Below are 56361 nucleotides of genomic sequence, written 5' to 3'. Positions count from 1 at the left end.
TCTGCCAAACGGCCCAGGTCGGCGAGATCTCCAGCGCCTACACCGATCTCGACTGGAAGAAGGACTGCGTGACCTATGCCCAGGCCGCGGAAGGCGACGGCGACTGGGCGAGCCTGGTCTGCTCGGGCTATCGCGGCTACCCGGTGCTGGTCGGCTACGACGACGCGCGAGAGTCTCTCTATTACGGCTTTCCATCCGACGACATGACCGCGGTCTGGGAGAGCTTCACCGCCTTCAACGGCTCGGGCCCGAAGGTCGAGTGGCGCATCGAAACCAATGGCGATGTCGCCATTCCCTTCGCCGCCATCCACCGCCGCTCGATCAGCGACCCGCAGGACGAGAAGAAATCGACCGATGTGCTGGTCGTCGCCAAGGTGGCGCAACCGGAAGAGCATCAGGGCTGCACCGTCGGCCTGGTTCTAGCCACCGGCAACCCGCAGGCCAACGACCAGGCGCGCAAGCTCGCCGACGACAAGGCGAAGACCTTCGCCTGCCGCAAGGACAAGCGCGAAGTGATCGGCGACGTGCCCGCGTTCGGCCGGGTGGACAACTAACCGCGACCGGGCTTGGTCAGCCTTCCCCGGCCTCCAGATGCCGGCTCAGCATCAGCCGCAATTCCTCCAGCACGCCGTCGCGCAGCCGCTTCTCGCCGATCAGCGTCAGCGGAATGCGCATCAGCTGCGGCACGATCACCGCCAGCCTTTCGGCCTGTCCTGTCGGCAGCGGCGGATCGGCCGCGGCGAACAGCGTCGCGATCTGGCTGCGACGGTGCCCTCGCATGGCGCGCCGCCAGCCGTCGTCGCCCGGCAGGTCGAGCAGCGCCGAATAGGCCGGATGTCCGGCCATGAAGGTACCGAGCCGCGCGAACAGCCGGTCGGCGATCGCCGCCGCGCTCATCCCCTGCGTCCGGTCGCGCAGGTCATCGAGCTCGGCCGAAAGCGCCTCGGCGTTCTGGGCCAGGATCGCCTGCGCCACCGCCTGCTTGGTCGGGAAGAACAGATAGAGCGTGCCGATGGCGGCGCCCGCCTTGGCGGCGATCTCGGTCATGGTCGTTGCGTCGAAACCCTTCTCGACGAACAGCTCCGAGGCCGCCGCCATCAGCGCGGCGACACGGTCACGGCCTCTTTTTTGCTGCGGCGCGCGCGGCTGCGGCACAGTTACGCTTGATTTTTCCGAGGCCATCCTCATATTCCAAACCTGAGACTATCCTCATATATAGCCTGCCGGCCCTCGACGCGCCAGCAGCGCCGGATCTGAACGCCATGACCATCGCAAGACAGGACCGCCCACAGAGCCACAAATGGATGGTTCTGAGCAACACCACGCTCGGCATGCTGGCCGCAGCCATCAACGGTTCGATCCTTTTGATAAGCCTGCCGGCGGTGTTTCGCGGCATCGGCCTCAAGGCGCTCGACCCCGGCAACATCAATTACCTGCTCTGGGCGATCATCGGCTACATGATCGCCACCGCCGTGCTGGTCGTCGCCTTCGGCCGGCTGGGCGATCAGTTCGGCCGGGCGAAGATGTACAATCTCGGTTTCGCCATCTTCACCGCCGCCTCCATCGCGCTCAGCCTTCTGCCGGGACAAGGCGATTTCGCCGCCATGTATCTGATCGGCGTCCGCATCGTCCAGGGCATCGGCGGCGCGCTGATCATGGCCAATTCCACGGCGCTGCTCACCGACGCCTTCCCCGAGAACGAACGCGGCTTCGCGCTCGGCATCAATGTCGTGGCGGCGATCGGCGGCCAGTTCATCGGCCTTTTGATCGGCGGACTGCTCGCCGACACCGACTGGCGGCTGGTGTTCTGGATCAACGTGCCGTTCGGGCTTGTCGGCACCATCTGGGCCTATCTCAAGCTGCACGACGCGCCGAACCGCTCCAGCCACACAATCGATTGGCTCGGCAATATCAGCTTCGGCCTCGGCCTGGTCATGATCCTCACCGCCATCACCTATGGCCTGCAGCCCTATGGCGACCAGGTGATGGCCTGGACCAACCCGAAAGTGCTGACGCTCTTTGCCGTCGGCATCGCTTCGCTGATCGCTTTCGTCGTCATCGAGAGCCGTGTCGCCAAGCCGATGCTCGACCTGTCGCTGTTCCGCATTCCGGGCTTCGCCTATGGCAACGTCGCCAATCTTGCGTCGGGCATCGCGCGCGGCGGCCTGCAATTCATGCTGATCGTCTGGCTGCAGGGCATCTGGCTGCCGCTGCACGGCTATTCCTTCGAGCAGACCCCGCTTTGGTCGGCGATTTTCATGCTGCCGCTCACAATCGGCTTCCTGATCGCCGGGCCGATCTCGGGCTATTTCTCCGACCGCATCGGCGGCGTGCCTTTCGCCGTTGGCGGCATGGTCGCGGGCGCGGCCAGCTTCGTCGCACTGATGCTGCTGCCCGCCGACTTCTCCTACACCGCCTTTGCCGGCCTGCTCTTCCTCAATGGCCTCGGCTCCGGCCTTTTCGTGGCGCCGAACTCGACGCAGATCATGAATTCGGTGCCGGCGCGCGAGCGCGGCCAGGCATCGGGCATGCGCGCCACCACGACCAATGCCGGGCAGGTGCTGTCGATCGGCCTGTTCTTCAGTCTGATGCTGGCCGGCCTCGCTGCCAGCCTGCCGGCGACGATGGAAGCCGGCCTTTTGGCGCAACATGTGCCGGAGGCGATCGCGCACCAGGTCGCCAACATGCCGCCGGTCGCCAGCCTGTTCGCCGCCTTCCTCGGCTACAACCCGATGGGCGAACTGATCCCGGCCGACGTGCTCCACGCTTTGCCGCCGGCCAACGCCGCGACACTGACCGGCAATCAGTTCTTCCCCGAGCTGATGTCGGGGCCGTTCAAGCACGGGCTGGTCTTCGCCTTCACCTTCTCGGCGGTCCTCTATCTGGTCGCCGCCATCGCCTCCTGGCGCGGCGGCCGCGGCGCCGAGGCGGAATTTTCAGAGAATCTGGCCGCCGAGGCAGCAAGTCGACGTTAAACGGTCAAGCGTTAGGCCAGCGCTGCATCGGGTTTCCATTCGGGTCGCTGCCTAGTAAACCCTTGCGCGATTGCAGCCGGCCTCGGGAGGTTCCGCTTGTCCAGTTTTGTCAGCGTCGCGAACGAAAACGGCGTGGCGGTGGTCACCATCGACAACCCGCCGGTCAATGCGCTGAGCTTTCACGTCCGCAAGCCGCTCCACGAGGCACTCGCCGCTTTGCGCGACGATCCCGCCGCAAGCGCGATCGTCATCGCCTGCGCCGGGCGCACCTTTGTCGCCGGCGCCGACATCACCGAATTCGGCAAGCCGGTCCAGCAGCCGGAACTACGCGCCATCATCGCCTTGCTTGAAACCATCCCCAAGCCGACGGTCGCTGCGATCCACGGCACCGCGCTCGGCGGCGGGCTGGAACTGGCATTGGGCTGCCATTTCCGCGTCGCCGACAAGGGCGCCAAGCTCGGCCTGCCCGAAGTGAAGCTCGGCCTTTTGCCGGGCGGCGGCGGCACCGTACGACTCCCACGACTTGTGGGTGCTGTGAAAGCGCTTGGCATGATCGTTTCCGGAACGCCGGTTTCGGCCGACGAAGCCAAGGCCACCGGATTGGTGGATGCGGCTTTCGATGGCGATCTGATTGTTCAGGCCATTCGTTTCGCCGGCGAAATGGTCGAGTGGGGCGGCCCGTTCACACCGGTGCGCGACCGCAACGACCGCCTTGCCGGGACCGATCTCGCCGCCTTCGACGCCCAGAGGGCGGAACTGGCCAGGAAGGCCCGCGGGCTTGAAGCGCCGCTTGCCTGCGCCGAAGCCGTGCGCAACGCGATCACCTTGCCGTTCGACGAGGCGCTTGCGGCCGAGCGGCAACTATTCCTGAAACTCGTTTCCGGCGACCAGTCGCGGGCGCAGCGGCATCTGTTCTTCGCCGAGCGCGAGGCGGCCAAGATTCCCGGCAAGGATCTGCGGAAGCGCCGGATCGAACGCGTCGGCATTATCGGCGCCGGCACCATGGGCGGCGGAATTGCCATGGCTTTCGCCAATGGCGGTCTTCCGGTGACTTTGGTCGAGACCAGCGAGGAAGCGCTGCGGCGCGGGCTGGCGACGATCGACAAGAACTATGCCGTTTCGGTCAGCCGCGGCTCGTTGACGGACGAGGCCAAGCAGAAGCGACTCGGACTGTTCAAGGGCAGCACCGACTATGCCGACCTTGCCCATTGCGATCTGATCATCGAGGCCGTGTTCGAGGATATGGCGGTGAAGAAGGAGGTGTTCGGCAGGCTTGACGCCATCGCCAGGCCCGGCGCCATCCTCGCCACCAACACCTCCTATCTCGACGTGAACGAAATCGCCGCCTCGACCTCGCGTCCAGGGGACATGCTCGGCATGCATTTCTTTTCGCCGGCAAACGTCATGAAGCTCCTGGAGATCGTGCGGGCCGAAAAGACCGCGCCCGACGTGCTGGCGACGGTCACCGATCTCGCCCGGCGCATCGGCAAGGTGGCGGTGGTCGTCGGCGTCTGCCATGGTTTTGTCGGCAACCGCATGCTGGCCGCGCGCGGCGCGGAGAACGAAGCGCTGTTGCTCGAAGGTGCAACGCCCGCTCAGGTCGACAAGGCGTTCACCGATTTCGGCTGGCCGATGGGGCCGTTCCAGATGGGCGACATCGCCGGCCTCGACATCGGCTGGCGCAACCGCAAGGCGCGCGGCCAGACGGCGGTGATCGCCGATACGCTGTGCGAGCAGAGCCATTTCGGCCAGAAGACCGGGCGTGGCTGGTACCGCTATGAGAGCGGCGCGCGGGAGCCGGTTGCCGATCCGGAGGTCGAGGCGTTGATCCGCGCCAAGGCGGAAGAACTGAGCATAGCGCGGCGCCAGATCGGCGCCGACGAGATCATCGAGCGCACGCTTTACCCGCTGGTCAACGAAGGCGCGAAGATCCTCGAGGAAGGCATCGCCGCGCGGGCGTCCGATATCGATGTCGTCTGGGTCAACGGCTACGGCTTCCCGATCGGCAAGGGCGGACCGATGTTCTGGGCCGGACTTGAAGGCGCGGCGAAGATCGTCGAGCGGTTGGAGCATTGGCATGGGCGGACCGGCAGGGCGATCTTCGAGCCGGCGCCGGTGCTGAGAAAGTTTGCCGAGACGGGGGCTTGGGAAGGTGCGGGCGACGCCCCATAACTTCGTCATTCCAGGGCGAAGCGAAGCGTAGACCCGAGGATGACGAACGCGAGGCGGCACAACAAATTTGACCATGTGGACAAATCTCAACCACCGTTCCATAGTCTCTCGTCTGACATTTTTTTGAACGGCCGGCTCGACACGGCTGTCGAACAGAGGGGCACTTCAATGGAAAACGAACGTAGCAAGACGCAACGCGCCGGCTTGTCGCGGCGCAACGTGCTGGAACTCGGCGCGCTCGGCCTCGCGGCGACCATGCTGCCCGGCGCGGCCTTCGCCAAGGACAAGAAGCTGAAGGTGGCGGCGATCTTCGCCACGCCGATCGAGGAGCCGTGGGATAATCAGATCCATGTCGCCCTGCAGAAGGCCGAGAAGGAACTGGGCATCGAATACAAATGGTCGGAAAAGGTGCAGACCGCCGACTTCAGCCGCGTGATGCGCGAATATGCGCAGGGCGGCTACCAGCTGGTGCTGGGCGACGCTTTCGCCGCCGAGCGTGAATCGCGCCGCACGGCAAAACAATTCCCGAAGACGGCGTGGCTGTTCGGCTCGGGCGCTGGGCCCGCCGAGCCGAATTTCGGCGTCTTCGACAACTGGATCCACGAACCGGCCTATCTCTCCGGCATGATCGCGGGAAAGATGTCGAAGTCGGGCACGGTTGGCGCGGTCGCAGCGATGGGCATTCCGGAAGTCAACCGGCTGGTCAACGCCTTCTTCGCCGGCGCCAAGGAGGTCAATCCGAACGTCAAGAAGAAGGTCGCTTTCATCGGTTCGTTCTTCGATCCGCCCAAGGCCAAGGAAGCGGCCGTGGCGCAGATCGATGCCGGCGTCGACGTCATCTATGCCGAGCGCTTCGGCGTCATCGAGGCGGCGGTCGAGAAGAAGATTTTCGCCATCTCCAACATGTCCGACCAGTCGAGCCTCGGGCCCGATACGGTCATCACCGGCCCGGTCTGGGACATGTACCCGACGGTCGAGCAAGCGATCAAGCTGGTCAAGGCCGGCGTCTTCACCGCGCAGGACTATGGCGATTTCTCGCGCATGGCCAAGGGCGGCTCGTATCTGGCGCCCTTCCACAAGTTCGACAAGACGCTGCCGGCAGAGGTGAAGGACCTGGTCGAGAAGAAGAAGGCCGAGATCCTCGAAGGCAATTTCCGCGTCGACGTCGACGAGAACACGCCGGTTTCGGATTGACGCCTGGTTGAGGGGCGGCGCGAGGCCCCCCTCTCTGTCCTGCCGGACATCTCCCCCTCGAGGGGGGAGATTGGCGGTTCCGTCGACGGCGCTCGATCTTTCAACATTGAAAGTTGGCGAAGGCCGCCGTGACATCTGATCTTTCCCGTGAGGGGAAGATGGCCGGCCGGCCAGAGGGGGGTGCAGCGCTACCCTCCATGGTTGGCCGGATCGCAAATCCAGGAGCACCCTTGTCCGCCCCACTCATCGAAATGCGCGGCATCACCAAGAGCTTCGGCGCCGTCAAGGCGAACGAGGCCGTCGACCTCAGCGTGGCGCCGGGCGAGATCCTCGGCCTGCTTGGCGAGAACGGCGCCGGCAAGACGACGCTGATGAACGTGCTGTTCGGCGCCTATGCGCCGGACGCCGGCGAGATCCTGGTCGAAGGCAGGCCCGTCGCCATCCACAATTCGGCCGATGCGCTCGCCGCCGGCATCGGCATGGTGCACCAGCATTTCCACCTCGCGCCGCGGCTGACGGTGCTGGAAAACCTCCTGATCGGCATTCCCGGCAAATCCGGCCGCATCGACCGTGCGCGCGGGCTTGCCCGCCTGGACGAAATCAGCCGGCAGTATGGGCTGAGCCTCGACCCAAGCCTGCCGGTCTCGGCGCTGTCGGTCGGCGAGCAGCAGCGGCTGGAGATCATCAAGGCGCTGTTTCGCGGCGCCAGGCTTTTGATCCTCGACGAACCGACGGCGGTGCTGGCGCCTTCTGAGGTCGATGGCCTGTTCGCCGCCCTGCGCTCGATGGCGGCGCAAGGGCTCGGCATCATCTTCATCTCGCATAAGCTGAATGAAGTTCGCGCCCTCACCCATCGCTGCGTGGTGCTGCGCCACGGCAAGGTCGCCGGCCGCGTCGACCATCCGGCAAGTACCACATCGGCGGAAATGGCGAAGCTGATGTGCGGCCACGAAATCGTGCCACCGGTCAAGGAGGCTTCGACGCCCGGCGCCGCCGCGCTGACGCTCGACGGCATTTCCACCTCCGGCCATGCCGGCACGCCGCTGCGCGACGTCTCGCTTCTCGTCCGCGCGGGCGAGATCCTGGGCATCGCCGGCGTCTCCGGCAACGGCCAGCGGGCGCTCGCCGACGTCATTTCCGGCATGCTGGCGCCCAAGGCCGGCGCGATGACGATAGCCGGCAAAGCGGTTGCGCAATTTTCGCCGCGCGAGCTGCAGGCGTTCGGCCTCGGCCGCATACCGGAAGACCGGATGACGACCGGCCTCGTCACCAATCTGCCTTTGGCCGACTCCATGGTGCTGCCGCGTATCGGCACCGAGGCCTTCAGCCGCAGGGGGCTGCTCGATCCGGCCGCGATCCGTGCCTTCGCCGAAGCGCAGATCAAGGCCTACGATATTCGCTGCCCCGGCCCGATGGTGCGCGCCGGCGCGCTGTCCGGCGGCAATCTGCAGAAGGCGCTGCTGGCGCGTGAACTCGCCTTCGATCCGAAAGTGCTGATCGTCTCGCAGCCGACGCGCGGGCTCGATATCGGCGCCGCCCGCTTCATCCACGAGAAGTTCCTGGCCATGCGCGCCAAGGGCTGCGGCATCATCGTCATCGGCGAGGACCTCGAGGAATTGCTGATGCTCTCGGATCGCATCGCCGTGATGTATGAGGGCCGCATCGCCGGCACGCTTCCCAGCGCGCATGCCACCGTCGCAAGGCTCGGCCTGATGATGACCGGCGCAGGGCGCACCGAGGAGGCGGCCTGATGTTTCGCCTCGAAGCCCGCACCTCGACACCCGCCTGGTTCAATCTCGCGCTGCCGCTGTTGGCCATCGCCGCGACGCTCATCCTGTGCAGCGGCCTGATCGCCATTGCCGGCGCCGGCGTGGTCGAAGCCTATGGCGTGATGCTGTCCGCCTCGCTCGGCGACAGCTACGCCCTCACGGAAACCCTGGTGCGCGCCGCACCCATGATCTTCACCGGCCTTGCGGTGGCCATCGCCTTCCGCGCAAAATTCTGGAACATCGGCGCCGAGGGCCAATTGCTCGCCGGCGCGGTGGCAAGCTGCTTCGTCGGCGCCATCCCGATGCCGGGCTATCTCGCCATGCTGTTGATGGCGCTGGCGGGCGCCGCGGCAGGCGCGCTCGTCGCGCTGGTCCCCGCCACTTTGCGCGTAAGATTCAAGGTCGACGACGTGGTGAGCTCGCTGCTCTTCAACTCGGTCATCTATTACGCGCTGATGGCGCTGATCGAGGGGCCGTGGAAGGACACCTTCTCCGGCTATCCGATCTCGCCGCCGATCGAGGACTCGGCCAATTTCCCGGTGCTGGTCGAGGGCACAAGGCTGCATCTCGGCGTGGTCGTGGCGCTGATCGCCGCACCCCTTTGCTGGTTCCTGATCGCGCGCACCACGCTCGGCTTCAGGATTCGCGTCACCGGCGAGAACCCGGAAGCCGCGCGCTATGGCGGCATCAATGTGCAGCGGGTGCTCCTGTCCACCGCGCTGCTCTCCGGCGCGCTGGCCGGGCTCGCCGGCGTCGGCGAGGTCGGCGGCGTGCACTTCCAGGTGATGAGCGACATCTCGCCGGGCTATGGTTATTCGGGCATCGTCGTCGCGATGCTTGCCAGGCTCAACCCGCTCGGCGTGGTGCCGGCGGCGATCTTCCTGGCCGCGGTCATGACCGGCGCCGAGGCGATGTCGCGCGCCACCGGCGTGCCGGCTTTCCTCAGCGACGTCATTCAGGGCACGGCGCTGCTGGCCATGCTGGTGGCGCTGCTGTTCACCGCCTACCGCGTCCGCCGCGTGGGAGCGCAGACATGAGTGCGGTGTTCGAGCAGATTTTCCAGGTCGGCTTCCTCGCCGCCATCATCCGCATCGCCACGCCGCTCGCCTTCGCCACGCTGGGCGAAATGTTTTCCGAGCGCGCAGGCGTGCTCAATCTCGGCATCGAGGGCATCATGCTGTTGTCGGCGATGGCGGGCTTCACCGCCGCCAGCCTGAGCGGCAGCCTGTGGCTGGGCGTGCTTGTCGCGGTGTTGACCGGCATGCTGATGGGCGCGCTGCATGCGCTGTTCACGGTGGCACTCGGCCTCAGCCAGCATGTCTGCGGCATCGGCGTGACATTGTTCTCATCCGGCCTTGCCTACTTCCTCTATCGGCTGATCTTCGGCCAGCAATCGGTGCCGCCAAGCATTACCGGCTTCAAGCCGCTGGCTATCCCGCTGCTCTCGGACATTCCGGTTCTAGGCCCGGCCGTGTTCAACCAGTTCACGCTCGTTTATCTCGCCATCATCGCCGTCCCGCTCGCTGCCTTCGTGCTCTACCGCACGCCGTGGGGACTGTCCGTGCGCATGGTCGGCGAGAACCCGCGCGCGGCGGACTCGGCCGGCGTCAGCGTGATCGCCACACGCTTTCAGGCGGTGATCCTCGGCGGCGCCCTGATGGGCCTTGCCGGCGCCTTCCTCACCATGGCGCAGTTCAACGCCTTCACCTTCGGCGTCGTCTCCGGTCGTGGCTGGGTGGCGATCGCGCTGGTGGTGTTCGGCCGCTGGGATCCCTGGCGCTCGGCGGGCGCCGCGCTGCTCTTCGCCTTCGTCGACGCGCTGCAGCTCAGGATGCAAGCGAGCGGCCTCGGCCAGGTCCCCTACGAAGCGTTCCTGATGCTGCCTTTCATCTTCACCATCGTCGCCATGGCCGTCATGTCGCGCAACGCCGTGGCGCCATCGGCGCTGCTGAAGCCGTTTCGGAGGGAAGAGCGGTAGACGAGCAGGCGTCCTTTCCTCTCCCTCCGGACGGGGGAGAGGTGGCGCTGCGAAGCAGCGACGGAGTGGGGGGAACCACCTTGCAACCGTCGCCAACGAATCTTGCAACCGTCGCCAACGAATATTGAAATGGGGCCCAGGCGCAAGAGTATTTCGGCACCGCGCCAAGAGTCGACCCCCACTCCGTCGAGCTACGCTCGACACCTCTCCCCCGATCGACGGGGGAGAGGAAGGCGCCAAGCTGGCCTCAAATCGCCGTAAACCCATTGTCCACGAACAGATGCGCGCCGTTGACGAAGCTCGATTCGTCGCTGGCCAAAAACAGCGCGGCCTTCGCCACTTCCTCCGGCTCGCCGATGCGGCCCTGCTGCGCGGCCATCGCCGCGTCCGAGACGTCGACGCCGAGCTTGCCGAGATCGGCCACCTCGCGCAAGCCATGCGGCGTGCGGATGAAGCCGGGGCAGACGGCGTTGCAGCGGATGTTGCGGTCGCGGAATTCCACCGCGATGGCGCGGGCAAACATGTGGCAGGCGCCCTTGGTGGTGTCGTAGAGCACTTCGTTCGGCGTCGCCGCCACGGCCGAGATCGACGATGTGCAGACGATCGAGCCGCCGCCGGCGGCGATCATGCCGGGCAGCACAGCGCGCGTCATCAGGAACATCGAGCGCACGTTGACGGCATGCAGCCAGTCCCATTCCTGCAGGCTTGTTTCCAGGAATGGCTTGATGACGATGGTGCCGGCGTGGTTGAACAGCACCGTGACCGGGCCGAGCTTTTCCGTCGCCGCCTTCACCGCCGCCTCGACCTGTGCTTCGTCCGAAACGTCGGCCACGAAATGCTCGGCGACATGGCCCCGCGCCCGGATCGCCGCGGCGGTCTTGCCGGCCGCCTCGCCGTTGCGGTCGATGATTGCCACCTTTGCGCCTTCGGCGGCAAACAATTCCGAAGCCGCCCCGCCCATGCCCGTCGCACCGCCCGAAACGATAGCGACCTTGCCCGCCAGCCTTCCACCCATTCTTATTGCTCCTTCAGTGCCGCCCATATCGGCCCAAGCGATGCTATCCGTCATGCGCGAGGCGGCCAAGACCGTTCGAGCGATTGGATATTGTGCCTGTGAACGCCGCGAAAACGGCTGATTTTCAACCCGTTCGGCCAGATTGCCCATGTCCCGATATCGGCTACATCGCCTGCGCTGCGAGTATGAAAAACCACGATCCGCCCTCTTTTAAAAAATCATTCCAGGAATCGCTCGAAAATAACAATCGACAAAGTCTACTAACTTTATAGATTAATGGCCGTGACGGAGGTCGATATGTCCTATAGCCAGAACGCCCAGACCGCCCGCAAGGGGCAAAGGCTGACTGCCGATCAAAGCTGGAGGCCCGCCTATGGCGGCACCTTCGCCTATCTCGTCTTCGCGCTTGCGTTCGTGTTCACCGGCGCGGTGATCCTGGGGCTGATCCCCTGATCCAAGGCGGGCCCAGACCCGCCGTCAAACAATCTGAGTCGAGCAATCGGAGTGGAAAACTGGCCGGGCGCCAGGGCGTCGTCGCGCGCCAGCGTCTCAGGTCTGGTTAGAAGGCTTTTGAAGCGGGGCGACCCAACGTGATGGAGGAGATGGCAATGCCGATCGAGTTCACGCATGTTCCAGGCAAGCCTGCCAATGGCAGCTTCTTCTACGACTTCGCCGAAACCGCGACCAGACTGTCGCTGATCGAGGACGCCGGTTTCCGCAGGCTGGTGGTGGACGATCCGGCCGGGCTGCTCACCAATATGGACATCGCCGCGCAGACGCTCGACCGCACCGGTTCGCTCGAAGTCGTCTTGACGCATTGGGCCGGCGTGATCGAGCCGACGGTGGCGGCAAGGCAGCTCGCGGCGCTCGACCGCAAAAGCGGCGGCCGCTTGTCGCTTCGCATGCTGAGCGAACCGCTGGAAGACGGCGACGCCGAGGCCCGGCCCGTTGGCCACAGCGTGGTGTGGCAGCGCATCGACGAATATCTGGTGCTGTTGAAGCGCCTGTGGTCGAACGACAGGCCCTTCGACCATGAAGGCGCCTTTTACAGCGTCAAAGGCGGCTTCGTGCCGCGCAAGGCCCCGCATGGCGCCGACCTCGCCATCCGTCTCGGCGGGCAGTCCAGCACGGCCTTGAAGGTCGTCGGAAAGCATGCCTATGTCTTCGAGCTGGCCGCCGGTTCGCCGGACGAGGTCGCGCAACTGATGCGGCGCGTGCGCGGCGCCGCGGCGGAACATGGCCGCGCCGGCAGGTTGCGCTTCGCGCTGCCTGTCCGCATTCACCCGGACGGCCGGACGGGCACTTCGGATCACAAGGCGATCGAGCTTGCCGGGCCGCCGGCGCGGATTGCCCTGGCACTGCTGCCCTATGCCGCGCTTGGCATCGAGGAGTTCATGATCGGTGGCATCGACCGCCCAAGCGACATCGCCCGCATCGGGCGCGAGACGATCACGCTGGTCGCGAATTCGCTGGCACGGCGCGAGGTGGAGGTTCCGCAACCGGGGATCCTTGCGTCCCAGACCTTCCCTGAGATCCACCTTCGCTAACGCCGGCCTCCCTACGGCTGGGATGAGTAATCCAGGCCGTCCATGACGTAATCCGCGAACAGGAAATCGCGGATGCCGGCGATCCGGCCGTTCTCCCAATCGATGAGAATGAAGTAGCGCGGCGGCCCGTCCGGACGCTCCGGACTGGTGACCAGGATGGCGGGCCGGCCTTCGACAAGGCCGGTCGTGAAATGCCAATGCGTTTCGTCGGCATAGCGGCCGAAATAGTTGCCGACATATTCCTTGCCGTCGGCGCGCAAGCGGTTGACCAGCTCGAGCTTCACGTCCTCGGCCAGCAGGCCGCGCAAGGCATCGAAGTCCCTGGCGTTGAAGGCGGCCACATAGTCGCCGAGGCGTCGCACGTCCTGCCGGTCGAGCGCCGGGCGGGGCGGCGCCATGCGCGGCGCGGCCGCCAGCTTGCGCAGGCTCTCGCGGCCCCGCTGCAGCGCGCCTTTGATCGCCGTGTCGGAGGTTTCGAGGATTTCGCCGATCTCCTCCAGGCTGTGTCCCAGCACATCCTTCAGCACGACCGTGCATCTTTGCGCCGGCGGCAGTTGCATCAGCTCGGCTAGGCTCGCCTCGGCGGCCATGCGCGCATCCAGCGCCGAATTCTCGTCGGCGATCATGTCGAGCTCGACCTCGCTTTCGCGCCCTCGCAAGCGGGTCCGCTTGCGCAGGAAATCGAGGGCCGCGTTGTGCGCGATGCGAAACAGCCAGGGTTCGGTCTTGTCGGGCATGTCGCCATTCCTCACCGCCACGAAGCCTTTGGCCAAAGCCTCCTGGACGATGTCTTCGCCATCGATGACGGATCCGACCATGCGCGAAGCGTAGCGGTGCAGCTTGGCCCTCAGGCCGGCGGCCTCGCGCTCGAAGGCGCGAAGCCTGGTTTCGGTCGCCGCAACGGACTGATCCTGCAAACCGGTCACGCGTCCTCCTAGTCTTCTATCCCGCCCGTATGGGAATAGGTCGTGTGACCCATCATGCTCTCGCCGGCGGCCAGCTCGACGATGCTCTTCATGTAATCGGCGAAGCGGGGATCGCCGCGGAAGGCGGCGATGTCCTGCGCCGAACGCCATTGCGAGATATTGGCGACCTTGCTGCCGTCGTCGCCGACGACCACCGACGACGACAGCGAGCCCGGCTGCTTGCTGAAGAAGGCCCTCGTGCCCTCGGCAAGCGTCTTGGCGAGTTCCTGCTGCTTGCCCGGCTTGGCGGTGAAGACGTTGATCAGGGTCACTGTGGTCGACATGGCTTGGCTCCGTTTGTCCTGATGGCGGAGGCCGTCGTGGCTCCCGCACCTGTTACGACCCTCAAGACGAACCCGGAACTGAAAACGGAACGGTGCGGGTGAAAAAAATTTCGATGGAACCACGAAATCCTCAGCCCATTGCGCCCGCGAGCTGCCGCAACGCGGCAATGACGGCCTCCGAGTCCGCCAGGGCGCCGAAGACCCCGTCCTCGACCGTCACCATATGCAGCGCTGCTTCGTGCGCATACTGGTCGCCGCTGGCGCAGGCGTCCGCAATCGTCAGGCACTGGAAGTTGCGGTCGCAGGCCTCGCGCAATGTGGTGTGCACGCAGACATCCGTCGTGCAGCCGGTGAAGAGGAGATGCGTGATGCCGCGCGCCCGCAAAACAAGCTCCAGATCCGTGTAGGTGAAGGCGCTGTTGCAGGTCTTGTCGATGATGATGTCCTGCGGCGCCACGTCGATGTCGGCGGAGATCTGGAAGCCCGGGCCGGAGCGCAGCAGGACATCGGTGCCGTCGAGGCCAGCCCGCTTGCGGCGCCATTTTTCGTAAGGCGTCATGTCGGCCATGTCGGCGCGATAGCCCTGCCTGGTGTGGATGATGGTTAGGCCGGCGGTTCGAGCGGCCTCGATCAGCCGGTTGACCGCCGGCAGGATGGCTCTCAGCGGCGATGGATCATAGCCCTTCCTGGCGAAGTAGCCGTTCGGCGACAGGAAATCCTCCTGCAGGTCGATCACCAGCAGCGCCGTGTGCTGCGGCACCAGCCTGCCGTCATAGGGGAAGTCGAAGGGTATCGCCTTGATCATCGGCCGCCTGCCTTGGTTGTTGTGCGCGCATCGTGCCCAGCAACTGCCATGCCGTCCAGACCTTGCAGCGTGCCGAACCGATATCGGGGAACGCGTTGCAATTGTTGATAACCGAAGTCATCTTTATAGTTGACTTGCAAAGTCATGTTTCATAGTCAACCGGCATTGGCCGCCTGGCACCTGCCTTGGATGGCGGCCGCTGCATTGGAGGCGGATGTTGGCCGCAGCTGGACAGCCTTTGATGTCGACGCCGTGCGCTTTGCCGTCGGCGGGCGCACGCTGCTCGGTCCGGTCTTGCTCGATCTGCACCGTTCGCGCGTCCACGGCCTTGTCGGCCACAACGGCTCGGGCAAGTCCACCCGTCCAGCCGATCGGATATGTGCAATGATGAAGCGAGGACGAGCCTTGTCCCGAAACGGTCTTTTCGCGGCGCTGGCCGCGTCCCTCGTTCTTTCGGCCGGCCTCGCCAAGGCGCAGGAACAGCCGGCGGCGCCCACCGTGCAGGCGCCCCTCGGGCTGGCTCCGGCAGCGCAAGCACCCGTCGCTCCCGCCCCGCAAATGCCGGCGGCGCAGGCGCCCGTCGCCACGCCCGTGGAACCGGGCATCCAGCCGGCCCTGAACAGCGCCACGGGCGAACAGCGCTCCATCTCGCTGGCGCTGCCACATGACCTTTCGCCCTGGGGCATGTTCATGAATGCCGACATCGTCGTGAAGGTGGTCATGGTGGGGCTGGCCTTCGCTTCCCTCGTCACCTGGACCATCTGGCTCGCCAAGTCGCTGGAGGTCTTAGGCGGCAAGCTGCGGGCGCGCCGCGCCGCCGATGCGATCGGCAACGCCGCGACGCTGATGCAGGCCGGCCGCGCGCTTGGCCACAGCGGCGGGCCGGCCGCGCTTCTGGTGCGGGCGGCGGAAGAAGAAAGAGCGCTTTCGGCCGGGGCACTCGACCATGCCTCCGGCGACGGCCTGAAGGAGCGCGTCGCCTCCCGGCTTTCACGCATCGAGGCGGCGGCGGCCCGGCGCATGTCGCGCGGCACCGGCCTGCTCGCCACCATCGGCTCGACGGCGCCCTTCATGGGCCTGTTCGGCACCGTCTGGGGCATCATGAACGCCTTCATCGGCATCTCGCAGGCGCAGACCACCAATCTGGCGGTCGTGGCGCCCGGCATCGCCGAGGCGCTGCTTGCCACCGCCATGGGCCTTGTCGCGGCCATTCCGGCGGTCGTCATCTACAACGTCTTCGCGCGCTCGATAGCCGGCTACAGGCAGATCCTGGCCGACGCCTCAGCCGGCGTCGAGCGGCTGGTCAGCCGCGACCTCGATTTCCGCACTGTGCCGCCGGCAACGGCCATGGCTGCGGAGTAACGGCGATGGCGGCGCGGATTCGCGAGACTGCCGGCGACGATCTCGAGGAAAGCCACGACATCAATGTCACGCCGTTCATCGACGTCATCCTGGTGCTGTTGATCATCTTCATGGTGGCGGCGCCGCTGGCGACCGTGGACGTCAATGTCGACCTGCCCGGATCGACGGCAACGCCGGCGCCGCGACCCGAGACACCGCTGTTCTTGACTTTGAAAACCGATCTCACGCTGGCGATCGGCAATGACGGCGTGCCCCGTCCAGCCTTTGCCGGCGTGCTCGACAACCGCACCAAGGGCGACAAGCAGACACGCATCTTCCTGCGCGCCGACAAGACGGTCGGCTATGGCGACCTGATGGAAGTCATGAACCTGCTGCGCCGCGCCGGCTATCTCAAGGTCGCGCTGGTCGGCCTCGAAACAGCTGGCGATGCCAGCGGGCGGGCCGTGCCCGAAATGCCCGCGGCCGGCGCGAACCTCGTCCCGGCGCCGGGCGGAAGCGCGGCGCCATGACGGTCGCCGCCCTTTCCCGGATTTCCCAGCCGCGCTTCGGCGCGCGTGAAGCCGGCCTGTGGACGAGCGCCGCCGCGATCATTCTGGCCGCGCATGTGGCGGTCGCCTATGCGGTGCAGAACCTGAGTTTCGCCGAGATGCAGGATGGCGGTCCGCCGCCGGCGCTGGCGGTCGAGATGGCGCCGCTGGTGATCGCGCCCGCCGTGCCGGAAGAGGCGGCGATGCTGGACATGGTGACACCGGAGCCGCCCGATGCGGCGGACACGGAAAAGCCTGTCGACGTAAGACCGGCAACCGACCCGGTGCCGGCGGTGGAACAGGCCGAGCCCGTGACAGAACAGCCATCCGATGCCGACGACACGCAAGAAGCCGAGCAGGCCGCGCCGGCGGAACAGGCCATTGCCGCGCTGAGCGAGCAGAAGCCGCTGGACGAGGCCGTGCCGGACCTTATCGAGGCGATCGCCCCGGACGTCGTCATTCCGCTGCCGCAACCGAAACCGGTGGAAGCGCAGGTGAAGGTGCAAAAGCCGGCAGAACCCAGGAAGAAGGCCGAGAAGAAACCGGTCGGAAAACCGAAAGAACGGGTCGGGAAGGAAAAGGCGCCTCCACCCAGGGCGACGACCACCGCCAGCATCGAGGCCAAGGCGGCGGCGAAGGCGGCCGCGCCACTGTCCTCGAATGCGCCGCCGCGCTCGAGCGTCAGCCCGTCGCGCTGGAATTCCAGCCTGGCGGCATGGATCAGGCGGCACACCCGCTATCCGAGCGCGGCGCGCTCCAGGCGGGCCGAGGGCACGCCGAGCGTGACCTTCACGGTCGACACCTCCGGCAGGGTGGTCTCGGCCCGGCTGGCGCGGTCCTCGGGCGACGGCGATCTCGACCGCGCGGCGCTCGGGGCCTTGCAGGGCGCCTCCGTGCCGGCTCCGCCGGCCGAACTCGGCGCGCGCGTCACCCGCACCGCGCCCTTCGTCTTCAGCCTGCGGGACTAGATGGCCTTCAACTTTCAGGCTTGACTGATGGACGGTAGGGAATAGGGTAGCTCGACGAAAATACCGGCTTTGGTCGCCGGGCGGCAAGAATGCCTCGTATGCCTCGCCCATCCGGCGCTGGCTGCGAGGTTTTTTCATTTTTGGGGCCTTGCTTGAAACGACGTATCGAGATCGGCATCCTCTATTCCCGGTCAGGCAGCTATCAGCTTGTCTCCGACGCCTGCCGGCTGGGGGCGATGCGCGCGATCGCCGACATCAACGCCGATCGCGCGCAAAGCATCGAGCTCGTCCCGGTCGAGCGCGATCCGCAAAGCAACGCCGACCGCTACGCGACGCTCTGCGAAGACATCTTCCGCACCAGCAGCGCCCGCCATGTCGTCGGCTGCATCACCTCCTGGAGCCGCAAGGAGACCATTCCCGTGCTGGAGAAGGCGGGCGGCATGCTCTGGTATGCCTGCCCGTATGAAGGCTTCGAGGCCAACGAGCATGTCGTCTACATGCATGCCTGCCCGAACCAGCATCTGGTGCCGCTGATGGCTCATGTCGCGCCGCGTTTCGGCGCCAACGGCTTCCTGCTCGGCTCGAACTACATATGGGGCTGGGAGATGAACCGCGTCGCGCGCGACCTGATCGCCGACGCCGGCGGCAAGGTGCTCGGCGAACGCTATCTGCGCATCGGCGAGACCGGCGTTTCGCGCCTGATCGACGAAATCCGCGTCACGCGGCCGAATTTCATCCTCAACAACCTGATCGGCACCTCGTCCTATGCTTTCCTCGCTGCCTATCGCGACCTGGGACGAGAGGATGCGGCCTTCAAGCCTGGCGCCTGCCCGGTGATTTCGTGCAATCTCACCGAGGGCGAGCTGCCGGCAATCGGCGAAACGGGCAAGGGCCATCTGTCGGCCGGGCCTTATTTCGCGCCGCGCCCGGCCGCCTTCGCCTCGTCCTTCGAAGCCTCCGCCTATGCCTCGGTGCAGGTGATGGCGGACGTGCTTGCCGGCAACCCGGACGCCGGCCCGGCGGATTTCTCGAAAGCCTTCGCCGAGCGCCGCTTCGCGACCCGCCTCGGGCCGATCGCCATCGATCCGCACACCCAGCATGCGACCCTGCCGGTGATCATCGGGCGTATTGCCGACGGCTTCTTCGAGGTGGTGAGCCGCGAGGAAGAGGTGGCGCCCGATCCCTATCTTTCGCGCTACGATCCGGCCAAGGTCTTCGGCCGTCCGCGGCTCAGGGTGGTGTCGTGAGCCGCGCCGCGCGCATCCCCAATCTCGGCGGCGCCAAGGCGTTCGTGCTGCATCGTCCGCACACCACGGTGCAGGCGATCACCAGGCAGTTGTCGGCGATCGGCCTCGCGGCGGTCGAGTGCTGGCCGCATCTGCCGGCGGAGGCGCTGGCAGCGGATTTCGTGTTCTTCGACGCCGACCTCGGCTTCGACGAGCAGTTCCCGTGGAAGCCCGGCGAGGCGCCGATGCCGCTGGTGGCGCTGATCGGCTCGGAGGCGCCGGGCCGTATCGAATGGGCGCTGTCGCACAAGGCCGATGCGCAATTGCTGAAACCGGTCGGGACCGCCGGCGTCTACAGCGCGCTGCTGATCGCCCGGCAGAGTTTCGAGGCGCGCAGGCAGCTTGCCGGCGAGATCGCGTCGCTGCGCCAGCGGGTCGGCGAGCGCCAGACCATCGTGCGCGCGGTCGCGGCTTTGTCGAAAGGCAGCGACGACGACCGCGCCTACGCGCAGCTCAGATCGCTGGCGATGAACTGGCAGATCAGCGTCGAGGAAGCGGCCCGGCGCATCGTGGCGATGACCGAAGCGGAGGGCGGCGATGACCAATCCCATCGCGCCTGACCTTTCGACGGGCCGGATGCCGGCAAAGCCGCGCGCTGGCGTCTGGCGCCGGCTGGTCAGGCGGCCGCTGGCGCTGGTCGGGCTGTTCATTATCGCCATCGTGCTCGCCGGCGCCATCCTCGCCCCATGGCTGACCGGTTACGATCCCAACGAGCAGATGTTCGACGGCCTGACGCTCGAAGGCTCGCCGCTGCCGCCGAACGCCAAGTTCTGGCTGGGCACCGACCTGCTCGGCCGCGACCTGTTGACCCGCATCCTGTTCGGCGCGCGCACCTCGCTGATCATCGGCATCGTCGCCAACGGCGTGGCGCTTCTGATCGGCACGCTGGTCGGCGTCACGGCGGGCTATTTCCGGGGCTGGATCGGCAGCGCGCTGATGCGCTTCACCGACCTGATGATGGCCTTTCCCGCGCTGCTTTTAGCCATCTGCCTGGCGGCGGTGTTCGAGCCGAGCCTGTGGATCGTCGCCATGGTGATCGCGCTGGTCAACTGGGTGCAGACCGCGCGCGTCATCTACACCGAAACCTCGTCGCTCTCCGAGCGCGAGTTCATCGATGCCGAGCGCACGATAGGGGCGAGCGCGCCGCGTATTCTCATCCGCCACATCCTGCCGCATCTCCTGCCGACCATCATCGTCTGGGGCACGCTCGGCATCTCGACCACGGTGCTGCTCGAAGCCACGCTCAGCTATCTCGGCATCGGCGTGCAGCCGCCGACGGCGTCGTGGGGCAACATCATCTTCGAGAACCAGACCTATTTCCAGGCGGCGCCCTGGCTGGTGTTCTTCCCCGGCGCGGCGATCCTGGCGCTGGCGCTGGCCTTCAACCTGATCGGCGACGCGCTGCGCGACATCCTCGACCCGACGCAAAGAGGGCGGGAATAATGGGGGGCCGATCATGATTGCCTATCTCGGCCGCCGGCTCATCCAGTCGCTGCTCATCCTGCTCGGCGTCTCGCTGATCACCTTCGCGCTGCTCTATCTTTTGCCGGCCGATCCGGTGCGCCAGATCGCCGGGCGCAGCGCCACCCCCGAAACGGTGGAGAACATCCGCCGGCAGCTCGGCCTCGACCAGCCCTTCATCGTCCAGTACTGGCACTATCTCACGAGGCTCGTCAGTGGCGATCTCGGCCGCTCCTACATCCAGCGCTCGGAAGTCACCGAACTCATCGTCTCGCGGCTGCCGGCCAGCCTGCTGCTGATGGTCGGCGCCATCCTGTGCGAGCTGGCGATCGGCCTCACCATGGGGCTGATCGCCGCCGTCAGGCGCGGCACCGCCACCGACCAGACCCTGATGGTCGCCTCCTTCGTCGGCGTCTCGGCGCCGCAATTCGTCGTCGGCCTGCTGCTGCTCTACGTCTTCGCCGTCAGGCTCGGCTGGTTCCCGATCGGCGGCTACGGCGGTTGGCGCCACCTCGTGCTGCCGTCGCTGACTATGGGCATACTCGGCGCCGGCTGGTATGCGCGCATGATGCGCTCGTCGATGATCGACGTGCTGCGCCAGGACTATATGCGAACCGCCCGCGCCAAGGGCCTGGCGCGCGGCGCCATCCTGTTCCGTCACGCGCTGCCCAACGCCATCCTGCCGGTCGTCGCCATGATCGGCATCGACGTCGGCGTCTTCATGGGCGGCATCGTGGTGGTCGAAAGCGTGTTCGGCTGGCCGGGCATCGGCCAGCTCGCCTGGCAGGCGATCCAGCGCGTCGACATCCCGATCATCATGGGCGTCACCCTGGTCTCGGCCTTCGCCATCGTGCTCGGCAACCTTTTGGCCGACATCATCGCCCCCTTCATCGACCCCCGGATTAAACTCAGATGAAAATGAAAACCGAACAGAAGAAAGGGAACATAAAAATGAAAAAGTTTCTCGCATCCACCGTCGCGGCATCGGCGCTGGCGCTGATGCTCGGCATGGCAAACGCGCGCGCCGAAGACGCGGTCGACCCGAACATCAAGCAGGGCGGCGCCATCACCATCACCTACAAGGACGATGTCGCGACCCTCGACCCGGCGATCGGCTATGACTGGCAAAACTGGTCGATGATCAAGAGCCTGTTCGACGGGCTGATGGACTATGAGCCCGGCACCACAAAGCTCAAGCCCGACCTCGCCGAGAGCTACGAGATCTTGCCGGACGGCAAGACCTTCACCTTCAAGCTGCGCCATGGCGTGAAGTTCCATAACGGCCGCGAGATGACCGCCGACGACGTCAAATATTCGCTCGACCGCGTCACCAACCCGAAGACGCAAAGCCCTGGCGCTGGCTTCTTCGGCTCGATCAAGGGTTACGACGATGTCGCCGCCGGCAAGGCCGACAGCCTCTCCGGCGTCACCGTGGTCGACCCCTACACGATCAAGTTCGAGCTGACCCGACCGGACGCCACCTTCCTGCATGTCATGGCGATCAACTTCTCGCATGTCGTGCCGAAGGAGGAGGTCGAGAAATACGGCGCCGACTTCGGCAAGCATCCGGTCGGGACCGGCGCCTTCAAGCTCGCCGAATGGACGCTCGGCCAGCGCATCGTCTTCGAGCGCAATCCCGATTACTGGCACAAGGGCCTGCCGCATCTCGACAAGATCACCTTCGAGATCGGCCAGGAGCCGATCGTGGCGCTGCTGCGCCTGCAGAAGGGCGAGATCGACGTCCCCGGCGACGGCATTCCGCCGGCCAAGTTCCAGGAGGTGATGAACGATCCTGAGCAGAAGGCCCGCGTCGTGGTGGGCGGACAGCTGCACACCGGCTACGTCACCATGAACACCACCATGGCGCCCTTCGACAATGTCAAGGTGCGCCAGGCTGTCAACATGGCGATCAACAAGGGCCGCATCGTCCAGATGATCAACAATCGCGCGGTGCCGGCCAACCAGCCGCTGCCGCCCTCGATGCCCGGCTACGACAAGGCGTTCAAGGGTTATGCCTATGACGTCGCCAAGGCCAAGGCCCTGCTCGCCGAGGCCGGCCATCCCGACGGCTTCGAGACGCAGCTCTTCGCCATGAACACCGATCCCAATCCGCGCATCGCCCAGGCGATTCAGCAGGATCTGGCGGCCATCGGTATCAAGGCCAGCATCCAGTCGCTGGCCCAGGCCAATGTGATCGCCGCCGGCGGCGACAAGGCCGGCGCGCCGATGATCTGGTCGGGCGGCATGGCCTGGATCGCCGACTTCCCGGATCCCTCCAATTTCTACGGCCCGATCCTCGGTTGCGCCGGTGCGGTGCCCGGCGGCTGGAACTGGTCGTGGTATTGCAACAAGGATCTCGACGCCAAGGCGGCCGAGGCCGATTCCGTCGTCGACCCGGCCAAGTCCGAGGAACGCGAGAAGATGTGGAGCGCGATCTATGACAAGATCATGGAGGACGCGCCCTGGGCGCCGGTCTTCAACGAGCAGCGCTTCACGCTGAAATCAGCCCGCATGGGCGGCGCTGACAATCTCTATGTCGACCCGGTCCATATCCCGATCAACTACGACAATGTGTATGTGAAAGATGTGCAGTAACTGCGACTACACCATCCACGGGCGCCATCACCATTTCGGCTGGGACAATTCCTTCGCCCCGGCCGAACGGGTGGCGCCCGGTTCAACGATCGAGTTCCAGTGCCTAGATGCGGCGGGTGGCCAGCTCCAGGCCGACAGCACGGTCGCCGACGTGGCCCGGCTCGACTTCTCCAAGGTCAACCCGGTGACCGGGCCGATCTTCGTCGAGGGTGCCGAGCCCGGCGATGCGCTGAAGGTGACGATCGAGATGTTCAAACCGTCCGGCTTCGGCTGGACGGCGAACATCCCGGGCTTCGGCCTGCTCGCCGACGACTTCAAGGAACCGGCGCTCAACATCTGGAAATACGACGCCGGCTCGCTCGAGCCGGCGTTGTTCGGAAAGAACGCCCGCGTGCCGCTGAAACCGTTCGCCGGCACCATCGGCAACGCGTTGGCCGAGATGGGCCTGCATTCGGTGGTGCCGCCACGGCGTGTCGGCGGCAATCTCGACATCCGCGACCTTGCCGCGGGCACCATTCTCTATCTGCCGGTGGAAGTGCCGGGCGCGCTGTTCTCGGTCGGCGACACCCATGCCGCGCAAGGCGACGGCGAGGTATGCGGCACGGCGATCGAGAGCCCGATGGACGTCGTGCTGAAGCTCGACCTTGTGAAGGACGCGCGGCTGAAGACGCCGCGTTTCACCACGCCCGGCCCGGTGACGCGGCATCTCGACGCCAAGGGCTACGAGGTGACGACGGGCATCGGACCGGACCTGATGGCCGGGGCCAGGGAGGCCGTCAGCCAGATGGTCGACCTGCTGTCCGCCCGTTACAAGCTCGACCCGGTCGATGCCTACATGCTGGTCTCGGTCTGCGGCGATCTCAGGATCAGCGAGATCGTCGACATGCCGAACTGGGTGGTGTCGTTCTACTTCCCGCGCTGCGTCTTCGAATGAGCGCAGCCGTGGTCGACGAACACGCTGACGCCGTCGCAAAGGCGGCCGCGGGGCCGGTGCTCGAAATCACCGGCCTCTGCGTTGGTGTGCGCGGCGAGGACGGCGAGCGCGAAGTGGTGTCCGGCCTGTCGCTGTCGCTAAGACGCGGCGAAACGCTGTGCATCGCCGGCGAGTCCGGTTCCGGCAAGTCGATGACGGCGCTGGCGATCATGCAACTCCTGCCGCAGCCGGCCGGCCGCATCGCTTCCGGGACGATCCAGCTCTTCGACAAGGATGGCAGCGCCATCGAACTGACGGCGCTCGACGAGCGCCGCATGCGCGGCATTCGCGGCGATCGCATCGCCATGATTTTCCAGGAGCCGATGACGTCGCTCAATCCGGTGCTGTCGATCGGCCGGCAGCTCACCGAATCGATCGAGGCGCATACCGGCCTTTCCCACGCCGAGGCGCAACGGCGCGCGGTCGAGGCGCTGAAGGCGGTTCGAATTTCCGAAGCCGAAAGCCGGCTGAAGCAGTTTCCGCACGAATTGTCGGGCGGCATGCGCCAGCGGGTGATGATCGCCATGGCGCTGGCGCTGGAACCTGACGTGCTGATCGCCGACGAGCCGACGACGGCGCTCGACGTCACGGTCCAGGGCGAGATGCTGGAGCTGTTGCGCGACCTGCAGCGCCAGCACGGCACCAGCGTCATCCTCATCACCCACGACATGGGCGTCGTCGCCGAAATGGCCGACCGCGTCATCGTCATGCGCAACGGCCGCATGGTCGAGGAAGGCGCCACCGCCGACATTTTCGCCAGGCCGCGGGCCGCCTATACGCAAGAATTGCTGGCCGCCGTTCCGCGCATCGGCTCGGGCGCCGGTCGGCGCGTCACGGGAGGGGCAGCCGGCGCAACCGGTCAGGACAAGGTGGCGGTGGTGAACGACCTCCATGTCCGCTTCGACCTGCGCGGCGGCTTCTTCGGTCGCGTCAACCGGCGGGTCCACGCCGTCGAGGGCGTCAGCTTCTCGATCGCGCCCAACGAGACGCTGGCGCTGGTCGGCGAATCCGGCTGCGGCAAGTCCACCACCGCCAAGGCGCTGGCCGGCCTCGTGCCCTATACGGGCGGCGTGACGATCGGCGGCCGCGAGCTCTCCGGGCTTGGCGGCGACGCGCGCAAGGCGGTGCGCCGCGACGTGCAGATGGTGTTCCAGGATCCTTACGCTTCGCTCGATCCGCGCATGCGCGTCGGCGATCTGGTGGCCGAGCCGCTTCTGATCCACGGCATCGGCTCACGGCAGGAACGCCAGAGCCAAGTGGCTGCCCTGTTCGAGCGGGTCGGCCTATCGGCAGCACAGATGGAGCTCTATCCGCATGAATTCTCTGGGGGCCAGCGCCAGCGCATCTGCATCGCCCGGGCGCTGGCGCTAAGGCCGAAGCTGATCATCGCCGACGAGAGCGTGTCGGCTCTCGATGTCTCGGTGCAGGCGCGCGTGCTCGATCTTTTGAAGGAGCTGCAACGCGAATTCGGCGTCGCCTATCTCTTCATCTCGCATGACATGGCGGTGGTCGAGAACATCTCGGACCGCGTCGCCGTCATGTATCTCGGCCAGATCGTCGAGATCGGCAGTCGCGACCAGGTCTTTTCCAACCCGCGCCATCCCTACACGCGGCGGCTTATCGAGGCGGTGCCGGTTCCCGATCCGTCACGACGCCGGACACGCTTTTCCCGTCTCGACCGCGAAATTCCAAGCGCGACCCGGCGGATTGGCGAAACCGTGCCGAAACTTGTGCTCAAGGATTTCGGCGGCGGGCATCTCGCCGCCGTCGGAGATTGATCGGAGCCATGCAGCTGGCCGCATTCCGGCCTGGGACCGATCTTGCTTGCGGGCGGCGATCTGTCCGTTTCGGGATGTGCCCGAATGATGATAAGGCCTGAGACCGCCACTCATCTGTTTCGGGATTCCAATGTCGGTCCTCACACGCCGCAAACTCCTGCAGGGCGCCGCGGCCGCCGGCGCGGCCGGTATCGGCCTCTCGGCCGCCGGCAAGTTTGCCGGCTGGGCGGCGCCGAAGCCCGAGCCGCTGGTCCTGAAGACCGCGAGCATCGAGGCTCAACTGATGGACGGCGCGCCGACGAAGAATGTGCTGACCTACGGCGAAGCCGGCATGCCGCCGGCGGTCAGGATGAGGAAGGGCGAGCCGTTCGCCGCACGGCTGATCAACGGCATCGACGATCCGACGACCATCCACTGGCATGGCATCCGCGTTCCCAACAAGATGGATGGCGTGCCGTTCCTGGTGCAGCCCTATGTCTATCAGGGCGACCGTTTCGACTACGCGTTTTCGCCGCCCGACGCCGGCACGTTCTGGTACCACCCGCATTGCAACACGCTGATCCAGATGGGTCACGGCCTGACCGGCGTGATCGTGGTCGAGAACCCGAACGACCCGGTCTTCGATGTCGAGATGGTCGTCAACCTGCGCGATTGGCGGCTTGGCGACGACGGCCAGTTCATCGCGCCGTTCAGGCCGCGCGACGCGGCCAAGGCCGGCACCTTCGGCACGGTGCGCACCGCCAACTGGCTCGACCAGCCGCAATTCGATGCGCCGGCCGGCGGGCTGGTGCGGCTTAGGGCGGCCATCACCGACGTCACCCGCATCTATGCCTTCCGCGTCGACGGCGCCGAGGCGACGGTCATAGCGCTCGACGGCAACCCGGTGCCGCAACGGTTTGCGCCGGATGCCCTGCAACTGGGACCCGGCCAGCGGCTCGAGCTTGCCATCCGCATGCCCGACGAGGAGGGCGCGATCGTCAGCCTGCGCGACGTCCGGGGCACCAAGCCGAAAATCCTGGCGACGCTGCGTTCGGTCGGCAAATCGCTCAGGCACGATCTGCGCGATCTCGGCCCGCTCGACGCCAATCCGGTGGCGGAGGTAGACCTTGCCGGCGCCAAGCGCATTCCGCTGGCGCTCAGCGCGACGGCCGAGAACGTTGCGGCCGACAGCATTTGCGGCTCGCTCGGCTACAGTTTCTGGGCGATCAACAAGGTGCCGTGGCCGGGCGACACGCCGGACCCCACCGCGCCGCTCGCCGAACTGAAGCTCGGCCAGAGCTATGTCATCGACATGGAGAACCTCACCCCGCACGCGCACCCGATCCATTTGCACGGCATGAGCTTCAAGGTGCTGTCGTCATCGACCAGGGCCGTCCAGCCGCTGGTCTCCGACACCTATCTGATCCAGCCCGACGAGAAGGTCCAGCTCGGCTTCGTCGCCGACAATCCCGGCGACTGGCTGCTGCATTGCCACATCATCGAGCACCAGAAGACAGGCATGACGAGCTATCTGCGGGTGGTGTGAGCGCCTCATCACAACATTTTCGTGAGCGGCTTTGCGGGTTGACCCCGCCGCTTGATTGCCTAGGTAGCCAACTGGGCAGGCCGGGCAACACGCAACTCCGACCGACGGCATGACATCTTCGCGCATTCGAAAACTTGCCCTTCTTGCGGCAGGCATCCCCATCCTGTCATCCTGTGTCATCCCTGACGATACGTCGCGGCTCGCGAAAGAGGACGTCACGACCTCTGCCGCCCGCAAGGAATTGGTCGGATTGAGCGAGGCCGACATTCGCATGTGCGCAGGCTTTCCGAGCGCTACGGCGGATGTGGGTTCATCCGGTCAGATCTGGACCTACCAGCGCACCGTGCAACGCGGCAATCTCAGCATTGCGGTGCCGACCTTGACCGCAGGCCCGATTCCTGCTGTCGGCGGATCGGTCAATGTTGCTCCCGGCGGCTATTGCAACACGCAGATACGCATGCTCGACGGCCACGTCGCCGAGGTCGCCTATGCCGGCGACAACAACTTGCCGAACAGCCGCGATGCACTCTGTGTCAGCACGGTGGACGCCTGCGTGGCCTATGCGCGCCAACGCCATTACAAGCGCCGGCAGCATCACGATAGGCGGGGCTAAGCGATACACCGTTGCGAGCGGATATTCTCGGACATCGGACGCGGGCATTGCTGTCCCGCTTGCTGACAGCTCCTTCCGCCAGGCCGAGATGCTCGATCTGCCTGCGCATCGAAGCCGCGTCCTTTAGAAGGCCTGCCCGGCGCTGAAACGACGACCGTTATTTCGATCGTCTGTCGCGCCGCGAGGAACGCCTTTCGATGTCCGTGACGGGCCTTTCCGCGCCGGCTTCAGCCTGCGCCCGAGGCGCATCCATAAGGTTTCGGACCTTGGCGTTGTTATGCGCGCGGACAACCGCGCGGGTGAAATGAAGCAGGGTTCCAAGCACTGACATTGGCATTACCTCCATTGGAATGGCTGACATGTCGCTGTCGTAGGGCGTGGCGGGCCGGGATCGGAAAAAGCCCCCGTCGCGTTCGAAACGAAGGGCCAGGGCTGCTCAGCGCGTGCCGGCGAACACGATCCGCGCGAGCCGCGCCTTTTCGCGCGTGCCCTGCGCGGCCTCCCAGCCGATGTCCTTCTGCAACTCGGGCGACAGGCTGTTCATGAGGCTTCTGGTTTTGGTGTCGTTATGCTGGCGCATGATGGAGCGGCCGAGATTTCCAAGCATGGACATTTCGCATTCCCCTGTTCCGTTGAGACGGCGTCGCGCCGTCGGATGCGGGATGAATGCGCCCGGTCCGTTTCGCGGCAATGGCGCGCGAAATGGCCGATCGTTTCCAAACTCACGGGTTTGGAAACATGCGTATGCGAATGATTTTGGCCGATGACATACGTGTGGAATGGGGCCGGACCTCTGCGTTCGGCGGATCCGACCCATCCATGATTAACGGACGGAGCTCCTGCCCCCTACCTCTTCAGCGCGATGCTGATGCCGCTGAGATCGGCGTTGACCTGCAGGCCGACCTGCCGGCCGGTGAGCTCGAGCTGGGCGCCCTTGTCATTGGTCATGACGATCACCTGGGCGCCTCTGCCGAGCGCGCCGCCGCCGCCGGCTGCGCCGTAGACGCCCGTCACATCGCTGGCGCGTCGGATGTGGCGCACCCTGCCCTGGAAATAGGTCTTGGACGCGCCGAAGGCGAGGCCGCCCGAGACGCCGCCGATCGAGATCGGATAGCGCTTGCCATGGAAGGTCAGCGTGCCTTCGCCGCCGGAGCCGCCGATGAAGAAGGCGGCCTTGTAGACGGAAAAGCGGATCGTGCCGCTGTCGGCATGCGCGGCGCTGGTTATGCTCACGCCCGCGGCGGCGATTGCCGCGACCGCGACGGAACGGAACCTGGACGAAATCTGCATGGTGGAAACTCCTCGAGCATCGCCGCTTACCCAGCCGGCGGGGGCATATCAGCTTCAAAAGTATAGCTGAACCGTCTTGCCCCACCATTGGTTCCAGGCACGCGCCCGAAATCCGGCGGTCACAAAATGCTGAGCGAGGAAGGCGGAAGCGATGAGAAGCACTTGCTTGTGCTGGCTGGTGGAGCTGAGGGGGATCGAACCCCTGACCTCATCATTGCGAACGATGCGCTCTCCCAGCTGAGCTACAGCCCCGTTCCAGCGGATGGGCTTGTATCGGTCGCGGCCGTTTGATGTCAAGGCGAAACGATGGCCTGACGCCATGCGCCGAGGCCGGCGGGCCTTTGCCCGCTCGGCAAGCCCCGCGGGCCTTGCTCGCAGGCCAAGCAATGGCTACATGTCGGCGACAATTTGGAGACCGGCATGATCGCCCTTATTCAGACAATCGTCATGGCGCTTGATATCTACTGGTGGATCATCATCGCCTCGGCGATCTTTTCGTGGCTCTACGCCTTCAACGTCGTCAATTCGCGCAACCAGTTCGTCGGTTCCGTCGGCAACATGCTCTACCGGCTGACCGATCCGGCCTTGCGCCCGATCCGCCGCTTCATGCCCGATCTTGGCGGCATCGACATTTCGCCGATCATCCTGCTTCTGATCCTTTTCTTCATCCGGCAGTTTCTCGTTACCACCGTCTGGTCCTGGGTCGTGACCGGCGGCTGATGAGCCCGTCGTTCCGGCTGCGCGAGAACGGCATCGACCTTTACGTGCGGCTGACGCCGAAGGCGGCGCTCGACCGGATCGACGGCGTCGAGACCACCGTCGATGGCCGCAGTCACCTTAAAGCCCGCGTGCGCGCCGTGCCGGAGAACGGCGCCGCCAATCAAGCGCTGGAACGGATGATGGCCAAGGCGCTGGGTGTTCCGGCATCGGGCGTCTCGGTGGTCGCCGGCGGCACCTCGCGGCTGAAGACGCTGCGGATAGTGGGTGATGGGGCCGAGCTGGCGAAAAGCGTCGAGGCTCTGATCGGATAATCTAAATTTGAGATGCAGGCGGGACGGCGCCCCCTCTGTCCTGCCGGACAGAGGCTACAGCATGCACACATTTCCAGGCGGCTGGCCTTTGGCGATAGCGTGTATGCCAGCTTGGCGCATGCATTGGCTAACGTAGCGCTGGTCGACTCCCACTCCGTCTCGGCTTCGCCGAGCCACCTCTCCCCCGATCGACGGGGTAGAGGAAAGGCGCCAAGCTTTTTGCCGTCAATGCTCGTCCAGCAACGCTCCCTTCCTTTCCCTCCGGAGGGGGGAAAGGTGGCGCTGCGAAGCAGCGACGGATTGGGGGAACCACGTGGCAATCAAGCCTCAGGTCTGATCAGTCACGCCAGTCACAGAAGATGTGCATCGCGTAGCCGCCAGAGGAGGGCGCGAGGGATCGCCAGCGCTGACGGCGCAAGCCACTGCAACCGCTCAATCGCCCAGCGGCAGCCTCGGATCGTCCACCTTCAGCGTGTTCACGCTCTGCTTGATGCGGCGCAAATTCTCCAGCACTTTCGGGCCGCGTGATTCCGCCACCGTGGTGGCGATCATGTCGAGGATGGCCAAAAGCGCGTAGCGCGACGAGGTCGGCTTGTAGATGTTGCCGTCCTCGACCGACTGCAAAAGGATCACCGTGTCGGCGACCTTGGCCAGAGCCGAATCCGGCGCTGTGATGGCGACGGTGGCGGCGCCATATTGCTGCGCCACCTCGACCGCCTCGATCACCGAGCGCGCATAGCCCGACACCGAGAAGGCGACCAGCGTCGTCTCGGGCGTCGCCACCGCGGCATACATGCGCTGCAGCTGGCCGTCGATCTGGGCGAGCGCCGACAGGCCGAGCCGGAACAGCCGGTTCTGCATCTCGGTCGCCATCATCGAGGAAATGCCGCCCGAGCCGATGCACAGCACGTTGCCGGAAGCGGCGATGCGGGCGGCGACATCCATCAGCGTCGTCATGTCGAGGTTTTCGCTGGCGCGCTGGATGGCGGCGATCGCCGCTTCGGTTATCGCCGAGGCGATGCGCTGCTCACGCGCGTCGCGGCTGAGCGGCTCCGGCGACAGATACTGGCCGCCGATGGCGATCGCCTGCGCCAGGTAGAACTTGAAATCGCGCAGGCCCTCGCAGCCGAGATTGCGGCAGAAGCGGGTGACGGTCGGCTCGCTGACCCCGACGCGCGCGGCGATCTCCGAGATCGCGGCCTTGGAGGCGAAATCGAGGTCGGAAAGCACCAGCCCGGCTAGCCGGCGATCCGACTTGGTGCCGTCCTGCGACATCAATTGCAGGCGGGTGATGATGTCGGCCGGGGTCTTCATGTCATCATCTCAGAGCGGCAGGCCCGTCGCCTTGTCGAAGAGGTGGATGTTGCGTGGGTCGACGCTCACCGGCAGCCGGTCGCCCGGCTTTACCTGCAGCCGGTCGCGGAACACCGCGCGCACCGTGTCGTCGCCGACCGAGCCGTAGACATGGGTTTCCGACCCGGTCGGCTCGACGACATCGACCTTGATGGCGATGGCATCGTCGCCGGCGCCAACCACGAAATGCTCGGGCCTGATGCCGGCCTCGACCGTGTCGCCGCCGGAAGCTGCCTCGCCCGAGAGCGCCAGGCGGCCGCCGCTCGTCGTTTCAAACCAGGACTTGGCTCCGGCCGTCTTCAGCGCGCCGGAGACGAAGCTCATCGAGGGCGAGCCGATGAAGCCGGCGACGAATTTGTTGGCCGGCCTGTCGTAGAGCTCCAGCGGCTGGCCGACCTGCTGAATGCGGCCGCGATCCATCACCACGATGCGGTCGGCCATGGTCATCGCCTCGATCTGGTCGTGGGTGACGTAGACGATGGTCGATTTCAGCCGCTGGTGCAGCGCCTTGATCTCGGTGCGCATCTGCACGCGCAATTGCGCGTCGAGATTGGAAAGCGGCTCGTCGAAGAGGAAGACCGAAGGCTCGCGCACGATGGCGCGGCCCATGGCGACGCGCTGGCGCTGGCCGCCCGACAATTGCCTTGGATAGCGGTCGAGATAGGAGAAGAGGTTGAGCACGCCCGACGCCTTCTTGACTTTGTCGTCGATCGCGGCGCGGTTCTCGCCGCGGATCTTTGGGCCGAAGCCGATATTTTCCGCAGCCTTCAGATGCGGGAACAGCGCGTAGGACTGGAACACCATGGCGATGTTGCGCTTCTGCGGCGGCAGCTCGTTGGCGCGCGTGCCGCCGATGACGAGATCGCCGGAGGTGATCGCCTCCAGCCCTGCCAGCATGCGCAGCAGGGTGGACTTGCCGCAGCCGGACGGGCCGACCAGCACGACGAACTCGCCGGTCCGGATGTCGAGGTTGATGTCCTCGAGGATTTTGTGCTGGCCGAAGGATTTCGACAGGTTGCGGAACTGGACGTCGGTCATGGTCACGCTCCCAATATGTCGTCGATGAAAGGCAGGTAGCCGGCCGTCAGTCCGGCGTCCACGGGCACCACGGCACCTGTTATGCCGGAAGCGCGCTCGGAGGCAAGGAAAGCGACGGCCTCCGCCACTTCCCGTGCATTGACGATGCGGCCGAGTGGATAGAGCCGCTGCAGCCGGCCGAGGATCTCGGGGTCCTTGGCCAGGCGATGGTCCCAGGCGGCGGTGCGGATCGACCCCGGGCACACGACATTGGCCCGCAACCCGGCACGGCCGAGCTCGACCGCGACCGATTTGGCATAGGCGTTGATGCCGGCCTTGGCCGCGGCATAGGCCGGATTGCCGAAATGCGCGATGGCGTTGACCGAGGAAATGAAGACGACGCTGCCAGAACCGCGCCCGGCCATCGCCTTGATCAGCGGATCGGCGAAAGTCATCACGCCGGTCAAATTGAGGTCGAGCTCCTGCTCGATTTTGTCCGCCGTCAGCGCCTTCAAGGTCTCGGCGCGCGTCCAGCCGGCATTGTTGATCAGGATGTCGGGGACGCCGTCCTTGTCGAGCAGCGCGAGGATCGCCGCTTCGATCGAGGCCCGGTCGAGCAGGTTGAAGACATGGCGCGACGCGATATGCGGGCTGGCCAGCGCTTCCGTCGACTGGTCGCAGCCGACGATTCGCGCGCCGCGCTCCGCCATGAGCTCAACGATCGCCGAACCGAGGCCGCCGCCGGCGCCGGTGACGACAATTGTCTTGCCTTCGAATTCGGCTTTCGAACCCAATTTGCCCGTTCCTCCGCCCCTCATTTTAAGCCGGCAGGCTAACCAAGCAAATGTAATTAAGCAACATGATAATCCGCTTGCATGGCGCGAAATGATGGATAATGTAGGAAAGTAACATAAATCCTGCGCCCCCAAGGGCCCAGGCGCCAACGGGCATCAATGGGAGAGATCAGATGAGCCTTGCGAAATGGACTGTCGGCCTGTTGGCCGGAATGAGCATGCTGGCTTTTGCCGCACCTGCCGGTGCCGGCGAGGTGCGCGTCACCGTCGCCGAATACAGCGCCAAGACCGGCCCCTATTTCGAGGAAGTGAAGAAGGAATTCGAGGCGGCTAATCCCGGCATCACCATCAAGTATGAAGTGGTGCCGTGGGATGTGCTCCTGCAGAAGCTCACCACCGACATCACCGCCGGCACCAATGCCGACCTTTCGATCATCGGCACGCGCTGGCTGATCGACTTCGTCCAGCAGGATGTCGCCGAGCCGCTCGACAGCTACATCAAGCCCGAGTTCAAGGACCGCTTCATCGACACCTTCCTGCAGCCCTCGATCATGGACGGCCACACTTACGGCCTGCCGATCGCGGCTTCGGCGCGCGCCATGTATTACAACAAGGAGCTGTTCGAGAAGGCCGGCATCGCCAAGCCGCCGGCGACCTGGACCGAGTTGCAGGAAGACGCCCGCAAGATCAAGGCTCAAGGCGCTTTCGGCTTCGGCTTGCAGGGCAAGGAGATCGAGACCGACGTCTATTACTATTATGCGATGTGGTCGCAGGGCACCGAGATCCTCAACAAGGACGGCACGTCCGGCCTGAGCACGCCCGGCGCGCTGGAAGCCGCCAAGCTCTACAAGTCGATGATCGACGAGGGCCTGACGGAACCCGGCGTCACCTCCAACAACCGTGAGGACGTGCAGAACCTGTTCAAGCAGGGCAAGGTCGGCATGATGATCACCGCGCCCTTCCTGTCCAACCAGATCAAGGAAGAAGCGCCGAACCTCAAATACGGCGTCGCCGCCATCCCCGCCGGCCCGACCGGCGCGCGCGGCACTTACGGCGTCACCGATAGCATCATCATGTTCAAGAACTCCAAGAACAAGGACGAGGCCTGGAAGCTGCTCGACTTCCTGTTCACCAAGGAGCAGCGCGCCAAGTTCACGCAAGGCGAAGGCTTCCTGCCGGTGAACAAGGAAGAGGCGAAGATGGACTATTACGTCAACAACGCCGACCTCGCCGCCTTCACCGCGCTCTTGCCCGACGCCCGCTTCGCGCCGGTCATCCCCGGCTGGGAAGAGATCGCCCAGATCACGTCGGACGCCATGCAGAAGATCTATCTTGGCGGCGACCCCGAGGCCGGTTTGAAGGACGCGGCGGCCAAGGCCGACGCCGTGCTGAAAAAGAAATAAGGGCGTATCTCCCTGCGCCCCGTGGCGCGCTCCACCCCGTCGGAGCGCGCCACACCTTTTTGGTCTTCAGCAGAAAGACAGATCATCGATGTCAGCGCCTTCCAGCCAGCCTCCTTCCTCTCCCTCCGGAGGGGGGAGAGGTGGCTCGGCGAAGCCGAGACGGAGTGGGGGAACCACCTGGCAACCGCCGCGAACGGACACACGAAGGGCACTCGGCGCAAGCATCACCTCCCCCTGCCCCCAAGGGTCGACCCCCACTCCGTCGAGCTTCGCTCGACACCTCTCCCCCGATCGACGGGGGAGAGGAAGGGCTCTCTTCCGCAACCGCCGCGGAGGACGGGCGCACAGGATAGGAACAGCGCCGCCACTTGGAAGGAATCCTGAAGCGGTCTCCTGAGAAGAACGAGGCGGGATCAAGTCAATCTGTTAAGTCAGCGCCATCCACCCGCAACGCGGTATGACCAGCCGATGCAAAATCGTTTCCTGCCCTATCTGCTGACGCTCCCCAGCCTGCTCTTGGCGGCGGTGGTGATCTTCTGGCCGGTCTGGGACCTGCTGCAGATCTCGACACATGACGTCAACCGCTTCGGCCAGTTGCGCGAGTTCAGCGGCTTCGCCAACTTCGCCGAGTTGTTCGCCGATCCGGATTTCGTCGCGGCGCTCTGGCGCACCGGGCTGTGGACCGTGCTGGTGGTCGGCGGCGCGCTGCTTTTGTCGGTCCCGGTGGCGATGATCCTCAACATGGATTTTTATGGCCGCGGCCTCGCCCGCGTCATCATCATGCTGCCCTGGGCAGTGTCGCTGACCATGACCGCGGTGGTCTGGCGCTGGGCGCTCAGCGGCGAGAGCGGCATGCTGAATTCGGCACTGATGAAGCTCGGCCTGATCAGCCAGAACATCCAGTGGCTGGCGAGCGCCGAGACCGCCTTCCCGATGCAGGTGCTGATCGGCATATTGGTGACGGTACCCTTCACCACCACGATCTTCCTCGGCGGCCTGTCCTCGATCCCCGACGATCTCTATGAGGCCGCGGCACTCGAGGGCGCCACGCCTTTCCAGCAGTTCCGCGAGATCACGTTTCCGCTCTTGAAACCCTTCATCAACATCGCGATCGTGCTCAACACCATCTACGTGTTCAACTCCTTCCCGATCATCTGGGTGATGACTCAAGGGGGGCCGGCGAACTCGACCGACATATTGGTCACGCATCTCTACAAGCTCGCCTTCCGCATCGGTAAGCTGGGCGAAGCCTCGGCGGTGTCGCTGGTGATGTTCGCCATCCTGCTCGTCTTCACCATGATCTATGTGCGGCTTGCCATGCGGGAGCAGCGCGCATGACCAGCAAGCTGAAACGCACCATCATCGCCTGGCTGCTGCTTTTGCCATTGATCGTGGTGACGATCTTTCCCTTCGCCGTGATGTTCCTCACCGCCGTCAAGCCGCGCACGGAGGTGCTCACCCCCACCTGGTGGCCGAGCGAATTCCGCTGGTCGAATTTCGCCGACATGTGGGTGGCGACCGGCTTCGGCCAGGCCCTCGTCAACTCGCTCTATGTCTCGGCGCTGGCGACCATCGGCGCCATCCTGATCTCGGTGCCGGCGGCCTATGCGATGTCGCGCTTTCGTTTTGCCGGCCATGGCGCGTTCCGCCAGTTCCTTTTGATCTCGCAGATGATCTCGCCGATCGTGCTGGTGCTCGGCCTGTTCCGGCTGATGGCCGCCTGGGGCCTGGTCGAATCGACCACCGCGCTCGGCTTCATCTACATGGCCTTCAACGTCGCCTTCACGGTGTGGATGCTGCAGAGCTATTTCGACACCATTCCGCGCGACCTCGAGGAGGCCGCCTGGATGGAAGGCGCCGGCCGCTGGCTGACCTTGCGCAAGGTCTTCCTGCCGCTCTGCCTGCCGGCGATCGCCGTGACGGCGATCTTCACCTTCATCAACGCCTGGAACGAGTTTGTCGTCGCTCTCACCATGCTGCGCAGCCAGGAAAGCTACACGTTGCCGATCCAGGTTTTCTCGCTGGTCGCCGGCCGCTATACGATCGAATGGCACCATGTCATGGCAGCCACGCTGCTGGCGACACTGCCGGTGGCGATCCTCTTCATCTGGCTGCAGCGCTATCTGGTCCGCGGACTGGCGCTCGGCGCCGTCAAATAGCCGATATTCCGCTACGGAGCGTTCATGCGCATCTTCACCGCCTCGCTGGCGACGGAAACCAACACCTTCTCGCCGGTGCCGACCGACCGGGCCTCGTTCGAGATGGCCTTCTATGCCGGTCCGGGCAAGCACCCCGAGACGCCGACGCTCTGCTCCTCGCCGATCGTGGCTTTACGCAAACGCGCGGCCAGGGAAGGATTGACGGTCATCGAAGGCACCGCCACCTGGGCGGAGCCCGGCGGCCTCGTGCAGCGCCAGACCTATGAGGCGCTGCGCGACGAGATCCTCGATCAGCTCAAGGCCGCGCTGCCGGTCGATGCGGTGATCCTCGGCCTGCATGGCGCCATGGTCGCGCAAGGCTATGATGATTGTGAAGGCGATCTGCTGGAACGCGTGCGCGCCATCGTCGGCCCAAAGGTGGTGATCGCCTCCGAGTTCGATCCGCACAGCCACCTGACGCCGAAACGCGTCGCGGCCTGCAATGTCATGGCCTATTTCCTCGAATTCCCACACACCGATTTCTACGAGCGCGGCGAGCACGTCGTCGAGCTTGGCCTTGCCGCGGCGCGCGGCGAGATCAAGCCGGTGATCTCGACCTTCGACTGCCGCATGATCCAGGTGCTGCCAACCAGCCGCGAGCCGATGCGCTCCTTCGTCGACAGGATCAAGGCGCTGCATGGCAAGGACGGCGTGCTGTCGGTCTCGGTCATCCACGGCTTCATGGCCGCCGACGTGCCGGAGATGGGCACGCGCATCCTGGTCGTCACCGACAACGACAAGGAAAAGGGCGACAAGCTCGCGGAAACGCTGGGGCGCGAACTCTACGCCTTGCGTGAAAAGACGGCGATGACGATGCTTTCCGCCTCGGCAGGCATAGAGAAGGCGCTGGCTGTGCGGGCCGAGCGCCAGGACAAGCCGGTCGTGATCGCCGACATCTGGGACAATCCGGGCGGCGGCGTGCCGGGCGACGGCACGATCGTGCTGCGCGAGCTGCTTGAGCGCGGAATCGACAAGGTCGGCGTGGCGACGATCTGGGATCCGATCGCGGTCACCTTCTGCCATGCGGCCGGCGAAGGCGCGGTCATCGACCTGCGCTTCGGCGGCAAGGCCGGGCCTCAGGCCGGCGAGCCGATCGACGCCCGCGTCACGGTGCTGAAGACCACCAATGAGGGCTGGCAGAGCTTCGGCCCGAGCCGCGTGACGCTGGGACCTTCGGCCGTTGTGCGCATCGAAGGCACCGAGGTCGAAATCATCTTGAACACAAACCGCACCCAGACCTTCGAGCCGGATATCTTTTCCAACGTCGGCATCGATCCGCTGGCGAAAGACATCCTGCTGATCAAGTCGACCAACCATTTCTACGCCGGCTTCGCGCCGATCGCCGCCGAGATCATCTACGTCGCGGCACCGAGTTCCTATCCGAGCAATCCGGCGAAGACGGATTACAGGAAGCTGACGAGGCCGATCTGGCCGAGGGTCGCGGATCCGTGGAAACTGCCAATCTCCCCCCTTGTGGGACAGATGCCCGGCAGGCCAGAGGGGGTTCGCCTCCCGTAGAGCGCCGACGCCTCCTTCGTCATTCTAGGGCGGAGCAAGGAGCGAAGCGACGCGCGCAGACCCTAGAATCCATGCCGTGACATTGGCCATAGAATGCAACGACCCAGAATAGCCGTTGGTAGTAGCGCCAGGTAAGCTCGCCACATGACAGAAAGGCGGCACGATCTATATTGGTGTCACCAATGACCTTGCTCGCCGCATGCCCGAGCACAAGACCGGCCAAGGCTCCAGTTTCACCGGCCATTACGGTGTGCAGCGCCTGGTCTGGTACGAAGAGCATTTCGACATCACCGATGCCATCCAGCGTGAGACGTCATTGAAACGCTGGCCGCGCCAATGGAAGGTCGACTTGACCGAGAAGAGCAACCCGGAATGGTTCGAGCTGTTTCGCGGAATTGGCTGGTGAGCGTTCTGGACCGTGGCGGCGCTCAACCGTCACGGCATGGATTCTAGGGTCTGCGCGCGTCGCTTCGCTCCTTGCTCCGCCCTAGAATGACGAAGGATGGGCTGCCGGGACAGCGCCCCCCCTCTGGCCTGCCGGCCATCTCCCCCCTTGTGGGAGATTAGCCAATCACGCCAACCCCCGCTTCACCATCATCGCTTCCGGCGAGGGCATTTTCCCCCGAAACGCCGTGTAGAGCTCCTCCGGGTCCTTCGAGCCGCCGGCGGCATAGATGTTCTTCCGCAGCCGCTCGGCGAGCGCCGGGTTGAAGGGATCGCCCGTCTCCTCGAAAGCCGCGAAGGCATCGGCGTCGAGCACTTCCGACCACATGTAGGAATAGTAGCCGGCTGAATAGCCGTCGCCGGCGAAGACATGGCCGAAATGCGGGGTGCGATGGCGCATCGCGATCGTGTCGGGCATATGCAGCTTTTCAAGCGTCTCGGCTTCGTATCGAAGCGGCTCGGCAGGCGCGTCCGGCCGCGCGTGATAGGCCATGTCGACCAGCGCCGAGGCGGTGAACTCGACCGTGGCGAAGCCGGCGCCGAATGTGCGGGTGGCGAGCATCTTGTCGAGCAGCGCCTTCGGCATCGGCTTGCCGGTCTTGACGTGCAGCGCGTGCTTTTCCAGCACCGCGGGCACCGTCAGCCAATGCTCGTATAGTTGCGAAGGCAATTCGACGAAATCGCGGCTGACCGACGTGCCCGAAACCGACGGCCAGGTGACGTCGGTCAGCATGCCGTGCAGCGCATGGCCGAACTCGTGGAACAGCGTCTTTGCCTCGTCGACCGACAGAAGTGCTGCCTCGCCGGCCGGCGGCTTGGCGAAATTCATGATGTTGTAGATGACCGGCTTGACGCCATGACCGAGTTTATAGCCGGACCGCAGCGCGCTCATCCACGCGCCGGAGCGTTTTGAGGGCCTCGCGAAATAGTCGGCCAGGAACAGGCCGCGCTCGCTGCCGTCGGCATTCTTGACCACGAAGACACGCGCATCGGGATGCCAGGCGGCGATGCCCTTCTTCTCCTCGAAGGTGATGCCGAACAGTTTGGTGGCGACGTCGAAGCAGGCCTCGATGACCCGCTCAAGCTGCAGGTAGGGCTTCAGCTCCGCCTCGTCGAATGCGAATTTCTCGGCGCGTAGCTTTTCCTGGTAGAAGCGCCAGTCCCACGCCGCGAATTTCTCGTTGCTGCCCGCCTCGGTAGCCAGCCGTTCCAGCTCCTTCTGGTCGGCGGCGGCCTTTTCCAGCGCCTTCTCCCACACGGGATCGAGCAGGTCGTGCACGGCCTTCGGCGTCTTGGCCATCGTGTCGTCGAGCTTGAGCGCCGCGAACGAGCCGTAGCCCAGCAGCTTCGCCTTCTCGGCGCGCAGCTTCAGCATGTCGCGCACGACATCGGTGTTGTCGGAGGCACCGCCATTCTGGCCGCGCATGATGAAGGCTTTGAACGCAATCTCGCGCAGGTCGCGGCGCTCGGAAAAGGTCGAGAACGGCTCATAGATCGAGCGCGACAACGTCACCGCATAGCGGCCCTTCTGGCCGCGGATCTCGGCCGCTTCGGCCATGGCGCTTTTCAAAAAGTCCGGCAGGCCGGCAAGATCGGCTTGGTCGAGGAACAGCGCCCAGTCGCGCTCGTCGGCCAGCACGTTCTGGCCGAATTTGGTGCCGAGCGAGGAAAGCTCCTCATTGATGGCCGCGAGCCGTTTCTTGCCATGGGCGTCGAGTTTCGCGCCCGACCGGACAAAGCCCTTCCAGGTCTTCTCCAGCACGCGCAGCGTTTCGGCATCGAGCTTGAGGCTGTCGCGCCGCTGGTAAAGATCGTCGATGCGGGCAAATAGTTTTTCGTTCATCGAGATCGCCGAGAAATGCCGCGACATCTTCGGCGAAACCTCGCGCTCCATCGCCTGGATCGTGTCGTTGGTGTGGGCGCCGGCGCGGCACCAGAAGATTGACGAGACATGGTCGAGCGCCTCACCCGCGAGTTCGAGCGCTGCCAGCGTGTTCTCGACGGTCGGCGTCTCGCTGTTGCCGGCGATCGCGTCGATCTCGGCCTGGTGCGCCTCGAGCGCCGCGTCGAAGACCGGCCCGAAATCATCGTCGCCGATGCGCGAGAAATCCGGCAGGCCGAGCGGCCCCTGCCAGACGGTCAGCGGATGGGCAGCGAGATCGACGGTTTTTGACATGGGCAGATCCAATCGGGGAGTTTCGATAGGCGGAGGGCAGCCCCGGATGTAGGGCGGTGTCGCGTACGGCGCAACTCGGGCTTCGCCTCAATAGGCGCTGCAATCTTGCGCCACCGCCGTCTGGGTGCTGGCGACGATGCGGCCACCGGCGACGGCGAAGGTCTCGCGCATCAGCGTGTCGTTGCTGGGGAAGTCGTAGCAAGCGAGCACCGTGGTCTCGCCGTTCTCGCTCCTTTCGACGCGGTGGCGGATCGCGGCGCCCGCGACCGCGCCCTGCCATTCGTCGATCGAGGCGATGAAGTCCTGTTTGGTCTGGACGACACCGATGTCGTCGAGCTTCATGCGCACGTCGTCGGCAAGCAGGTCGGACAATTCGGTGCGGTCGGCGACCAGCAGCGCCGAGTACCAGCGATCGATGATGGCGCCGTCATCGGCGCTGGCGCGGGCGATCGTGGATATGAGCAGCGTCGCCGCGAGAAAGACCTTCCACCGGCTCCGGGGCATTATCCCTCCGTCACAGCTCCGGCCGCTCGAAATCGCCGGTGTCCTTGTTCATCACCCAGAGCTCCCCGGTCGAGATGTCGAACCAGGCGCCGTGCAGCGAGAGCCGTCCCTTGCCTTCGAGGATCGAGACGCAGGGAAAGGTCCTGAGATTGGCGATCGAATAGCGGATGGAGATGCGCTCCAGCGCCGTCTGGCGCTCCGTCGCCGTCATCATCGTGCTGGCAGCCACCGTCTCGGCGGCTGGCGCGATCAGGCTCATCCATTTGCCGATGAAATCGCCGGGCGACAGCGGCGCCGCATTGGTGTCGAGCGCGGCGCGAATGCCGCCGCAGCGGCCGTGTCCCATCACCACGATGTTCTTCACCTTGAGGCTCTGCACGGCGAATTCGAGCGCGGCCGAGGTCGAATGGAACTCGCCGTCCGGCTCATAGGGCGGCACCAGATTGCCGACATTGCGCAGCACGAAGAGCTCGCCCGGCCCTGCATCGAAGATCGCTTCCGGGGCCGAGCGGGAATCGCAGCAGGCGACGATCATCGTCTCCGGCGCCTGGCCTTCCCGCGCCAGCGAGCGGTAGCGGTCGCTTTCGGTAGGATAGCGACCGGTCATGAAGTTGCGGTAGCCGTTCAGCAGGTGCTCGGGCAGATGGGGCATTGGCGGCTAGAGCCTTTCCGGAGGTTGAGGCGGCAGCTCGTTGCGATGGAAAAAGGCTCTAACGGCAAAAGCCGGTCGCGGGCAATGCCGAATTGCGGATCGCTGCGTCGCAATCGTTGCGGCAATCATGGCTCGGCCCGATATGCGTCACGCCCAGATGGCAACGGGGATGCCGAAACGGTCGGCCAGCGGCGGATCGGGCGACGGCCGCGCCTCGCCGCTGGCGATCCGCCCGGCAATCAGCATCATTGCCGCCGCGTCGAGGAAATCGTCGCTCGCGGCGCCTCGTGGCGCTGCCTGGTCGAGAAAGGCTTTCTCGTAGCCATGCCGGCAAAGCAGCGCCTTGCGCTCCTCCATGCCGGCCGGGTTGACCGCGCCCTTGATCTTCTTCGGCAAGGCCATCGCCGTGCCGCCATTCAGCCGGCAGAACGCCATTTCCGGATGCGATTCGAAGATGCGGCGACGCAAATCGGGCCGTGCGATCACCAACTGGTCGATCTCGCGTATCTTCGAGAAAATACCGAAGGCCTGGATCGAAACGCCGCGCGGCGGGTCGGAGGTCTCCATCGCCACCGCGCTTGCCAGCCGGTGCGCCGCATACCAGGCCTCGATCGTGGTGAAGTCGCTGGTGTCGGCATAGAGCGCCGCTCGGGAGGGGATGGCGAACACGCTCGATTGCCGCGCCCCGAGCAGCGGCCGCACCAGCGCTTCCGGCCCGCGGCCGCCCTTGCGCGAAAAATCCGGCAAGCCGATCGGCATGTCGACGGCGATGGTGGCATTCGGCAGCGCGTCGAGCAGCGACTGGAAGCTCGGGAAGACCGAAACCGACGGCGCGACGCCCGTTTCGCGGTGGACGGCGATCCAGCCGGCCTTGCAGCCGTCGACGCCGGCCAGGCCGCCGTCTGGCGTCACGCCCGCTTGTCCCGCCCCGGATGCAGCAGGTGGCGCAGCTGCACCATGGCCATCGGATGCGACAGGCTCTGCGCGTCGGTTTCGAGCTGCAGCTCGTCGCCGCCGCGCTTGGCGGTGCGGGCGAGGATCTCGTAGACCGCGGCGGTGGTCGATTGCAGCGCCTTGACCGGCGCCTGGCCGGAGAGAACGCGCGCCAGATAGACGGCGGCCGTCAGGTCGCCGAGCCCATTCGGCGGCTTCTCGATCACGCGGTGCTCGGCAAGCAGCGCCTGGCTGCCGTCGAGCAGGAAATTGCCGGTGCCGCCCATCATCATGGCGGGTGCCGAGGTCACCAGCATAGTCGAAGGGCCGGCATGAAGCGCCGCCGCCGTGACCGCCTTGATGTCGGGCAGCGGCGCGCCCGCCATCCATTCCAGCTCATAGCGGTTGGGCGTCGCGATATCCGCGATCGGCATCAATTTGTCGCGCATGGCAACGGCCGTCGGTTCAGGCACGTAGAGCCCGCCGGAATCGCCCATAACCGGGTCGCAGACGTAAAGCGCGTTCGGAGTCCTTTCCTTGACAGCGGCGACCAGCGAGGCGACCGCGTCGGCCTGGCCGGCCTCGCCGAGATAGCCCGAAAGCACGGCCCTTACCTCGCCCAGCCACGGCGCGCGCTCGAGATCGGCCATCAGCGCCTTGAACTGATCGAGCGGCGGCACGATGCGCGTGGCCCGGCTGTGGCCCGGATGCCAGGGCAGGATGACGGTGGGCACTGCCCAGACCGGGAAACCCAGCGTCTCCAGCGCAAAGACCGCGGCGCGGTTGCCGACCGAACCGCGGGCGACATGGCTGGAGATGACGATGACCGCGCGCGGCGCGTCGGTTTTTTCTGCATTCATGGAATCTGAATCCTAGCCGCCACGTGTGGCGGCATACACCAGCCAGGCCAATAGCCCAATGGCAATGACGAAACCGAGCGTTCGGCCAATGCGGGTTCCCCAATATTCGATGGGATCGGCGCGGTCGGCGTCGGCGGCGGTGACACGGTCGCGCGCGTCCTTCGCCGTGCGTGCGATGAACGACGCGCCGCCCGGCGCCGTCTCGCGCGCCACGCGTTCGAGGATGCGGCGCGATTCGGTCTCGTCGTCCCGGCGCTCGGCCATGCAATTGCCCTTTCCTGCCCGGAGCTTAGAGCAATTCCAGGAAAAGTGCGAAGCGTTTAGACTCGGCGACTTCGCCGTGGCCTTCCGACCGGAATTGCGTCAAACAAAGAGAGGGAATCCTGTTCGCTCGACTATTCACAGCGGCTCGCGCCCGCGTCGGAATCGGCGTCATCGGCCGGACATTTTCTTACGCGTGGATTGTGGTAATGCTTCGCATGCAACTTCTGTCGAGGGACCAACCATGATTACAGAGCGCCTCTCACCACCTTCCGTCTTCCGCAATCTGCCTGCCTTCCTGATGATGGCTTTCGTGCTGCCGCTGCTCGCCGGCTGCGGCTACAACACCATTCCGACGGCGGAAGAGAACGCCAAGGCGGCCTGGAGCGAGGTGCTCAACCAGTATCAGCGCCGTTCCGACCTGATCCCGAACCTGGTCGAGACGGTGAAAGGCTATGCCTCGCATGAAAAGGATACGCTCGATGCGGTCGTCCAGGCGCGCGCCAAGGCGACGCAGATCACGGTGACGCCCGACACGCTGAAGGATCCCGAGGCGCTGAAGAAGTTCCAGGATGCCCAGGCCGGGCTGACCAGCGCGCTGTCGCGGCTGATCGCGGTGTCGGAAGCCTATCCCGACCTCAAGGCAAACCAGAACTTCCTGGCGTTGCAGGCGCAGCTCGAAGGCACCGAGAACCGCATCGCGGTGGCGCGGCGCGACTACATCCAGGCGGTCAGGGACTACAATCTGACGCTGAAGACCTTCCCGTCGGTGCTGTGGGCGACGTTGTGGTTCCGCGCCAACGAACCTTACGCCAACTTCACGGTGGAAGAGGACAAGATGCAGGTGCCGAAGGTCGATTTCGGCACGAGCACCACCAAGCAGGGCGGGTGAGAGCCTCGACTGAAATTTAATCGAGCTTGCAGGCCTTGAGTTCCTTCACACCCCCCTCTGTCCTGCCGGACATCTCCCCCGCAAGGGGGGAGATTAGCAGCTTCTTTGCCGACGCCTCTCCTGCAACGTTGGCGATTGGCGAAGACCGCATTGAAGTCCAATCTCCCCCCTTGCGGGGGAGATGGCCGGCAGGCCAGAGGGGGGGGTGCCGGAGCGCCTTCGCCGGTGTTTTGCTCGCTCTCTTCCTCCTCCCCCTCGCCGCCCTCGCCGCCGACCTCCCCGCGCTGACCGGCCGCATCGTCGACAATGCCAGCATCATCGATGCCGGCACACGCGCGGCGCTGACCCAGAAACTTGCCGACTTCGAGACAAAAGGCTCGGACCAGATCGTCGTCGCCACCATACCCAGCCTCGGCGGCGAGGAGATCGAGCCTTACGCCAACCGGCTGTTCCGCTTCTGGAAGCTCGGCCAGGCCAAGGAAAACAACGGCGTGCTGCTCCTGGTGGCGCCCAACGACCGCAAGATGCGCATCGAGGTCGGCTATGGTCTCGAAGGCACGCTCACCGACCTGCACACCAAGCTGATCATCGAGAACGACATGGTGCCGGCCTTCCGCGCCGGCGATTTCTCCGGCGGCATCACCAAGGCTGTCGACGACATGATCATGGTGCTGGAGGGCAATCCGGAGGAGCTCGAAGCGCGCGGCAAGCGCAACGAGCAGGCGCCGTTCAACTCCGATGACCTGTTTTTCGCCATCTTCATCACCATCTGGGCGCTGATCTTCTTCGGCGGCATCGCGATGACGGTGCTGCCGCCGATCTTCGGCCAGAAGATCGGACCCGGCCGCTACCGCTGGCTCGGCATGACTTTCGAGCCTGGCCGGCGATCCTCCTCGTCGAGTGGCGGTGGCTGGTCGTCGGGCGGCGGAGGCTGGTCGTCGGGTGGCGGCGGCGGCGGGTTTTCCGGCGGCGGCGGCTCGTCCGGTGGCGGCGGCTCCTCGGGAAGCTGGTGAGGCATCATGGCAACGCGATCGATCAGCGCCGAGGACCATGACCGCATCGCCGAGGCGATCCGGACGGCCGAGTTGAAGACCGACGGCGAGATCTACTGCGTCGTCGCTCGAGCCAGCGACGGCTACTTCTTTCCGGCTGCGTTCACGACGACGATCGGCCTGTTCATCGCCAGCCTTGCCGTCGCCTACGGGCTGGAGGCCTGGTGGTTGACCATCCGGCTACCGCATTTCGTCCTGGCACAAGTGCTGGCGCAGGCCTCGGTGCTCGCCCTGCTCTGGTTTCTGCCCGCCTTGCGCATTCATTTCGTGCCGAGAAGGCTGCGCTATCAGGCGGCGCACGCCAATGCGATGAAGCAGTTCCTGGCCCGCAACGTCCACCGCACGCAGGCGCGCACGGGCGTGCTCATCTTCGTCTCCATCGCCGAGCGCTATGCCGAGGTCGTCGCCGACTCCGGCATCGATGCCAAGGTCGGCCAGCATGTCTGGGACGGCGTTGTGCGCGACCTGACGAAGCATGCCGGCGACGACCGGCTGCCCGACGGCTTCGTCAAGGCCATCGGCACGGTCGGCGCGGTGCTCGCCGAGCATTTCCCGGTGACCGAAGGCGACGCCAACGAGCTCGACGATCATCTCGTCGAAATCTGAGGCGCCTTGTCCGCTCACGCGCCTTTCGCCTGTGCGAAAGCGTCGAAGGGGTTTGGCGGACTCTTTGCAATCAGCCGATGCGGGTTTATGGTTAACCAATCATGAACACGCTGACGATCGACATCCGGAAGGCAGAGCCGCGCGACGCGAGCGCCATTGCCGAGGTGCACCAGCAGGCCTGGCGCGGCGCCTATTCCGGCATCATCCCGCACCGCACGCTGACCTCGATGATCAACCGCCGCGGCGTCGACTGGTGGGCCAACGCGATTCGCCGCGCCGCCACCGTGCTGGTGGTCGAGATCGGCGGGACGGTCGCCGGCTACGCCACGATCGGCAAGAACCGCGCCCGCGAGCTCCGCCAGCAGGGCGAGATCTACGAGCTTTACCTGCGTCCCGAATATCAGGGCATCGGGCTCGGCAGCCGTCTGTTCAAGGCGGCCAAGGCCCGGCTCGCCGACCATGGCCTGCGTGGCCTGGTGGTCTGGGCGCTGGAAGACAACCACAACGCCCTGGCCTTCTATGCCGGCAATGGCGGCCGTGATATCGCCGAAGGCGTCGAGGTCTTCGAGCAGAAGGCGCTGAAGAAGGTCGCCTTCGTCTGGAATGACTAGCGTCGCCTAAGTTACAGGCCATCACAAACTGTGCGCTTTCATTAGCGTTCAGTGCTATTCACCGCATTGCACCATGACGTTTCGCCCGCTATCGGTCTTGGAATCGAGAGAGGGATAGATCATGCGTATCGAAGCGATTGCGACCGGAAAGAACCCACCTGACGACGTCAACGTCATCATCGAGGTGCCGATCGGCGGCGAGCCGATCAAATACGAGATGGACAAGGAGGCCGGCACGCTGTTCGTCGACCGCTTCCTGCACACCTCGATGCGCTATCCCGGTAATTACGGCTTCGTGCCGCACACGCTGTCGGGCGACGGCGACCCGATCGACGTTCTGGTCTGCAACACGCGCGCGCTGGTGCCGGGCTGCGTCATCAATGTTCGGCCGATCGGCGTCTTGATCATGGAAGACAATGCCGGCCAGGACGAGAAGGTGATCGCCGTTCCCTCGCCGAAGCTGACGCTGCGCTACGAGAACGTAACCGAATACACGCACCTGCCGGAAATCACGCGCCAGCAGGTGCAGCACTTCTTCGAGCATTACAAGGATCTCGAGCCTGGCAAGTGGGTCAAGATCGAGGGCTGGCACGACTCCAAATATGCCAAGAAGATGATCGTCGACGCGATCAAGCGGGCCAAGGCGGCAAAGTAGGGCTTCAACGCAATCCCGGACGGAAGACCGTTTGCTCAATGGCACTGCACGGGGATTTTGACCGGTCGGCTTTGTTTGTGTTGGCAAGTGCATGCGTTCGAGATTAGCTGAAACGCCCATCGCGATCGTCATTCTAGGGCGGAGCAGGAGCGAAGCTCCGTCGCGAAGACCCTAGAATCCATGCCATTACCTTCACCAGGGAGTACAGCGGAGCAAAATTCTGCACCGTGGCGACGCCTTGACGTCACGGAATGGCAACTGTGTTCATGCGAATGCGGTTTTATCGCGCATGATGGCGTTGAGGACGACCAGGAGCTTCCTTGCGACGGCGATGATGGCGAGCTTCTTGGAGCCGGAGCGGGCAGCAAGTGCGCTGTAGAAGGTCTTGAAGCGCTCACAGGTTCTGATGGCGGTGAGGGCTGCCATGTAGAGAGCGCGGCGCACGCGTGATCGCCCGCCCTGGATCTGGCTCCTGCGGTTGAGCTTGCCGCTTTTGTTGTCGAACGGGGCCAGGCCGACCAGTGCCGCGATCGCCTTGGGTGAGCGCTGGCCGAGCTCGGGCAGAAGCGCCAGCAGCGAGAATGCGCCGACCTTGGAGACACCGGGCACGGAGACCATGAGCGTGTAATCGCGGGCGGTGTCCTCGGCTTGACGAATGACGTCGGCAATCTGGCTCTCGATCGCCTTGATGCGCGTGTCGAGGTAGGCGATCGTTTCTTCCAGATCGGCAATGACGATCTCATTGAAGGCCTTGGCGAGGTGCTTCTTCGCCGTTGCCCGCATCTCGACCAGTTGATCGCGGTAGCGGGCAAGCGATTGAAGCCGCTCGACTTCTTCGCGCGGCGCCGGCTCGGCCTCAGGATTATAGCGACGGCCGTAGTCGCTCAGCATCCTGGCGTCGAGAGGATCGGTCTTGGCCCGCCGTCTCGTCGACTTCGCATAGTGGTGGGTATGCGCTGGGTTGTGCCGCGAGAACGGCACGCCGGCCTTGGCCAGCGCATGGCGCAGAAGCCGGTCATGGACGCCTGTCGCCTCCATGACGACGAAGTCCCGACTGGGATCAAGGCCCGCCACATACGCCGCGATCGCGTCGGCCTGGTTGTCGATGCGCCGAAGACGGCCACTTGTCTCATCAAAAAAATCGAGCCACTGCTTTGAGATGTCGCAGCCGACATAGTTCTGGGCTATCATGTCCACGCCTCTTCCTGTGGTGCGGGGTCTGCTTAGAACAGCCCCGTGCAACTGTTCAGGTTGATGGTTCACCGGTGGGAAGGGACCGGGCCATGCCACGGCCTGTCCGAAAGGACGACCAGGATTCATTCGGTCTCCTTCCCACTTCAAACCATACACCAGAACCAACACACAGGATTCCAGGGTCTGCGCGCGTCGCTTCGCTCCTTGCTCCGCCATAGAATGACGAGGTTGCGGCGGCTTCAACCAATCCCCGGCGTTTGCGCTGATTTCACGGACATGAACGGAAAATCTTGCGCCAAGACAAACGGCAACCTTTCAAAATCCCTGTGTCGGGGAATTAAGGCGATCCCAGGAAAAGTGAGCGGTTAGGTTCGGCGGTTTCGCCGTAGCCTTCCGTCCGGAATTGCGTCAAAACAAAGAGATAGAGCGGTTCGCCGTTTCCGTGAAACGGTGAAACGCTTTAGCGCACCGCCTTCTCGCCGCCGGCCGCCGTGATTACGCCGACGATGATCAGTCCGGTCAGCACCAGCCGCACGCCGGCGCTAACGCCGAAGGTATTGAGCATGGTGAGCAAGAGCACCAGGAACAGGCCGGCGCCCCAGACGCCCGGCACGTTGGCCTTGCCGCCGGCGACCGAGGTGCCGCCGATGACCACGACCGCGATCGAGGCCAGCAGGTATTCGTTGCCGATGTCGACATTGGCGCCGCGGAAGTAACCGGCGAGCAGCGCCCCGTCGATGCCGCCCAGCGCGCCGCACAGCGTGTAGGTGAGGAAGCGGATGCGGCCGACATGGACGCCGGCGAGCCAGGCGGCGCGGATGTTCTGGCCGATTGCCAGCACCGATCGGCCGTAGATCATGCGCTGCAGCGCAAGCGCGGCGCCGATGGTGAAGACCACCGTCAGCATCGCCAGCACCGGAATGCCCAGCACCTGCCAGTTGGTGAAGTCGGCGAAACCCGGCGGCGGCTTGATCTGCAACCCGCGGCCATAGCTGATGTCGACCGACTGGATGATGAAGCTCGCCGACAGCGTGGCGATGATCGGCGGGATGCGCAGCGCCCAGATCAGCAGGTAGTTGATGGCGCCGATCGCGGCGCCGCAGGCAAGTGCCGCGAGCAGCCCGACGACGATCATGGCATCGCTGCCGCCCATCACCTTCATCGCGACCGCGCTGGCCAGCCCGATATTGGCCGGCAGCGACAGGTCGACATTGCCGGGTCCCAGCGTGATGACGAACATCTGGCCGACGCCGACGATGACGGTGAAGACGGCAAGCGAGAGCGCCGCCGTGACCATGCCGCCGGCGCCATAGCCGCCGGTGAAGACGATCGTTGCCAGCCAGACGACCAGCGCGCCGACAAAGGACCAGATCCAGGGCTTTTCGAGCACCATACGCAGCGAGGCCATCGCTTACCGCTCCCTGCGGCTGATCAGCACCCGCGCGGCAAGCACGATGATCAGGATCGCGCCATTGGCGGCCACCTGCCAGTCGGGCGGGATGTGCATGAAGGTCAAGAGCGGTGATGCGGCCAGCGCCAGCGTCAGCGCCCCGAGCACCGCGCCGATCGGCGACACGCGCCCGCCGACGAACTCGCCGCCGCCGAGGATGACGCCGGCAATCGACAGCAGTGTGTAGCCGTTGCCGATATTGGCGTCGGCCGAGGTGGTGATGCCGATCAGCGCCATGCCGGAAAGCACGCCGAACAGGCCTGTCAGAGCGAAGAGCACGACCTTGGTCTTGAGCAGCGACCAGCCGGCGCGCCTCAGCGCCGCGGCGTTGCCGCCGGAACCGCGCAGGATCACGCCATAGGACGTGCGCATCAGGCCGAAATGCACGACCGCGGCGATCAGCAGCGCGGCAAGGATCGGAAACGGGATGTAGGGCGGCTTGAAGGACATGATCGAAAGCAGCCAGTCCGGCGCCTTGCCGCCCGGCTTGGGCAGGACCAGGATGGCAAGCCCCTGCCAGACGAAACTCATGCCGAGCGTGACAACGATCGACGGCAAATTGCGCAGGTGGATCAGCGCGCCGAGCAAGGCATAGACGCCGATCGATCCCAGCAGAATCCCGATGCCGATGAGCGGCGCGTCCCTCAGCCAGGTCGCGGTGACACAGCCGACGAAGCCGACGAATGTCCCTATGGACAGATCGAGCTCGTTGCCGGCGATGACGAACATCTGCGCGATCGTCGCCAGCGCGATCGGGATCGCCAGGTTGAGCATCAGGTTGAAGCCGAAATAGCTGATGGCGCGCGGATTGAGCCAGGCGATCGCGATCAGCACCAGCGCCAGCGACAAGGCCGGCAAGAGGCCGCGCAGCAGGCGCGCTCGGGCAGCGCTGCCGCGCGGCGAGGATTTCGGGAGCGTGCCGGGAGCGATCGCGGTCATCTCAGGCCGCATCGCCGAACGAGGACTGGATGATCTTTTCCTCCGTCAGCTCGTCGCGCCCAAGATTGGCGACGATGCGGCCGTTCTTGAAGACATAGACATGATCGCAATTGTCGAGCTCCTCGGTCTCGGTGGTGTACCAGAGGAAAGTGCGGCCCTTGGCGGCCTCCTCGCGCACGAGATCGTAGACTTCGAGCTTGGTGCCGATATCGACGCCGCGCATCGGGTCGTCCATCAGCACGATCTCGGCGTCGGAGCCGAGCGCACGGGCAAACAGCGCCTTCTGCTGATTGCCGCCCGACAGCGAGAAGATGTTGTTGTTCATGTCCGGCGTGCGGATGCCGATCTTCTTCTTCCAGAATTCGGCGAGCTCGGCCTCGCGCTGCGGCGAGATCAGCAGGCCGTTGCGCAGCCGGGCCAGCGAGCGGATGCCGATATTCTGCGCGATCGACCATTGCGAAAAGATGCCGTCCGACTGGCGGTCGCCGGCGACCAGCGCCACCGGCGCGGTGACCTCGATGCCTGCCCTGGCGCGGGAGGCAGCTGAGAATATGGCCAGGAGCAGGTCCGTCTGGCCGTGGCCGGCAAGGCCGGCAAGCCCGATGATCTCGCCGGCGCGGGCGACAAGCTCCTTGCCGTCCTGCTGCCTGGCCGGGCGCGCGCGAACCCTGAGCGCGCCAGGCTCGCTCTTGCGGGCCTCGGCGGCGGCTTTGTGATGCCCTTCGGCGCCACCCATGGCGGCGACCAGCTTATCGCGATCGAAGGCATTGGCGGCATCCGCCGCGACCACCTTGCCGTCGCGCATCACCACGATGCGGTCGGCGTTCTGCAACACCTCGCCCAGCACATGCGAGATCAGGATGCAGCTGCCGCCCTTTTCGACGAAGCGGCGCACGAATGAAAGCAATTGCCCCGCCGTATGCGCATCGAGCGAGGAGGTCGGCTCGTCGAGGATGACAAGGTGCAGCGGCTCGCGGGTCAGCGTGAAGGCGCGCGCCACCTCGACCATCTGCCGCCTGCCGATCGAAAGGTCGCCGGCAATGTCGTCGGCCGAAATGCCGTGGTCGGGAAAGATCTCGTCGAGCTTGGCGCGGATGAGATCCGCGGCCTTGCGCCGCCAGCCGAAACCGGCGAGCGAGGGATGGTTGATGCGCGTATTCTCGGCAATGCTGAGATTGGGGCAGAGCGACAGTTCCTGAAACACGCAGCGTATGCCGAGCTCGAGCGCCCGCGCCACCGAATAGCTTGCCTCCTGATTGCCGCGCACGGCGATCTGCCCGCCATCCGGCCGCAGCGTGCCGGCCACCATATGCATGAGCGTCGACTTGCCGGCGCCGTTATGCCCGACCAACCCGACGCATTCGCCGGCGCCGACATGGAAGTCGACACCGTTAAGCGCCCGGACGGCGCCGAAATGCTTTTCGGCGCCGTCCAGTCTGACGATATCTGCAATAGCCTGGAGCATCCTCAACTTTTATCCGGTTGGCGATGCGGGCGGCAACCTGCCCACCACTATTGCTTGATGTTGGCCTTGATCGCCGCGATGGCGTCTTCCTGCGTGTATTCGTGGGTGGCGACGCCGCCTTCCTTGATGTTCGGCAGCGCGGCCTCGAAATCGTCCTGGGTGAAGGCCAGATAGGGCACCAGAAGATCGTGCGGGATGTCCTTGCGGCCGTCGAGCACCTGCTGCGCCACCCAGAAGGCCAGCGTCGACACGCCGGGCGCGATCGAGGCCGACCAGGTCTGGTAGCCGTCCTTTTCCTTCTGCTCCTTCCACCACTTCAGCTCGTCCTGGCGGTTGCCCATGATGATGGTCGGGCGCGGCTTGCCGGCTGCGGCGAAGGCCTGCGCGGCGCCATAGCCGTCACCGCCCTGGTCGACGATGCCGACGACATCGGGCAGCGACGGCAGGATGGTCGCCACCGCCTTCTGCGCCGTGGTCTGGTCCCAGTCGCCGGTCACCGAACCGACGATCTTGAACTCCGGATGGGCGGCGACGCCCTCGAGGATGCCGGCATGGATGGCATCGTCGATCGAGGTGCCGGCGAGACCGCGGATTTCCAGCAGATTGCCGCCCTTGGGCTGGAACTTGGCCATCTGCTCGACTTCCTGCTTGCCCATGTCCTTGAAGTCGACGACGACGCGGTAGGCGCAGGGTTCGGTGACAGTACCGTCGAAGGAGACGACGGTGATGCCGGCATCGCAGGCCTGCTTGATGGCGCCGTTGAGCGCATCCGGCGAGGCGGCGTTGATGACGATGGCGTCATAGCCCTGCAGGATCAGGTTCTGCACCTGCGCGGCTTGGGTCGGCACTTCCTTGTCGGCGGTGGTGAAGACGTCCGCTGCGGCGACGATCTTGTCGTCGACCGCCTTCTTGGTGACGATGCCGTAGCTGTCGAGCATCGCCTGGCGCCACGAATTGCCGGCATAATTGTTGGAGAAGGCGATCTTCTTGCCGCTGGTGTCGGCAAGCGCGGTGCCCGAGGCGAGCATCGCCGCAAGTGCACTCAATGCGAGCAGTTTTTTCATGTCGGTTCCTCCCGAGGTTGCTGATATTGCCTGATGATCGTTACGTGCAGTCCCTGTTTTTTATCTATTGTCAGACAAATTCAGACGAACCGCAAGCTGTCAACTGCAAAGCCTTGGCGCCGTCGATCAACTTGCGGTGCGACGATTGATAAGCCGCCGCGTCATGGTCTAGGAACACGGGCAGGAGACAGATTGCATGGCAGTGACGCCGACCGTTGCTCGAGGCGCGCCCGGAATACCGGCACGCTGGACATCAAGCGCCAAAAGCGGTGTCGGCACCGCGCTTTCGGCAAAAAGCCCGCTCTGGTTCACCATCAGTCACGGCATTCTGAACGAGATCTATTATCCGCGCCTCGACAGCGCCTGCACGCGTGACCTGGGGCTGGTCGTGACCGGTCCCGGCGGCTATTTTTCCGAAGAGAAGCGCGATGCGGCCCACACCGTCGAACCTTTCGAGGACGGTGTCCCTGGCTACCGGCTGACCAACATTGCTTCCGACGGTGCCTACAGGATTGAAAAGCGCATTGTTACGGATCCGAAACGAGCAGTCCTGCTGCAGGAAACCAGTTTCACCGTCCTCAAGGGCCAGGCTGCCGATTACCGCGTCTACGCGCTGCTGGCGCCGCATCTCGTCAATGCCGGCATGGGCAACACCGCCTGGATCGGCGAGCACAAGGGACAGCGCATTCTTTTCGCCACCGGACGCGGCGTCTCGCTCGCGCTCGCCTCTTCCCTGCCCTGGGGCGCCTGCTCGGCCGGCTATGTCGGCTTCTCCGACGGCTGGCAGCAGTTGCACGACAATGGCGGGCTCGATCCCTCCAGCCGGGCGGCCGAAAACGGCAATGTCGCGCTGACCGGCGAGATCGGCTTTTCGGCCGGCAAGACGGTTGCCTTGCTGGCGCTGGGCTTCGGCGCTTCGCCGGAGGAAGCCGCCGACCTTGCGCTTGCAAGCCTGCAACAGGGTTTCGAGCCGGCGGCGAAAACCTATGTCGAGACCTGGCGGACATTCCAGGCAGGGCTGGAAAGACTCGACCGTCACGCCGCCTCCGGTCTGAACGCCTACCGCGTCAGCAGCGCGGTGCTGGCGACGCATCTCTCCCTCGCAAGGCCCGGCGCCGCGGTCGCCAGCCTGTCGATCCCCTGGGGTTTCAACAAGGGCGACGACGATCTCGGCGGCTATCACCTCGTCTGGCCGCGCGACCTGGTCGAGACGGCGGGCGGCTTCCTCGCCGCCGGCGACGGCAGGCAGGCGCTGCAGATCCTCACCTATCTGCGTTCGATCCAGCAGCCGGACGGCCATTGGCCGCAGAATTGCTGGTCCGACGGGACCGCCTATTGGCCCGGCATCCAGATGGACGAATGCGCCTTTCCGCTGCTGCTTGCCGATGCGTTGCGCCGCGCCGGTCACCTGCCGAAGTCGAAGCTCGCCGACTTCCTGGCGATGATCGAGAACGCGGCCGCCTATGTCGTGCGCAACGGCCCGGTCACCGGCGAGGATCGCTGGGAAGAGGACGCCGGCTACAGCCCGTTCACGCTGGCCGTGGAAATAGCCGCATTGCTCGCAGCTGCCGACATGCTGGACGCCTCCGGTAAAAATGAGCCGGCAAACTACCTGCGCGAGATCGCCGATTGCTGGAACGACCAGATCGAGCGCTGGACCTATGTCACCGGCACCCCGGCAAGCGCCAGGGCGGGCATCGAAGGCTATTATGTCCGTATCGCCCCGCCCGACGATGGCGGCGCCGCGTCGCCGAAGAACGGCTTCGTGCCGATCAAGAACCGGCCGCCGGCCGATACCGACAGACCGGCCGAGGCCATCATCAGCCCGGATGCCCTGGCGCTGGTGCGTTTCGGGCTCAGAGCCGCTGACGATCCGCGCATCCTCAACACCGTCAAGGCGATCGACGCCGAGCTGCGCCGCGACCTGCCGCAAGGGCCGCTCTGGTACCGCTATACCGGCGACGGCTATGGAGAGCATGAGGACGGGGCACCCTTCGACGGCACCGGCCGGGGGCGGCCGTGGCCGTTGCTTGCCGGCGAGCGCGCCCATTACGAGTTGGCCGCCGGCCGCAAGGACAAAGCGGCGCAACTGCTTGAGACTTTCGAACGCTCGGCGGGCGTCGGCGGCCTTCTGCCGGAACAGGTCTGGGATCGCCCGGACATGCCGGACCGTGAATTGCGGCTGGGCGCCCCTTCTGGCAGCGCCA

55 protein-coding genes and 1 tRNA gene (2 of these 56 running past the window's edge) are annotated in these 56361 nt (G+C 65.1%); 34 read left to right on the top strand and 22 right to left on the bottom strand.

The window, feature by feature from the left end:
- A protein-coding gene (locus FJ430_RS05695; protein ID WP_140710961.1) for a hypothetical protein crosses the window boundary here: on the top strand, window positions 1-554 show its 3' portion. Its footprint begins 37 nt before the window's first position; 554 of the gene's 591 nt are visible here — the last part of the coding sequence; its start codon lies beyond the left edge, outside the window; the stop codon is at window positions 552-554.
- Window positions 555-570: 16 nt separating this feature from the next.
- On the opposite strand, the gene FJ430_RS05690 is transcribed toward FJ430_RS05695, so the two are convergent.
- On the bottom strand, window positions 571-1182 hold the full coding sequence (locus FJ430_RS05690) for a TetR/AcrR family transcriptional regulator (protein ID WP_181175594.1): 612 nt from the start codon (window positions 1180-1182) through the stop codon (window positions 571-573).
- An 80-nt stretch (window positions 1183-1262) separates the two neighbouring features.
- Between FJ430_RS05690 and FJ430_RS05685 the strand changes: the two genes are divergently transcribed.
- From FJ430_RS05685 to FJ430_RS05660, 6 genes are all read left to right on the top strand, one after another.
- Window positions 1263-2975: an MFS transporter gene (locus FJ430_RS05685; protein ID WP_140710957.1), complete on the top strand. Its 1713-nt coding sequence runs from the start codon at window positions 1263-1265 to the stop codon at window positions 2973-2975.
- A gap of 96 nt (window positions 2976-3071) precedes the next feature.
- Entirely contained in the window at window positions 3072-5147 is a 2076-nt protein-coding gene (locus FJ430_RS05680; protein WP_140710955.1) for a 3-hydroxyacyl-CoA dehydrogenase NAD-binding domain-containing protein, read from the top strand.
- A 168-nt stretch (window positions 5148-5315) separates the two neighbouring features.
- On the top strand, window positions 5316-6341 hold the full coding sequence (locus FJ430_RS05675; RefSeq protein WP_140710953.1) for a BMP family protein: 1026 nt from the start codon (window positions 5316-5318) through the stop codon (window positions 6339-6341).
- 230 nt (window positions 6342-6571) lie between these two features.
- A complete protein-coding gene (locus tag FJ430_RS05670; protein ID WP_140710951.1) occupies window positions 6572-8092 on the top strand; it encodes an ABC transporter ATP-binding protein in 1521 nt (506 codons plus the stop codon).
- Window positions 8092-9147: an ABC transporter permease gene (locus tag FJ430_RS05665; protein WP_140710949.1), complete on the top strand. Its 1056-nt coding sequence runs from the start codon at window positions 8092-8094 to the stop codon at window positions 9145-9147. Before FJ430_RS05670 ends, FJ430_RS05665 begins: the two co-directional genes overlap by 1 nt.
- Entirely contained in the window at window positions 9144-10088 is a 945-nt protein-coding gene (locus tag FJ430_RS05660; RefSeq protein ID WP_140710947.1) for an ABC transporter permease, read from the top strand. The genes FJ430_RS05665 and FJ430_RS05660 overlap by 4 nt, the downstream gene beginning before the upstream one ends.
- A 247-nt stretch (window positions 10089-10335) precedes the next feature.
- Here FJ430_RS05660 and FJ430_RS05655 read toward each other — a convergent pair whose 3' ends face one another.
- A complete protein-coding gene (locus FJ430_RS05655; protein ID WP_140710945.1) occupies window positions 10336-11103 on the bottom strand; it encodes an SDR family NAD(P)-dependent oxidoreductase in 768 nt (255 codons plus the stop codon).
- A gap of 297 nt (window positions 11104-11400) precedes the next feature.
- On the opposite strand from FJ430_RS05655, the gene FJ430_RS05650 reads away from it, so the two are divergent.
- On the top strand, window positions 11401-11556 hold the full coding sequence (locus tag FJ430_RS05650; RefSeq protein WP_140647018.1) for a hypothetical protein: 156 nt from the start codon (window positions 11401-11403) through the stop codon (window positions 11554-11556).
- A gap of 155 nt (window positions 11557-11711) precedes the next feature.
- The gene (locus FJ430_RS05645; RefSeq protein WP_140710943.1) at window positions 11712-12650 is read left to right on the top strand and encodes an LLM class flavin-dependent oxidoreductase; all 939 of its coding nucleotides are present in this window, start codon (window positions 11712-11714) and stop codon (window positions 12648-12650) included.
- A gap of 11 nt (window positions 12651-12661) precedes the next feature.
- Here the strand turns inward: FJ430_RS05645 and FJ430_RS05640 are convergent, their stop codons facing one another.
- From FJ430_RS05640 to FJ430_RS05630, 3 genes are all read right to left on the bottom strand, one after another.
- The gene (locus FJ430_RS05640; protein WP_319022999.1) at window positions 12662-13576 is read right to left on the bottom strand and encodes a sigma-70 family RNA polymerase sigma factor; all 915 of its coding nucleotides are present in this window, start codon (window positions 13574-13576) and stop codon (window positions 12662-12664) included.
- A gap of 8 nt (window positions 13577-13584) precedes the next feature.
- Complete coding sequence (locus FJ430_RS05635; RefSeq protein WP_140710939.1) at window positions 13585-13899, bottom strand: putative quinol monooxygenase; 315 nt, start codon at window positions 13897-13899, stop codon at window positions 13585-13587.
- Window positions 13900-14029: 130 nt separating this feature from the next.
- The gene (locus FJ430_RS05630; protein ID WP_140710937.1) at window positions 14030-14704 is read right to left on the bottom strand and encodes a cysteine hydrolase family protein; all 675 of its coding nucleotides are present in this window, start codon (window positions 14702-14704) and stop codon (window positions 14030-14032) included.
- Between the two features lie 405 nt (window positions 14705-15109).
- Here FJ430_RS05630 and exbB point away from each other — a divergent pair, with 405 nt between their 5' ends.
- The 12 genes from exbB (at window position 15110) to FJ430_RS05570 (ending at window position 27792) form a co-directional block, all read left to right on the top strand.
- Complete coding sequence (gene exbB / locus FJ430_RS05625; RefSeq protein ID WP_140710971.1) at window positions 15110-16066, top strand: tonB-system energizer ExbB; 957 nt, start codon at window positions 15110-15112, stop codon at window positions 16064-16066.
- Between the two features lie 5 nt (window positions 16067-16071).
- The gene (gene exbD / locus FJ430_RS05620) at window positions 16072-16575 is read left to right on the top strand and encodes a TonB system transport protein ExbD (RefSeq protein WP_140710935.1); all 504 of its coding nucleotides are present in this window, start codon (window positions 16072-16074) and stop codon (window positions 16573-16575) included.
- Entirely contained in the window at window positions 16572-17561 is a 990-nt protein-coding gene (locus FJ430_RS05615; RefSeq protein WP_140710933.1) for a TonB family protein, read from the top strand. Before exbD ends, FJ430_RS05615 begins: the two co-directional genes overlap by 4 nt.
- Window positions 17562-17713: 152 nt before the next feature.
- On the top strand, window positions 17714-18808 hold the full coding sequence (locus FJ430_RS05610; protein ID WP_140710931.1) for a transporter substrate-binding protein: 1095 nt from the start codon (window positions 17714-17716) through the stop codon (window positions 18806-18808).
- On the top strand, window positions 18805-19407 hold the full coding sequence (locus tag FJ430_RS05605) for an ANTAR domain-containing response regulator (RefSeq protein WP_140659288.1): 603 nt from the start codon (window positions 18805-18807) through the stop codon (window positions 19405-19407). Before FJ430_RS05610 ends, FJ430_RS05605 begins: the two co-directional genes overlap by 4 nt.
- Complete coding sequence (locus tag FJ430_RS05600) at window positions 19385-20290, top strand: ABC transporter permease (RefSeq protein ID WP_140659287.1); 906 nt, start codon at window positions 19385-19387, stop codon at window positions 20288-20290. Before FJ430_RS05605 ends, FJ430_RS05600 begins: the two co-directional genes overlap by 23 nt.
- 13 nt (window positions 20291-20303) lie before the next feature.
- Window positions 20304-21224, top strand: a complete 921-nt coding sequence (locus FJ430_RS05595) for an ABC transporter permease (protein WP_140710929.1) — start codon at window positions 20304-20306, stop codon at window positions 21222-21224.
- A gap of 35 nt (window positions 21225-21259) precedes the next feature.
- Window positions 21260-22903, top strand: coding sequence for an ABC transporter substrate-binding protein (locus tag FJ430_RS05590; protein ID WP_140647029.1), 1644 nt, complete (start codon window positions 21260-21262; stop codon window positions 22901-22903).
- The gene (locus FJ430_RS05585; RefSeq protein WP_140710927.1) at window positions 22893-23837 is read left to right on the top strand and encodes an acetamidase/formamidase family protein; all 945 of its coding nucleotides are present in this window, start codon (window positions 22893-22895) and stop codon (window positions 23835-23837) included. Before FJ430_RS05590 ends, FJ430_RS05585 begins: the two co-directional genes overlap by 11 nt.
- Window positions 23834-25654 carry an ABC transporter ATP-binding protein gene (locus FJ430_RS05580; RefSeq protein WP_140710925.1) on the top strand — a complete coding sequence of 607 codons (1821 nt, stop codon included), beginning with the start codon at window positions 23834-23836 and terminating at the stop codon, window positions 25652-25654. The genes FJ430_RS05585 and FJ430_RS05580 overlap by 4 nt, the downstream gene beginning before the upstream one ends.
- Before the next feature lie 130 nt (window positions 25655-25784).
- On the top strand, window positions 25785-27179 hold the full coding sequence (locus FJ430_RS05575) for a multicopper oxidase family protein (RefSeq protein ID WP_140710923.1): 1395 nt from the start codon (window positions 25785-25787) through the stop codon (window positions 27177-27179).
- A gap of 109 nt (window positions 27180-27288) precedes the next feature.
- Window positions 27289-27792 carry a hypothetical protein gene (locus tag FJ430_RS05570; RefSeq protein WP_140710921.1) on the top strand — a complete coding sequence of 168 codons (504 nt, stop codon included), beginning with the start codon at window positions 27289-27291 and terminating at the stop codon, window positions 27790-27792.
- A 436-nt stretch (window positions 27793-28228) separates the two neighbouring features.
- On the opposite strand, the gene FJ430_RS05565 is transcribed toward FJ430_RS05570, so the two are convergent.
- The 3 genes from FJ430_RS05565 to FJ430_RS05555 all read right to left on the bottom strand — a co-directional run bounded on the left by FJ430_RS05565 (window position 28229) and on the right by FJ430_RS05555 (window position 29334).
- On the bottom strand, window positions 28229-28405 hold the full coding sequence (locus FJ430_RS05565) for a hypothetical protein (protein ID WP_181175593.1): 177 nt from the start codon (window positions 28403-28405) through the stop codon (window positions 28229-28231).
- 233 nt (window positions 28406-28638) lie between these two features.
- Window positions 28639-29082 carry a hypothetical protein gene (locus tag FJ430_RS05560; protein WP_140710919.1) on the bottom strand — a complete coding sequence of 148 codons (444 nt, stop codon included), beginning with the start codon at window positions 29080-29082 and terminating at the stop codon, window positions 28639-28641.
- A gap of 176 nt (window positions 29083-29258) precedes the next feature.
- Window positions 29259-29334: transfer RNA gene (locus FJ430_RS05555), tRNA-Ala, on the bottom strand.
- A 168-nt stretch (window positions 29335-29502) separates the two neighbouring features.
- On the opposite strand from FJ430_RS05555, the gene FJ430_RS05550 reads away from it, so the two are divergent.
- Entirely contained in the window at window positions 29503-29802 is a 300-nt protein-coding gene (locus tag FJ430_RS05550) for a YggT family protein (protein ID WP_127876481.1), read from the top strand.
- Window positions 29802-30113, top strand: a complete 312-nt coding sequence (locus tag FJ430_RS05545; RefSeq protein WP_140647035.1) for a DUF167 family protein — start codon at window positions 29802-29804, stop codon at window positions 30111-30113. The genes FJ430_RS05550 and FJ430_RS05545 overlap by 1 nt, the downstream gene beginning before the upstream one ends.
- Before the next feature lie 432 nt (window positions 30114-30545).
- On the opposite strand, the gene FJ430_RS05540 is transcribed toward FJ430_RS05545, so the two are convergent.
- Genes FJ430_RS05540 through FJ430_RS05530 form a run of 3 tightly spaced genes read right to left on the bottom strand, consistent with a single transcriptional unit; the run spans window position 30546 to window position 33277 of the window.
- Complete coding sequence (locus FJ430_RS05540) at window positions 30546-31427, bottom strand: MurR/RpiR family transcriptional regulator (protein ID WP_140647036.1); 882 nt, start codon at window positions 31425-31427, stop codon at window positions 30546-30548.
- A 9-nt stretch (window positions 31428-31436) separates the two neighbouring features.
- Window positions 31437-32504: an ABC transporter ATP-binding protein gene (locus FJ430_RS05535; RefSeq protein WP_140710917.1), complete on the bottom strand. Its 1068-nt coding sequence runs from the start codon at window positions 32502-32504 to the stop codon at window positions 31437-31439.
- 2 nt (window positions 32505-32506) lie between these two features.
- A complete protein-coding gene (locus FJ430_RS05530; protein WP_413467826.1) occupies window positions 32507-33277 on the bottom strand; it encodes an SDR family NAD(P)-dependent oxidoreductase in 771 nt (256 codons plus the stop codon).
- Between the two features lie 173 nt (window positions 33278-33450).
- Here FJ430_RS05530 and FJ430_RS05525 point away from each other — a divergent pair, with 173 nt between their 5' ends.
- The 5 genes from FJ430_RS05525 to FJ430_RS05505 all read left to right on the top strand — a co-directional run bounded on the left by FJ430_RS05525 (window position 33451) and on the right by FJ430_RS05505 (window position 38802).
- A complete protein-coding gene (locus tag FJ430_RS05525; protein WP_140710912.1) occupies window positions 33451-34680 on the top strand; it encodes an ABC transporter substrate-binding protein in 1230 nt (409 codons plus the stop codon).
- A 468-nt stretch (window positions 34681-35148) separates the two neighbouring features.
- Window positions 35149-36018: a carbohydrate ABC transporter permease gene (locus tag FJ430_RS05520; RefSeq protein WP_140647041.1), complete on the top strand. Its 870-nt coding sequence runs from the start codon at window positions 35149-35151 to the stop codon at window positions 36016-36018.
- Window positions 36015-36839 (top strand): carbohydrate ABC transporter permease, encoded by an 825-nt coding sequence (locus tag FJ430_RS05515; protein ID WP_140659273.1) that lies wholly within the window; start codon window positions 36015-36017, stop codon window positions 36837-36839. Before FJ430_RS05520 ends, FJ430_RS05515 begins: the two co-directional genes overlap by 4 nt.
- A gap of 24 nt (window positions 36840-36863) precedes the next feature.
- Window positions 36864-38396 (top strand): M81 family metallopeptidase, encoded by a 1533-nt coding sequence (locus FJ430_RS05510; RefSeq protein ID WP_140710910.1) that lies wholly within the window; start codon window positions 36864-36866, stop codon window positions 38394-38396.
- A gap of 163 nt (window positions 38397-38559) precedes the next feature.
- Window positions 38560-38802, top strand: a complete 243-nt coding sequence (locus tag FJ430_RS05505) for a GIY-YIG nuclease family protein (RefSeq protein WP_226892218.1) — start codon at window positions 38560-38562, stop codon at window positions 38800-38802.
- A gap of 165 nt (window positions 38803-38967) precedes the next feature.
- Here the strand turns inward: FJ430_RS05505 and FJ430_RS05500 are convergent, their stop codons facing one another.
- The 6 genes from FJ430_RS05500 to FJ430_RS05475 form a co-directional block, all read right to left on the bottom strand.
- The gene (locus tag FJ430_RS05500; RefSeq protein ID WP_140710969.1) at window positions 38968-41022 is read right to left on the bottom strand and encodes a M3 family metallopeptidase; all 2055 of its coding nucleotides are present in this window, start codon (window positions 41020-41022) and stop codon (window positions 38968-38970) included.
- Window positions 41023-41103: 81 nt separating this feature from the next.
- Window positions 41104-41520: a nuclear transport factor 2 family protein gene (locus tag FJ430_RS05495; RefSeq protein WP_140710906.1), complete on the bottom strand. Its 417-nt coding sequence runs from the start codon at window positions 41518-41520 to the stop codon at window positions 41104-41106.
- A gap of 10 nt (window positions 41521-41530) precedes the next feature.
- Entirely contained in the window at window positions 41531-42172 is a 642-nt protein-coding gene (locus FJ430_RS05490) for a carbonic anhydrase (protein WP_140647046.1), read from the bottom strand.
- Between the two features lie 147 nt (window positions 42173-42319).
- Window positions 42320-43084: a DUF429 domain-containing protein gene (locus FJ430_RS05485; protein ID WP_140710904.1), complete on the bottom strand. Its 765-nt coding sequence runs from the start codon at window positions 43082-43084 to the stop codon at window positions 42320-42322.
- On the bottom strand, window positions 43081-43965 hold the full coding sequence (gene pdxY / locus FJ430_RS05480) for a pyridoxal kinase PdxY (RefSeq protein ID WP_140710902.1): 885 nt from the start codon (window positions 43963-43965) through the stop codon (window positions 43081-43083). The genes FJ430_RS05485 and pdxY overlap by 4 nt, the downstream gene beginning before the upstream one ends.
- A 12-nt stretch (window positions 43966-43977) precedes the next feature.
- Window positions 43978-44229: a hypothetical protein gene (locus FJ430_RS05475; RefSeq protein ID WP_140647049.1), complete on the bottom strand. Its 252-nt coding sequence runs from the start codon at window positions 44227-44229 to the stop codon at window positions 43978-43980.
- Between the two features lie 241 nt (window positions 44230-44470).
- Here FJ430_RS05475 and FJ430_RS05470 point away from each other — a divergent pair, with 241 nt between their 5' ends.
- The 5 genes from FJ430_RS05470 to ppa all read left to right on the top strand — a co-directional run bounded on the left by FJ430_RS05470 (window position 44471) and on the right by ppa (window position 48042).
- Window positions 44471-45118 (top strand): LemA family protein, encoded by a 648-nt coding sequence (locus tag FJ430_RS05470; RefSeq protein ID WP_140710900.1) that lies wholly within the window; start codon window positions 44471-44473, stop codon window positions 45116-45118.
- Window positions 45119-45288: 170 nt separating this feature from the next.
- Complete coding sequence (locus FJ430_RS05465; protein WP_140710898.1) at window positions 45289-46131, top strand: TPM domain-containing protein; 843 nt, start codon at window positions 45289-45291, stop codon at window positions 46129-46131.
- A gap of 6 nt (window positions 46132-46137) precedes the next feature.
- On the top strand, window positions 46138-46776 hold the full coding sequence (locus FJ430_RS05460) for a TPM domain-containing protein (protein ID WP_140710896.1): 639 nt from the start codon (window positions 46138-46140) through the stop codon (window positions 46774-46776).
- A gap of 101 nt (window positions 46777-46877) precedes the next feature.
- The gene (locus FJ430_RS05455; RefSeq protein ID WP_040991512.1) at window positions 46878-47387 is read left to right on the top strand and encodes a GNAT family N-acetyltransferase; all 510 of its coding nucleotides are present in this window, start codon (window positions 46878-46880) and stop codon (window positions 47385-47387) included.
- 121 nt (window positions 47388-47508) lie between these two features.
- Complete coding sequence (gene ppa, locus FJ430_RS05450) at window positions 47509-48042, top strand: inorganic diphosphatase (RefSeq protein WP_140710894.1); 534 nt, start codon at window positions 47509-47511, stop codon at window positions 48040-48042.
- Between the two features lie 264 nt (window positions 48043-48306).
- Here the strand turns inward: ppa and FJ430_RS05445 are convergent, their stop codons facing one another.
- The 5 genes from FJ430_RS05445 to FJ430_RS05425 form a co-directional block, all read right to left on the bottom strand.
- On the bottom strand, window positions 48307-49233 hold the full coding sequence (locus FJ430_RS05445; protein WP_226892217.1) for an IS110 family transposase: 927 nt from the start codon (window positions 49231-49233) through the stop codon (window positions 48307-48309).
- A gap of 463 nt (window positions 49234-49696) precedes the next feature.
- Complete coding sequence (locus FJ430_RS05440) at window positions 49697-50644, bottom strand: ABC transporter permease (protein WP_140646099.1); 948 nt, start codon at window positions 50642-50644, stop codon at window positions 49697-49699.
- Between the two features lie 3 nt (window positions 50645-50647).
- Window positions 50648-51625: an ABC transporter permease gene (locus FJ430_RS05435; RefSeq protein ID WP_181175472.1), complete on the bottom strand. Its 978-nt coding sequence runs from the start codon at window positions 51623-51625 to the stop codon at window positions 50648-50650.
- Between the two features lies 1 nt (window position 51626).
- Window positions 51627-53090: a sugar ABC transporter ATP-binding protein gene (locus FJ430_RS05430; protein ID WP_140707061.1), complete on the bottom strand. Its 1464-nt coding sequence runs from the start codon at window positions 53088-53090 to the stop codon at window positions 51627-51629.
- Window positions 53091-53137: 47 nt separating this feature from the next.
- Window positions 53138-54154: an ABC transporter substrate-binding protein gene (locus tag FJ430_RS05425; protein WP_140707063.1), complete on the bottom strand. Its 1017-nt coding sequence runs from the start codon at window positions 54152-54154 to the stop codon at window positions 53138-53140.
- 196 nt (window positions 54155-54350) lie between these two features.
- Between FJ430_RS05425 and FJ430_RS05420 the strand changes: the two genes are divergently transcribed.
- On the top strand, window positions 54351-56361 hold the 5' portion of the coding sequence (locus tag FJ430_RS05420; protein WP_140707065.1) for a glucan 1,4-alpha-glucosidase. It continues 398 nt past the right edge of the window; only the first 2011 of its 2409 coding nucleotides appear in the window; it begins with the start codon at window positions 54351-54353; the stop codon falls past the right edge of the window.

It is taken from the genome of Mesorhizobium sp. B2-8-5, from assembly GCF_006440675.2.
In the GTDB taxonomy this organism is placed as follows: domain Bacteria; phylum Pseudomonadota; class Alphaproteobacteria; order Rhizobiales; family Rhizobiaceae; genus Mesorhizobium.
Note: the sequence above shows the minus strand (reverse complement) of the source record. Positions and strands in the feature narration are given on the sequence as shown.

What these genes read in the sequence shown, in the direction of transcription:
- pdxY (WP_140710902.1), bottom strand. Translation starts at nt 43,965, where the DNA reads ATGAATGCAGAAAAAACCGACGCGCCGCGCGCGGTCATCGTCATCTCC.
- FJ430_RS05630 (WP_140710937.1), bottom strand. Translation starts at nt 14,704, where the DNA reads ATGATCAAGGCGATACCCTTCGACTTCCCCTATGACGGCAGGCTGGTG.
- FJ430_RS05520 (WP_140647041.1), top strand. Translation starts at nt 35,149, where the DNA reads ATGCAAAATCGTTTCCTGCCCTATCTGCTGACGCTCCCCAGCCTGCTC.
- FJ430_RS05525 (WP_140710912.1), top strand. Translation starts at nt 33,451, where the DNA reads ATGAGCCTTGCGAAATGGACTGTCGGCCTGTTGGCCGGAATGAGCATG.
- FJ430_RS05460 (WP_140710896.1), top strand. Translation starts at nt 46,138, where the DNA reads ATGGCAACGCGATCGATCAGCGCCGAGGACCATGACCGCATCGCCGAG.
- FJ430_RS05445 (WP_226892217.1), bottom strand. Translation starts at nt 49,233, where the DNA reads ATGATAGCCCAGAACTATGTCGGCTGCGACATCTCAAAGCAGTGGCTC.
- FJ430_RS05440 (WP_140646099.1), bottom strand. Translation starts at nt 50,644, where the DNA reads ATGGCCTCGCTGCGTATGGTGCTCGAAAAGCCCTGGATCTGGTCCTTT.
- FJ430_RS05565 (WP_181175593.1), bottom strand. Translation starts at nt 28,405, where the DNA reads ATGTCCATGCTTGGAAATCTCGGCCGCTCCATCATGCGCCAGCATAAC.
- FJ430_RS05585 (WP_140710927.1), top strand. Translation starts at nt 22,893, where the DNA reads ATGTGCAGTAACTGCGACTACACCATCCACGGGCGCCATCACCATTTC.
- FJ430_RS05535 (WP_140710917.1), bottom strand. Translation starts at nt 32,504, where the DNA reads ATGACCGACGTCCAGTTCCGCAACCTGTCGAAATCCTTCGGCCAGCAC.
- FJ430_RS05495 (WP_140710906.1), bottom strand. Translation starts at nt 41,520, where the DNA reads ATGCCCCGGAGCCGGTGGAAGGTCTTTCTCGCGGCGACGCTGCTCATA.
- FJ430_RS05690 (WP_181175594.1), bottom strand. Translation starts at nt 1,182, where the DNA reads ATGGCCTCGGAAAAATCAAGCGTAACTGTGCCGCAGCCGCGCGCGCCG.
- FJ430_RS05600 (WP_140659287.1), top strand. Translation starts at nt 19,385, where the DNA reads ATGACCAATCCCATCGCGCCTGACCTTTCGACGGGCCGGATGCCGGCA.
- FJ430_RS05540 (WP_140647036.1), bottom strand. Translation starts at nt 31,427, where the DNA reads ATGAAGACCCCGGCCGACATCATCACCCGCCTGCAATTGATGTCGCAG.
- FJ430_RS05425 (WP_140707063.1), bottom strand. Translation starts at nt 54,154, where the DNA reads ATGAAAAAACTGCTCGCATTGAGTGCACTTGCGGCGATGCTCGCCTCG.
- FJ430_RS05510 (WP_140710910.1), top strand. Translation starts at nt 36,864, where the DNA reads ATGCGCATCTTCACCGCCTCGCTGGCGACGGAAACCAACACCTTCTCG.
- FJ430_RS05665 (WP_140710949.1), top strand. Translation starts at nt 8,092, where the DNA reads ATGTTTCGCCTCGAAGCCCGCACCTCGACACCCGCCTGGTTCAATCTC.
- FJ430_RS05430 (WP_140707061.1), bottom strand. Translation starts at nt 53,090, where the DNA reads ATGCTCCAGGCTATTGCAGATATCGTCAGACTGGACGGCGCCGAAAAG.
- FJ430_RS05675 (WP_140710953.1), top strand. Translation starts at nt 5,316, where the DNA reads ATGGAAAACGAACGTAGCAAGACGCAACGCGCCGGCTTGTCGCGGCGC.
- FJ430_RS05475 (WP_140647049.1), bottom strand. Translation starts at nt 44,229, where the DNA reads ATGGCCGAGCGCCGGGACGACGAGACCGAATCGCGCCGCATCCTCGAA.
- FJ430_RS05455 (WP_040991512.1), top strand. Translation starts at nt 46,878, where the DNA reads ATGAACACGCTGACGATCGACATCCGGAAGGCAGAGCCGCGCGACGCG.
- FJ430_RS05575 (WP_140710923.1), top strand. Translation starts at nt 25,785, where the DNA reads ATGTCGGTCCTCACACGCCGCAAACTCCTGCAGGGCGCCGCGGCCGCC.
- FJ430_RS05635 (WP_140710939.1), bottom strand. Translation starts at nt 13,899, where the DNA reads ATGTCGACCACAGTGACCCTGATCAACGTCTTCACCGCCAAGCCGGGC.
- ppa (WP_140710894.1), top strand. Translation starts at nt 47,509, where the DNA reads ATGCGTATCGAAGCGATTGCGACCGGAAAGAACCCACCTGACGACGTC.
- FJ430_RS05545 (WP_140647035.1), top strand. Translation starts at nt 29,802, where the DNA reads ATGAGCCCGTCGTTCCGGCTGCGCGAGAACGGCATCGACCTTTACGTG.
- FJ430_RS05550 (WP_127876481.1), top strand. Translation starts at nt 29,503, where the DNA reads ATGATCGCCCTTATTCAGACAATCGTCATGGCGCTTGATATCTACTGG.
- FJ430_RS05515 (WP_140659273.1), top strand. Translation starts at nt 36,015, where the DNA reads ATGACCAGCAAGCTGAAACGCACCATCATCGCCTGGCTGCTGCTTTTG.
- FJ430_RS05595 (WP_140710929.1), top strand. Translation starts at nt 20,304, where the DNA reads ATGATTGCCTATCTCGGCCGCCGGCTCATCCAGTCGCTGCTCATCCTG.
- FJ430_RS05615 (WP_140710933.1), top strand. Translation starts at nt 16,572, where the DNA reads ATGACGGTCGCCGCCCTTTCCCGGATTTCCCAGCCGCGCTTCGGCGCG.
- FJ430_RS05655 (WP_140710945.1), bottom strand. Translation starts at nt 11,103, where the DNA reads ATGGGTGGAAGGCTGGCGGGCAAGGTCGCTATCGTTTCGGGCGGTGCG.
- FJ430_RS05650 (WP_140647018.1), top strand. Translation starts at nt 11,401, where the DNA reads ATGTCCTATAGCCAGAACGCCCAGACCGCCCGCAAGGGGCAAAGGCTG.
- FJ430_RS05470 (WP_140710900.1), top strand. Translation starts at nt 44,471, where the DNA reads ATGATTACAGAGCGCCTCTCACCACCTTCCGTCTTCCGCAATCTGCCT.
- exbD (WP_140710935.1), top strand. Translation starts at nt 16,072, where the DNA reads ATGGCGGCGCGGATTCGCGAGACTGCCGGCGACGATCTCGAGGAAAGC.
- FJ430_RS05660 (WP_140710947.1), top strand. Translation starts at nt 9,144, where the DNA reads ATGAGTGCGGTGTTCGAGCAGATTTTCCAGGTCGGCTTCCTCGCCGCC.
- FJ430_RS05490 (WP_140647046.1), bottom strand. Translation starts at nt 42,172, where the DNA reads ATGCCCCATCTGCCCGAGCACCTGCTGAACGGCTACCGCAACTTCATG.
- FJ430_RS05590 (WP_140647029.1), top strand. Translation starts at nt 21,260, where the DNA reads ATGAAAAAGTTTCTCGCATCCACCGTCGCGGCATCGGCGCTGGCGCTG.
- FJ430_RS05580 (WP_140710925.1), top strand. Translation starts at nt 23,834, where the DNA reads ATGAGCGCAGCCGTGGTCGACGAACACGCTGACGCCGTCGCAAAGGCG.
- FJ430_RS05570 (WP_140710921.1), top strand. Translation starts at nt 27,289, where the DNA reads ATGACATCTTCGCGCATTCGAAAACTTGCCCTTCTTGCGGCAGGCATC.
- FJ430_RS05685 (WP_140710957.1), top strand. Translation starts at nt 1,263, where the DNA reads ATGACCATCGCAAGACAGGACCGCCCACAGAGCCACAAATGGATGGTT.
- FJ430_RS05435 (WP_181175472.1), bottom strand. Translation starts at nt 51,625, where the DNA reads ATGACCGCGATCGCTCCCGGCACGCTCCCGAAATCCTCGCCGCGCGGC.
- FJ430_RS05560 (WP_140710919.1), bottom strand. Translation starts at nt 29,082, where the DNA reads ATGCAGATTTCGTCCAGGTTCCGTTCCGTCGCGGTCGCGGCAATCGCC.
- FJ430_RS05645 (WP_140710943.1), top strand. Translation starts at nt 11,712, where the DNA reads ATGCCGATCGAGTTCACGCATGTTCCAGGCAAGCCTGCCAATGGCAGC.